This window comes from Synechococcales cyanobacterium CNB (assembly GCA_030263455.1).
GTDB lineage: Bacteria > Planctomycetota > Phycisphaerae > Phycisphaerales > UBA1924 > CAADGN01.
On sequence record SZOZ01000005.1, the window covers coordinates 1 to 57,671 of the forward strand.

Below are 57,671 nucleotides of genomic sequence, written 5' to 3' on the forward strand. Positions count from 1 at the left end.
AACTCCTCGGAAGGCGTGCTGAACTCCTCATCACGGCCCCCGGACTCCTCAGCCGGCGTGCCGGACGCCCCGGGTGGGGCCGGTAACTCCGCGCCACGCAACGCGCAACTCCCGCCGTCCGGCCGGTCACCCGGGGGACGGGATGTTCGGTGTTCCACGCCGGGCGCCGGGGGGGGCGGAGGCCGGACAAGCAGATGGGAAAGAGCAAGCGGCAAACGGCAAAGGGGCAGAGAGCAGACGGGAGAGGATCAAGGGATCAAGGACCCTGAACCTCTTTCCCCACTCCGCCCCCTCCGCGGCCTCCGCGTTCGATCCCCCGCGCTCAGACCTCGACGATCTCGCCGAACGCGGGGAGTTCGGCCTCGACGCCCAGGTCGGCGCGCAGGCGTTCGGCGAGCAGGCGGCGGGGCTTGTCCTCGCCGTGGTTGAGGAAGACGCGGGGCCGATCGTTCGCGCCGACCCCCGCACCCCCCACGCCCCCCCCGTCGTCCACGTCCCCCCCGCCGTCCCCGCGCCCGACGACCGCCCCGGCCCAGCGGACCAGCCCCGTCTGGCCGGCGTGCGCGCTGAAGCCGCCGAGCGTGTGGACCCTCGCCCCGACCTTGATGCGCTCGCCCATGATGCTGACGTATTCCGCGCCGTCGATGATGCGCCGGCCGATCGTTCCCTCGGCCTGGAAGCCGACGAAGACCAGGTGAGTCTCGGGCTTCCAGAGCGCGTGCCGGAGGTGGTGCAGGATGCGACCGCCGTTGCACATGCCGCTGGCGGAGATGACGACGACGCCGTCGCCCGTGCGGTTGAGCGCGATCGACTCGTCGATGGAGCGGGCGAAGCGCAGGCCGGGGAACATGAGCACGCTGTCGCCGGCGTCGATGATCTTCCACGACTCGTCGTCGAAGAGGTCGCGGTGCCGGCGGTAGAGGTCGGTGGCGGCCAGGGCCATCGGGCTGTCCACCCACACGCGCGGATCGTCGAGCCGGCCGTCGCGCCGCAGCGTGCCGAAGAAGTAGATGAGCTGCTGCGTGCGCCCGACCGCGAAGGCGGGGATGAGCACCTTGCCCCTCGGCGTGCGGGCCTCGCGCACGATGCCGACCAGCTCGTCCAGCGTGGCGTCGAGCGGGCGGTGGTCGCGGTCGCCGTAGGTGGATTCGAGCACGAGCGCGTCGGCGCGTCCGGGGGGGACGGGGTCGCGCAGCAGGGGCGCGCCCGCCGGGCCGACGTCGCCGGAGAAGACGACCACCTTCTCGCGTCCACCGTCGCGGACACGCATCTCGACGCTCGCCGAGCCGAGGATGTGCCCCGCGTCGGTGAAGCGGACGGTCACGCCCGCAGCGACCTCGCGCGGCGTGTCGTAGGGGAGCGCGCGGAAGCGCTTCATCACCGCCTCGACGTCGGCGACGCCGTAGAGCGGCGCCTCGCCCGGCTTGCCCTCACGCTCGTGGCGGCGGGTCCAGCGCTCCGCGTCCATCGCCTGCACGCCCGCCGAGTCGCGGAGCATGACGTCGCACAGGTCGATCGTCGCGGGCGTCGCGAAGATCGGGCCGGAGAAGCCGTGCCGCGGGAGCAGCGGCAGCCGCCCGGAATGGTCGATGTGCGCGTGCGTGAGCACCACGGAGTCCAGGTCGGCCGGGCGGATGGGCGGGAAGCGGCGGTTGCGGCGTTCGGCGGTCGGGCCGCCCTGGTGCAGCCCGAAGTCCACCAGCACCCGGGCACGGTCGGTCTCGACGAGCTGGCACGAGCCGGTCACCTCGCCCGCCGCTCCCAGGAATCGCAGTCGCACGGCCGCCTCCGATCGTGTGGGCTTGGCCAGTCTACGGGCGGCACAGGAACCGGGCCGAGGGGTTCCCGTATGCTGGTGCGGTGGCACGGTCGCACGTCTGCCTCGGGTGCGGGACGGAGTTGGCGCGCGTGCGCGCCGCGCCGGACCCTCACTACGCCCTGCCGGTCGTGGTCTGCCCGTCGTGCGGGCGGGCGGGCGTGCGGCGGCCGCACGCGGGCATGGGAAACGCGCGGGCGGCGCGGCACCTGGCGCGGAGCGTGCTGGGGCTTGCGTGTCGCGCGGCGGCGGTGGGATCGACGGTGCTGCTCGCCGCCGCCTGCATCGCGTACGTCGCCGACAGGCTTGACGAGTATCGGATCACGCCGCTCGACCTGGCCACGGGTCTGTCGGGGCTGGACCGGCGCGCGCGGCACGGGCTGGGCGTGTGGTTCGATTCGGGCGGGGCGTTCGCGCTGGCGGGTCTCGTGATCGCGGCGACGATCGCCGGCAGCGCGCTGGTGGCGATGATGGAGCACTGGCGGCCGCGCGCGCTGACGGTCGCGTGGGCCGGAGCGGTCGGGCTGGCGCTCGTCGGCGGCCCCGTGGTTGCGGGTTTGGGAGAGTGGGCGTTCGACGGCCGCATGACGCTGCGGCGCGCCGTGGAACGATACTCGCCGAGCGTGCTCACCACGGTCCACGCGGGGATCGGCGTCGCGGGCGCTCTCGTGGTGGCGGTCTGCGCGACGCCGATCGGCGTGTCGATTCGGCGGGGCGCGGCGGGCCGCACGGCGCGGCGTTTCAGGCGCCGGCGGGCGAAGACGAGACGCATCCAGAGGGCGAGCGCATGACCGCCGACACTCCCCCCGCCGCCGAGACGCAGCGGGTCGCCATGCTCACGGGCGATCGGCTGTGCGCGGCGTGCGGGTTCAACCTGCACGGGCAGACGATCGTCCGCGAGCCGCACTACGGGATGCTGATCGTGCGCTGCCCGGAGTGCTCCGGCGTGGCCGCGCTGCAGGAGTACCCCTCGCTCGGCCGCTGGGCCGGTCGCTGGGCGGGCGTGCTGGCCGGAGTGTGGCTGCTGCTCATGCTCGGGCTGTGGACGGGCAGCGCGGGGATCATCAGCGGCACGTCGTTCGCGGTGTCCGAAGCGTTCACCCGGCCCGCCGCGCTGAAGATCGCGTCCGCGTTCGTCGAATGGGCGTCGTCCGAGGACGTGAAGGCGCAGTTGACGGCACGGAACTCGTGGGCGACGAACCAGACCGTCAGCCACTACACCTGGCTCGACGAGGACTGGCTGAAGGAGCAGGACGTTCGCGCGCTGACGGCAGGCTCGGGCGGGCTGGCGGATCGCTACGACCCCCGCGCGGCCAAGGGCTGGATCGGCGTCGGGATCGCCGCGTTCGTGATCGGGTGCTTCTGGTCGGTCGCGCTGCTGCACGCGGCCTGGCACGGTCGCGCGGCGGTCGCGGTTGCGATCGTCGCGCTCGCAGCGCTGTTCGACTGGATGGCGTTCTCGGGGTCGCAGACCTGGGGCGCCGCGCTGGCGAGCGACGTGGCCCGCAAGGCGTTCGGAGGGCCTGTCCTCGCCGCAACGCTCGTGTTCAGCCTGCTGCCGTTGCTGGCGGGGATGGCGCTCGGGCGGCGGATCGCGCGGCTCGCGGTGCGGGCGCTGCTGCCGCCGCGGCTGCGCGGGCCGCTGGCGTTCCTCTGGTTCTGCGACGGCCTGACCGCCCCGAAGACCCGGCACGAGTTTCGGTTGGGGGCGTGATCGCGGCGTCAGACGCTCGCGCGAGCATCCCCGGTCGCGTGCGTCTCGGCGGCCACCGCCGCGGCGACGTGGTCCGGGGGAAGCTGGTCGAACTCGACGGCTTCCGGCTCGCCGGCGCGCTGCACCTCGGCGTACCTGCGCACGTGCTGCATGGCGAGGACAAGCCCCGCGCCCGCGACGGCCACGCCGCCGCTGAGCCACTGCGGGATGGTGAGGCGTTCGCCGAAGAGCATGAGCGAGCCGATGCTGACGAAGAACGGCTGCAACTGCACGACGCCGGCCGAGACCGCCAGACCGAGGCGGGCGATGCTGAAGTAGTAGGCGACGTGGCCGAAGGCGATGCCGATGAGGGCGGAGATGAGCAGCAGGGAGAACTGGTCGATCCAGAGGCGAGAGCCGCCCGAGCCGACGGGCTGGCCGACGAGGTCGAGCGCGGTGAGGCCCGCGCGGTCGCCGAGGGCGAGCATGAGGGCGACCATGCCGACGGCGGTGTAGAGGCTGATGGCGGCGAACGACTGGATGGCGTTGATGCCGTGCATCCAGTGCCGGACGGCGAGGGCATAGGCGGCGAACCCTGCGCCCGAGGTGATGGCGAGGATGACGCCGAAGAGCGTGGCGCCGCGCGGCAGCCCTTCGCCGAGGAGCATGGTGCCGACGGTACCGACGACCACCATCGAGACGCCGACGAGGTAGCCGGGGGACCGGATGACGGCGCGTTCGGCCGCAAAGAAGAGCGCCGCGCCGATCGTGACGAAGACGATGTTCGAACGCAGGCCGAAGGTGAGCACGCCGGGATCGATCTTGTAGTGCGCCCAGCAGAAGCAGACCTGGGCGGCGCAGTTGATGACGCTCGGCCAGAAGGCGGCGCGCCAGAGGCCCACGGGAAGGTCCCGGCGTGCCAGGCCCCACACGAGAACGGGAAGCCAGAAGAGCGCACTGAAACCGTAGCGCCAGCCGTTGCTGGTCCAGAAGTCGATGGAGTCGGCGAAGTGGCGGAGGAAGAGCGGAATGCTCGACCATCCGACAAGGGTGAGGACGATGGCAACCACGCCGACCCAGCGGGTTGGCGGGCCGGAGGACGAAGCCACGCTCAAGGAGGGAGAGGCCATACGCGGCGGAAGCGACTGTAGGCGGACGCGCCGCGTGGGCGAGGAAGTGGAGCGGACCGGATTCGAACCGGCAACTTCCAGCTTGCAAAGCTGGCACTCTACCAGTTGAGTTACCGCCCCAGCCGGCGTTGCGGGACGCCGCTCGGGAGTGTAGGCGGGGGCGCCGGCGAGGCCGTATGCTGTGCGGCCCCTGGAACCGCCCCGAAGGAGGATTCCGCCATGAACCGTCCGTCCTCTGCACGCCGATCGATCGTGTTCCTGGCCGCCCTCGCGGGAGCGACCGGCACCGGATCAACGGCTTGGGCGCAGGAGGACAACGGCGAGCCGCCCGTGCGGTTCCGGCTCGACGGCGGCGCGACCTTCGACGGCACGGCGGACCTCGACGACTCGCCCGGCGACGTATCGGTGGCACGGATCCGCTCGGCGTTCGAGGCGGACTTCCGGGTGGACGAACGCTCACGGTTCGCGCTGCAGTTCTCCAGCGAGTTCTCGTTCTACGACTTCGACGGCGCGACCGACCTGGTGCCCGGCACGGATTCGCCGCTCGACGACACCTACGACTACCGAATCGGCGGCCGCTACTCGCGGTCCCTGGAGGCGGGATGGGGCATGTTCGTGGGAGGAGACGTGCGGTTCGCCGGCGAGCACGGCGCGGACGCCGGCGATTCGGTCACCGGCGGCGGGTTCGGCGGCGTGACCTACGACGTCTCGGATCGCCTGACGCTCGGGATCGGACTGTCGGTGCGCACGCGGCTCGAGGACAACGCGCGGATCATCCCGATCCCGGTGGTCGACTTCCGGATCACGGATGAGTGGCGTCTGTCGACGGACGGGCCTGGGCTGAAGCTGTCCTACACCCCCGATCCCGCGTACACGATCTATATCGCCGGGCGGTGGGAGGCGCGAGAGTTCAGGATGGACGAGGACGGCCCGCTTCCCGGCGGCGTGGCGAGGGACGAGCGGGTGCCGATCGTGCTCGGCGCGACGTGGAGGCCGAACGACACGATCACGCTGGACGGGTTCGTCGGCGCGGTCGTGTGGAACGAGTACGAGTTCATCAACAGCGCGGGGACGACGATCGCGGAGACGGAAACGGACACGCACCTGACGGCCGGCGTGCAGTTGACGCTCAAGTTCTGAAGCGAACCGGGGCGAATGAGGAGCTAGCGCTCGCCGGTGCCGTCGCCGGGGCTTTGTTCTGGCTTTGGTCCGGTGCCGTAGGGGGGGGCATCGACAGTGTAAGCGCGCACGATCCGCGGCATGGGGTCGAGGGGGCGGTCCTGGGGGCCGGTTGGAACCTTCGAGACCTGCACGACGGCGTCCGCACCCGAGACGAGTTCTCCAAAGGCGGTGTAGCGGTCGTCGAGGGCTTGCGTGGCCGCTCGGCTGAGGCAGACGAAGACCTGTGAACCGTTGGAGTTGGGGTTTGAGGATCGTGCCATGGAGAGCACGCCGAAGTCGTGGCGGAGTCTGCTCGGTTCGAGGTCGATGAGGTAGCCCGGTCCGCCCATGCCCGTGCCCGTCGGGTCGCCGACCTGGATGACGAACGGGGGCTGGCCGCCGCGCGAGCCGATGACGCGGTGGAAGACGATGTCGGTGTAGAAGCCGCCCTCAACAAGGTGCAGGAAGTTCCAGACCGTGTTGGGCGCATGGTCGGGACGAAGCCGGAAGTGCATGTCGCCGTGGGTCGTCTCAAGGACGACGTGCTTTTCGGGGTAAGCGCGGATTCCCGAGTAGACCAGCCCGGGAGAGGATGTGAACTGCGGGCGTCCGGTCTGGTCGGTGCGTTCCGCGTAGGGAACCGCGAGCATGGGCTGCAGAACGACCGCCGAGCCGATGGGCTCCTCGCCGACGCGCAACTGGGCGTACAGCAGCCGTGGACGATCCGTTGTCCAGATCGAGGGGAACAGGCCAGCCAGGTCCACCGCGCCTTCCGCGGCGGGCGCGGAGTCGACGCGCTCCGCAGTGTTCGGTGCGAGCAGTTCGATCGTCACTTCGCCCGCGAGCGCACCGGGAACCACGACCTGCATCGGGATGGTGCGGCCGTGGCCGTAGTAGACGCGCTCAGGCAGGAGTTGGGCGGATGCTCGCGGGAGATGGGCCGTCAGGGCGATGCAGAGGGCGAGTGCGATGGCAGAAACATGCACGAGCCTGGTGTGGTTTTGGATCATGCCACGACTGTATCCCACGCGTGCGATCGAGGCGGCGTGGCAGGCGGATCAGTTCCCGTTGTCGGGGAGAACGTCGGAATCGGGGTGGTCGATCTGTTCCCAGAGCATCTCGAAGTCCTCGGCGCGGAGCGACGAATCCCCGTCGGCGGGCAGGTACTCGTAGAGACGGCCGCCATCGGAGAGCCAGGAGAGGGAGATATCCGCGCGCAGGACGTTGAGGCCGACTTTGTGGTTGAAGTCCAGCCGGGTCTTGAGACCGTCAGTGACGATTGCGGCACGGCTCGGTTCAATGCGACTGAGCCGCCTGGAGCCGTTCGGGCCTACGCCGCGGAAGTGGTAGTTGCCGACGATCGCGCCGTTCTGTCCCTTCCAGTAGGGGACATACCTCGAGAGGGGGTGCTTCCCCCAGTGAGAGGGGCAGTAAAAAATCTCGGGAGTTGGGAGGAACTCGTTGCTGTAGAGCATGCCGAGGCCGTCCCATGTCTTGTCGATGCCGTAGATGGGGAGACCTGGGAGACGGAGCGTCATCATCTCGCTGGGATACCACGTCTCGCTGCCTGAGGCACCGCCTTCACCGCCGGGCTTTTCACCGCGGAGGAACGCGCTGGACGGGAGGTAGTCGCGATTCGTGTCCGCGTAGAGCGTGAGGCCGAATCCGATCTGTCGCAGGTTGGAGGCACAGACGACTCGGCGGGAGGTCTCACGTACGGAGGCAAACCCCGGCATGAGAATGCCTAGGAGCAGAGCGACAACCGCCATGGTGACGAGCACGTCGATGAGGGTGAACGCGGCGCGTGCAACAGCACGAGGTGGCTTCCCCCTGCAATACGACTTCCGCACGGCCTGCTCAGCGGCGTCCGGCATGCGGCCTTCTCCTCGGGAGCGGCCCTACCCCAAGCCAATCCCCCGCGAACAAGCGTATCGGAAAGCCCCCGGCCATGCAACCCCTCAAATTCGGTATCACGAGTAGCATTTGCCCTAACGTTACCCTATCATATGTCGGATAAGGGTAGGGTGTTCCTCCCGATCATGCGGGGGTCCGGCATCCGCCGGGCCACGTTTGCGTAGAGATTGATGCCGGGAATGAACCGCGACGGTCGCTCGCGGGGGGTGCTCGGCCCGAGTTTTTCTGAGCCCGGTCATGGCAGCGAGTCGTGAACAGGAGAACGCCGACCTTGCGCTGATGCGTCGGGTTGCGGCGAGCGAAGAAGATGCGGTCGCGGAGTTGTACGACCGCTTCGGATCGTTGGTGTATCGGATGGCGTATCAGGCGATGCCAACCAGGGCCGAGGCGGAGGACGCGGTGCAGGAAGTGTTCGTGCGGCTGTGGCGGACGGCGCACCGATTCGATCCGAAGCGAGCCGCACTGGTAACGTGGGTGATGCTGATCTCCCGTCGGCACCTCGTGGACAAGCTGCGTCGCACGCGGGCGAGGGTCAAGGCGTCGAGCCTGGACGAGAGCACGCCCATCCCCGCGCCTTCGGGAGTCCCGAGCGCGTCCGCGGGTCTGGAGCATGACGAACGCTTCGGCACGCTCATCGACCGCATCAACGCGTTGCCCGAGTTGCAACGGCTCGTGGTGACGCGGGCGTATCTCGGGGGCCAGACGCTGCGGCAGATCGGGGAGGAGTTGAACACACCGCTGGGAACAGTGAAGTCCGCGTTGAGCCGGGCGTTGGTGCGGCTGCGCGAACGATCGGGCGAGGATACAGCAACATGACCACCGCAGAACTGATGGAACTCGCGCTGCTCGACGTCCTCGCGCTGCTGGACGAGGAAGAGCAATCCGCCTTCGATCGGGCGTTCAGGGCGGCGACGCCGGAGGTACAGGCTCAGATCCGGCGCGAGCAGACGAGGCTGGCAAGGATCGACGCGCTGCTGCCCGATGTGGAGGCGCCTGTCTCGCTGCGCGCACGGGTGCTGGCCGCCGTCCGTGCGGCGATCAGCGCGTCGTCCAGCCCCGGTGAGGCGGCCGCGCTGCACCTGGCGCAGAGCGCTCGACCGGTTGATCAACGCGCGCATGGTCACAGGCGTCGCGTCACGCACTGGTGGCGCGCCGCCGCGTTCGGCGCGACAGCGGCCGTGGTCGTGCTCGGCGCATTGCTTGTCCGCCTGCACAGCGACTACCAGCGCCTGGAGAACGACCTCAAGCGCGACGCGCTCCTCTCGCAACTGGTCGAGACGTTCGGTTCCCGGTACGTGACCGACGCGATCTTCGACGCGGACACCAGGCGCGTGGCGTTCCGGCCGGATGCTCCCGGCGCGCAGGGCCGCGCCGCGGTGTGGTACCACCCGGACTGGGATTCGGCGCGGTTCTTCGTTGTGGACCTGCCGCTCTCGACGCCGGATACTACCTACCGCCTGGTCGTGCTCGACGACCAGGGGAACGTGGTGCAGGACGTGGCGCAGTTCGACTTCCGCGGCGGATTGCTCCACCGGGACATCCCGATTCAGGTGGCGGTATCGGGGTCACGGCTCGGCGTGATGGCAACCAGTGCCGCGAACCAGTCGGCACGGATCATGCTGACGTCGGAGTACCGCGTTCCGCCTGCGTGATCACGCCGCTCTCGACGAATCCTGGCGATTGATGAGCTGTTCGATGGGGTCCACCCACCGGCGTTCTTCCAGCAGCTGGTCGAGGCGATCGGCCTGCTCGAAGACGCTCTGTGCCCGAGCGAGCCGGCGCCAGATCACGCTCCAGAACCCGACGGCGAGCAGCGACGAGACGCCGAGCCCGGCGGCGGCGTAGAGCGGACGGCGGTCCTCGATCGGCTGGCCACCGAGCCTCGGTTGCGACTCGACCACCGTCACCGCGGCGTCGGCACGCCGCGAGCGGGAGGTGTTGGCCTCGGCGACGAGTGTGGAGACATAGGTGTCCAGGGCGCGCAGCGTGCGTTCCGCGCCCGGTCCGCGGAGTTCGAGTTCGAGACGACCCGGAGCGGTGGAGTTCCAGATGAGGTTCGTTTCAAGGGCCGCCGCCAGACGGGCGGGGTGTGCGAGATCGGCGATCCCGCGACGCTCCATGCGCTCTGCGACGCGGTCGAGCAGCCGAGGATCGGTCAGCAACTCGACGTGGAAGGTGTGCCAGCCTTCGAGTTCCGCGGGGTTGGGGTTCGTGGCCCGCTGCTGCGCCGAGATCACGGCCCGTGCCGCATACACGGGATGGACGAACTGTCCCGCGATCACCCAACTGAGGAGTCCGAGCACGGCGACGAGACCGACGAGGAAAAACCCGGCTGCGGCAGTGTTGGTTCGGGCCTTGGCGGCGTTGACTCGCTTGCCCACGGCCTCGATCGAGACTCGGGCTTCGACCAAGTCGCGCCGCTGCGCGAGCACCTGCTCGCAGCGGTCGATGCGATCGGCCAGGGTCTGGTTGGCGCGTTCGAGCCGCTCACGCTGGCGACGGAGCGCGGCGCGATAGTTGCGCAGACGCGCGAGGCGTTCACTCGGGCGCGGGCCTGAAGTCGTTCCTTCCACGGCGGGAGCGTTGAGAAGGGCTTCGCGCAGGCGTGTCCGCTCGGCCTCGGCGGCACGAAGCTTCGCTTCGAGTTCGTCGGCCTGTCGGCGCAGGCGGTCAATGTCAGCGGCGATCGCCTCGGCGCGTTCGAGCTTCGCCGCCTGCTCACGGACAAGGCGCGACATCTCGGCGAGCCGATCGACCGCATCGCGGAGCCGCGCTTCGTGTTCGGTCGCCGCGGCACGGTGTCGCTCGGCTTCCGCCTCGGCAGCGGCCGCGCGCTCCTCGGCGGCCTGCGCACGCCGCGCGGTCTCGGCGATCAACCGCTCGGAGGCATCGCGTTCCTCGCGCCCGAGGGTCTGCTCCGACGCGGTTCGTTCAAGGTCGGCGATCAGTTGGGCCTCGCGCTCGCGAGAGGCCTCGACTTCGCGCTGGAGCGCCTCGACGCGCTGCTCCTGATCCGCCGCCGAGGATCGGAGTGCCTCGATCTCCGCGCGCAGACGGTCAAGGTCGCCGTTCTCCGCTCGCAGTCGGTTGAGTTCAGATTCAAGGGCATCGGCGCGTGCCGCTCGCTCGCCGAGTTGATGGACCTCGGAACGCAGGCGTTCTGCCTCGTCGGCCCGTGGGCGAATGGCATCGATCTCTTCTCGCAGCCGTTGCGATTCCGACGCGACTTTGCGCAGGGAGACAATCTCGCCTTCGAGTCGGCCCGCCTCCTCGGCGCGGTGGCGCAGCGCATCGAGTTCCGCGTGGAGCCGCTCGGTGTCGGCGAGCCGCTCGCGGAGCGAGTTCAGTTCGGCCGTGAGGTTCTCGGCGCGAGTGCGGAGGTCGTCGGCTTCGGACTGCAGGCGATCGGCGAGGGCGGCGCGTTCGCGCAGGTGGTCCGCCTGCAAACGGAGCTGGTCGGCCTCATTCGCGCGATCCCGGAGCGAGGCGATCTCGGCTCGGAGCGACTGAAGCTCGGCGTCTCGATCAGGCTCCGAGGCGCACGCCGACGGAGGCTGTGGCGGAGCAGCCGCCGACTTGCGTTGCTCCCCCACACGCCGGAGGCGGGCGAGCTGAGACTCAACGTCCTCGATGACGCGCAGCACGTCGTCTTTCGGTCGGGGGTCCGGATGGCGGACGGTCGGCGTGCCCCCGTCGGGTGGCCCTGAGTGGCCGTCCTTCACGCCCATCCCTGTCGTCCTCCCTTGGCACCGAGACCGCACGGTCCGGCCGGACCCGTCCGGCTGTATCGACCGTTCGGGTCGGCCACTGAACCGCCCGGTCCGAGAACGGAGCGATGCCGGCGTCTGCCCGGCCGATCAAACCGCGGTATACAGCAGGAAAGGGGGAACACGGCGACCCGGGTCGAGGTACAATGGACGATGTGAACCCACGCCCGGGTGTTGTCCCCCGGCGCGACCCCTGAGGAAGGAGCCACCATGTCCTGCTGCGGCACCCCGCTGTCGTTCTTCAAGCCCCTCATCGCGATCGTCGGCCTCGTCGCCGTCGGTGTGGGTGGGTACAACCTCGCCACCACGGGCTGCCCGTTGGGCGGCTGCCTCGATGGCAAGTCGGACACGAAGATCGTCCAGACGGCCGGGCCTGGAACAGACGGCGCGTGTCCGCTGGGCGGGTGTTCCGCCGACAAGGCCGAGGCGACCGAGTGCTCGATGGAGGCGGTCTGTGAGACCGCGTGCAGCGAGTCGATGAAAGAAGCCTGCCACGAGGCGACGGCGTGCGAGGGTGAGAAGGTCGCGGCCGACTGCTGCGGCTGCTCGCCGGAAGGGTGCGAAGAGGCGTGCCGCGAGGCGTGCGAGACGATGAAGGCGGCCAAGCCCGCGACGGACGGCGAGTCCACGGGCGGCTGAGCCGACCGGGCATCCGGAGTCCCACTTCAGGCCCGGTGCGCTCACACGCGCCGGGCTTTTTCGTTTGTGGCATGATGAGGGCGTGCGAGCGGTTGTGATCGAGAGTGACGCGCTTCGATTGCGAGTGCTGCCCCGGCTCGGCGCGGGCATGCACGGACTGTCGCTGCGTCGAGGGGACGGCGAATGGCGTCCGCTCCTACGGGCTTCGCCCGATTTGCCGGAGCACTTCAACTCGTTAGCGTGCTACCTGCTCGCGCCTTGGAGCAATCGAGTTCGCGGAGGCAAGTTTCGGTTCGCGGGGCGTGAGCACGCGATGAGGCCGGACTGGCCGGATGGAACCGCGATTCACGGGTTGGTGAAGGACAAGGCGTGGCGCATCCTCGACCGGTCGCCGGTGTCGGTGCGGCTGGCGTTCAACAGCCGAGACCATGCTCCGACCGGATACCCGGCGGCGTTCTCGTGCGTCGCGCGGTACGAGCTGGATGGGGCGACGTTCCGGGCTTCACTCGCCGTGACGATCGATGACGGGGCCGTTGGGCGGGCGCCGGTCGGGCTGGGCTTTCACCCCTTCTTCCCGCGGAGGTTGTGGGATGAGCGAGATGAGGTCGTGGTCGCGTGTCGTGCGTCTGGGCCGGATGCGCCGCGCGGGCTGCGCGGACGGTACCCGTGCGAAGGGATGCTGCCGGTCGGGCAGGCGACGCGGGACGGTGTCGTGAAACGGTTGTGCGAAGGCACGGCGCTCGGAGGTGAGTTCCTCGACGACGTCTTCGCGGGATCGCTGGACGGTGCGGTGATCGAGTGGCGGGCGAGCGGCGTGAGGGTGGTATTCGCATGCTCGCCGGGGCTTGACCACACGGTCATCTACGCGGGTCACGATACGGCGGGGAAGCCGCTGCCTTTCTTCTGTGCAGAGCCGGTCAGCATGGTGAACGACGGGTTCAACATGCTGGCAGAGGGCCTGGAAGGGACGGGAGTGCGCGTGCTGGAACCGGGTGGATCGTTCGAGGTGGAGTGGGCGATGCACGTCGAATGCGTGTGACCACGCTCGCCCGAAAGCCCGAGGCGGAGGAGTGTTTATGGGCCGATGAGGGCGACGGCGGACTCGTCGGGCGTGAAATCCGGGATCGGTGTGCCGTCGTTGAAGTAGTTGAGAATCCAGGTGAGGCTGCCGCGTTCGAAGAGGTCGGCAAAGAGGCGGACGGCGTCGGGGTCGTAGCGGGTGCCCGCGCCGTTGCGGAGTTCGATGAGTGCGTTGGCGGCGGCCTTTTCGCCGACTTCGTGGCGGTAGGGGCGAACGCTGGTCATGGCATCGAACGCGTCGATGACGGCGAAGTAGCGTGCGACGAGCGGGATGTCGCCGTCCTTGAGGCCGTAGGGGTACCCGAGACCGTCCCAGCGTTCGTGGTGAAAGCGGATGAGGTCGAGGATGTGCTTGTCCTCGACGTCCATGGCGACCATGCGTGCGTAGCCGGTCACGGGATGCTGCTGGATGACGGCGAACTCCTCCGGGGTGAGGCGATCGGGCTTGGTGAGGATGGCGGAGGGAATGTCGATCTTGCCGACGTCATGGAGGGCCGCGCCCTGCGTGACGGCGTGGATGGTGGCGTTGTCCGCGCCGACGGCCTCGAGCATGGCCCGGGAGTAGAGCACGACGCGCCACGTGTGGGCGGCGGTCGAGAGGTCCTTGGCCTCGATGGCCTTCACGAGTTGATGAACGGTCGCCGGGTCCACGAAGCCTCCCGGAAGCGGTCCGCGCGAGTTGAAGTGTACACCCGGATTGGTGAACCGAGTGAAGGGTTGCGTCTTCGTAGCCCAGTGCGACGAATGTCGGGGGAGGGCGCGTGGCGGAGAGAAAAAAACGCGTGCCCGCCGGTGGGCAGGCACGCGTCACGAGCATGGTCAGGCACGGGCAGATGCCCGGGCCATGGTGTCGTCAGCGGCGACGACGGGCCGCGACCAGGCCGCCGAGGCCGACGAGGGCCAGGGTGCCCGGAGCGGGAATCTCGTAGAGGGCGAAGGCGACATCGCCGGCGCCAGGGAAGGTCTGGTAGCCGTTGCCATCGAAGAAGTCGGCGGCGATGGTGCCGTCGCCCCCGGTGCCGAAGTGCCAGGCGAAGCCGTCATCGAAGGGGCTGATGTTGTGGGAGCCGATGGAGATCCAGCCGTTGTCGACGGCGACGGGCGTGATCGCGGCGTCGAACTCGTAGACCCAGTAGTTGCCGAAGATGTTGGCGTCCTGGGTGATGGTGATGTTCGCCTTGGCGATGGTCTCGGAGGAGGTCTGGCCGAAGCCCGCGTTGTAGAACGCGATCGTCCACGCGGAGAAGTTGGTGAGGTCGGGGAAGATGTAGTACTCGCTCATGCCCCACCACTTGACGCGGTCGATGACCTTCGTCCCGCCGAGGTTGAAGTTGTCCGCGATGCGCTGCGACCAGTACTGGCCCGACTGGCCGTCGGAGAAGTACCCGCAGCCGAGGCAGCCGCCGTAGTCGGGCAACTGCTGGAAAACCTGCGCCGAAGCGCCCGCGGCAACGCCGGCCACGGCAATCAGTCCGATGATTCCACGCATTCCTGTGTCTCCCTCTGAAGGCGTTCCCCACTGTGGGGGGAACTGTGTCACTCTCTCGCCGGCAACAAAAGCCGGACGTTTCAGCCCAAACTCTTCCTCCCGCGAGGGCGCATCGCAAGTGCGCGATGTTCCCCCGAACGGGGTACTTCGGTTCCGTGGTGGATAGGCGGATCGCTCCTCCTACGGTCAGCAGAATCGCGCTGACCCCGCCCGGAGTCGGGCGGCCTGTCTCTCAGGGGTTTGGTATAGCCGAACCGAGGCGGCGGCTCAAGCAGAATTTCGCTGAAACGGCAACTCTGCGACGCGAGCCGTAATGTTCGGACCTCGCTTCCGAACACAACCCGATCAGAACGGCCGAACATGGTGGAATGCGATAGAACTCAGGACGTCGGCCTGATGGTCGGCGTGGTAGCTCGAGCGAACGAGGGGGCCACTCTCCACGACCTTGAACCCTCGACGGAGCCCTTCGGTTTTGAAGGTCGAGAACTGTTCGGGAGTCACCCATCGATCGATGGGAAGATGGTTTCTCGACGGCTGCAGGTATTGGCCGATCGTGAGAATGTCGCAGGAATCAGCGAGCGGGGAGGTGATGGAGGGGCTGGATGACGGTCGCGAAACCCTGGTGGCTGTCTGGATTTCGTCGATGAGAGCGAGTACCTCGTGGTCTCGTTCGCCGATGCCGACCATGATGCCCGTCTTGGCGACGCACCCTTGCTCCTTCACGCGTCGGAGGAGTTCGAGGGATCGGTCGAACTTCGCGCTGGGCCTGACGGCCGGGTACATGCGCCGGACGCACTCGAGATTGTGGTTGATGATGTGGGGACCGGCGTCGATGACCATCTGCAGCGCGGCCCAGTTGCCTTCGAAGTCGGGGATCAGCACCTCGACGGACATGTCCGGGCAGGCCTCGCGGACGCGGACGATCGTTTCGGCCCAGATGCCCGCCCCGCCGTCGGGGAGTTCGTCTCGGTTGACGCTCGTGATGACGACGTGCCTGAGGCCCATGAGCGCCAGGCTCTCGGCAACACGGCGAGGCTCGTCGCGGTCGAGGGTCGGTGGGCGGCCGGTCTTGACGTTGCAGAAACCGCACGCGCGTGTGCACGTGTCTCCCAGAATCATGATCGTGGCGACGCCGCGAGACCAGCACTCACCCATGTTCGGGCATCCGGCCTCCTCGCAGACGGTGTGGAGCCTGTGATCGGTCATGATCCTGCGGAGGCGTTGGTAGCCTTCGCCGCCCGGAACCCTGGCGCGGAGCCACGGGGGCTTGCGCTTGGGGGCAAGGGTGTGGTCGCCCGAGTTGTTGAGAACCATGCCGGTGAGGCTGACGAGGGGCCGATCGAGGGTTCGGAGCGGATCGCCGCCGGGAGGACGCGGGTGTCTCGGGCGGGTGACTTGGGCAGGGCTTGTCGCGTCCGGCAGGGTCATGGGCTTTGACTGTAGGTATCGACGGAACCCGAACGGGGGGCTTCCGGGCCGAGATCACGGGCCAATAATCATGCTCGCAGCGGGGTGAATGCCGCGCTGAAAGGGCAAGGACGGTTCAACCGACCCCACCTTTTCGGTCGATCCTCCGATGCGGCACGGACGATTCGTTCGGGTCCGCGAACCTGCCGACGGTTCGGAGCGTTTGACACGGCGTCGGCAGGCCCTAGGTTTCCCCGCGACCGTCCCGGAGTCGACGACGGGGTGGGTTGGGCAGTCGGTCTCCGATTCGCCTTGGGTGCAAGGCGATAGGACAAGGAGCGTGAGCGTGAGAACGTCCCTCAGGTCATTCCCTCGCCGCCGCATCGGCCGCTCGCTTGCTCTTGCGGCGTTCGCAGGCATGGCATTCGCCGCGGTACCGGGGTGCTCGCTGGACAACTACATCGATCCGAGCGTGGTGGGGCGGTGGGAGGCGACACCGACGGTGGTTCCGATCCTGGAGCGCCTGGCGAGCATCGAGGACGTTGAGGAGGGATTCGTCGAGTACAGCGACGTGACGGCGGCGGACCTGGTGCCGCAGGTCGAGGAGTACCGAGTCGGGCCGGGCGACAGCCTGGACGTGATCGCCTTTGACCTCGTGATCGAGGGGCAGCGTGAGCAGTACCTGCTGCTGGTCGACAACCGCGGGTTCATCGACATGCCGCAGCTCGGCGCGATCCACGTGAGCGGGCTGACCGTGCCGGAGGTTCGCGCGAAGATCGAAGAGGCGGCGTCGAAGTTGATCCGCAATCCGCTCATCCAGGTGACGGCCGCGACGCCGCGGCAACGCTCGTACAGCGTGCTCGGAGCTGTCAACGGCCCGGGGCCGTACCTCGTTCCGGACACGGAACACCGGCTGCTGGACGCGATGACAGCAGCGAGCGGATTCTCGGAGACGGCGTCGTACATCTATGTGATCCGCCAGGCTCCGTTGACGCCGCCCGCAACGGCCGCGCCGGTGGCGCCGGCGGGTCAACAGCCCGCGGGCGGCAACGGGGCCGGCCTCATCGACCTCATCGACGAGCTGACGGGCGATCGCGGCGGCGGGTCTCCGGGCGTGACGAGCGCGGGTCGTGTGCCGGCGGTGGTCGGGACGAGACGGGCGGGGCAGCCCGAGACGCCGCCGATCGACCTCGTGGATTCGGCTCCCCCCCCGAGCCGCCCGGCGGGCCAGCCCGCGCGCGGTGACGGCACTGCGTGGATGTTCCTGAATGGTCAGTGGGTCCAGGTGAACGCGCCGGCTTCCGGGGCGGGAACCGCGCCTTCTGGCAGCGGCCCAGAGCCGATGGTGACGCAGCGGACGATCCGTATTCCCGTCAAGCCGCTGCTGAACGGCGATGCCCGGTACAACATCATCATCAAGCCGGGCGACGTGATCCGTGTTCCTTTCCCGGATCGCGGCGAGATTTACATCGCCGGGCAGGTGCAGCGGCCCGGGGTGTACACCCTCCCGCTCTCGGGCCGGATCACGCTGATCCGTGCGATTGACGCTGCGGGCGGTCTTGCCCCGATCGCGATCCCCGAGCGCGTGGAAGTAACGCGGATGGTCGGCCCCGATCGGCAGGCGACGATCCAGCTGAACTACCGGGCGATCAACGAGGGGACACAGCCGGACATCTTCCTGAAGCCGGACGACCGGATCAACGTCGGCACGAACTTCTGGGCGCTCCCGCTGGCGGTGATTCGCAACGGTTTCCGCGCCTCGTACGGCTTCGGGTTCTTCCTCGACCGGAACTTCGGCAACGACGTGTTCGGTGCTCCGCCGGTGCGTCGCACCAACTGAGTCGGCCCGAGGTGGGCCTCGTCGAGAACCACGCCCGCGCCCGGGCGTAGAACCCGAGCGACCGGCAAGCAGACCCGATGAGCACCGCCTCCGAGCACATCCCGACCGCCATGCGAGACGCGATCACGGTCAAGTCCGTGGTCTCGGGCCGGGAAGGCCTCGTCGGCGCGCTGCTGCTCGCGGTTGCGTTCGGGGCGTTGTTTCATGCCTGGTTTGCCCGGCAGGCGCTGCTCAGTTGGAACCATCTCGAAGATTGGGGCCATGCGTTCGTGGTGCCGCTGATCAGCGCGTACATGCTGTGGAAACAGCGGGAAGTCATCGCGCGGGCCGGCGCGAGGGCCTATCTGCCTGGTCTGACGGCCCTGCTGACGGGGATGGCGTGCTACGTCTTCTTCCTCGTGCAGGTGCCCAACCACATGCTCCAGGGCCTGTCGGTCCTGCTGGCGTTGTTCGGGCTGACGCTCTTCGTGCTCGGTCCTGCGCTGATGCGTCTGGCGTTCCTGCCCATCGCCTTCCTTGCCTTCGGGGTGACGGTCTCCGAGCAGATCATGATCCGGCTGACGTTCCCGCTCCAGATCATCGCGGCCAAGGGCAGCTGGGTGCTCCTGAACCTCGTGGGCGCGGTGTTCGGGTTCAAGGCGGACATCGACGGGAACACGCTGACGCTGATCGACTCGGCGGGCCGCGCACTCAACCCGCTGAACGTTGCCGAGGCGTGCTCGGGGATGCGGATGCTGATCGCCTTCTTCGCGCTCGCGGCCGCGGTGGCGTTGCTGAGCTGCCGGGAATGGTGGCAGCGTGTGGCGGTCGTGCTGCTCGCTGGGCCGGTCGCGGTCCTGATGAACGTGGTTCGAGTGGCGGTGCTGGGCATCCTGACGCTGATCGACCCCAACCTTGCGTCTGGTGACGCCCACACGCTGATCGGCACGATCCTGCTGGTTCCGTCGCTGTTCCTGTTCCTCGGGATGGTCTGGGCGTTGAACCGCACGGTCCGTGAGCCACCGGGGGCGGCGTCATGATCGCGAGGAACTTGCTGGCGTGTTCGGATTCGCGCAAGGGCGTCCTGCTGGCCGCGCTTCTGTCGGCGGCGGTGCTGGGCGCCGGCGCGGCGTCGCTCCACGCGATGATCTCGGGGCTTGGTCTCCACCTGCGGAAGTTGCCTATCCATCCCGCGGACGGACGAACGCTCGGTTCGCTCCCGCTTGAAACGGCGTCCTGGGTCCGCATCGCGGCGGATCGGGTGGAGTCGGTGGAAGTGGAGAGCACGCTGGGGACCGACAACTACCTGACCCGGTTGTACGCGGAACGCTCCCCCGCGGACCCGCGAAAACGCGTCGAGATCGAGCTGCACGCGGCGTACTACACGGGGATGATCGACACGGTCCCGCACGTGCCGGAGCGGTGCTTCGTGGGAGGCGGGCTGCAGATGGCCCGCGGCGCCCGGACGATCACGCTGCCGCTCGACACCTCCCGATGGACGCCCGACCCGGACGTTCCCGAAGGGCTTGGCCCGATCTACCGGGTTCGCGCGTCGGACGGCCGCCGGGTACGGCTGCCTCGCAACGCCGACGGGCTGGCGATGCGCATCAGCGAGTACACGCTCCCCGGCGACCGCCGGCTGTTCGCGGGGTATTTCTTCATCGCGAACGGGGGGTGGGTGTCGAGCGCGGAGGGTGTTCGCCTGCTGGCGTTCAATCTGAGAGACGACTACGCGTACTACCTGAAGGTGCAGGTGAACTCGGCGTCGGTCGAATCGGCCGAGGAGCTCGCGCAGGCCGCCGGGAGCCTGCTCGGCGAGCTGCTGGGGGACCTGATGTTGTGCGTGCCGGACTGGGTCGCGGTTCAGTCCGGCGAGTATCCGCCCGATAATCCGCGGGGCGTTCGGCCGGGAGCGTAGGAACGATCGACTGGGCCGCGGAGCAGCCCGCGAGCCGACGAGGTGGACCATGGCAGGGCGTGTCAACGTCAAGTTCGTCGTGATTCTGTCGGTGATCCTCGTGGCGGTGGCAGCGGGCGTGGGCACGCTCGCCGCCCTTGTCATCTTCAAGTCCGGTGATGACCTGGTCCGGCTCGGCGACGCGAAGATGGCGGAGGGCGACTACGCCGCCGCCGAGAACTTCTACAGCAAGGCGGTGAATCACGACCCCTACAACGCCGAGTGGCTCAGGAAGTGGCGTACAGCGCTGGAGAACTGGGTGCCCGCCACCCAGCGCGAGTTCGAGAACGAGTACCACGTCAACTACCGGATGCTGCACCGCCAGCTGGCGTTGGCGGACCTCGAGGACACCGAGGCGCAGCGCGACTACCTGGAGTTGTTGTACAAGCAGTTGAGTTTCGGGCGCTACAGCCGGCAAGGGTACGAGTCGCTCGCGGCCGAAGCGGAGACCTTCATCAGCTACCACCAGTCGCGTCGGCCGGACGATCTCTCGTGGCAGTGGCTCCGCCGGTACCGCGCGATCCCGATCGTCCGCCGCATGGCGACGGGAGGGCTGCCCACGGACCAGCAGGTGCAGATGGCGAGGATCGACCTTGACGCGGCGATCGCGTCCGATCCGGACGACTTCGACTCGGCGGAAGGGCTGGTGATCTTCTCGATGGAGGACGCGAGACGGAGCCGGGACAGCGGCCGTCCCGACGACGCCGCCCGGCACGAACGGGAAGCGCTCGCCGTGGTCGAGCGGTTCCTCGAGCACGCTGGGGCGGGGACCATGGCGCGCCTGAGCGGGCTTGCGCTGCGCACGCAGGTGCGGATCGCGGTGGACCGTCACGCGCGTGCTCCCGGTGCGCGTGCAGAGGACTCGGCGCAGGCCTATGCCCTGGCTGCGGAAGAGGTGTTCGAGGAAGCCCGGAGCGTGGACCCGTCGTCCTTCGACGCCTGGACGCTGGACAGGCTCCGTCGCCTCGAACAGGCCGCGCTCCCGGAGTCGCGTGGCGAGCGCACGCTCGGGCTGGTGAACGCCGTGTTGGCGTCGCGTCCCGGCGACGCGAGCTTGCTGTCGATCAAGGCGGAGTTGCTCGCGGCACGGGACGACCTGGACGGGGCGATCGCGACCTACACGCAGATTCTTGACCAGCCGAGCAAGCCCGTCTCGTTCGAGGGCTACGTGCTGCTGGCGCGCAAGGTCGACGCGCTGCACGCGCAGACGAACCTGTGCCTGCGCGGGGCGGACCTGGCGACGGACGCCGCGGGGCGCGAGGCGTGGATGTCCCGGGCGCGGGAGCGTCGCGCCGCGTTCGCGATGCAGGTTCCCGACGACCTGCCGCTGCTGATGATGATCGACGGGAAGATGCGGATCATCGAGCGTGACTTCGCGGGCGCCCAGGCGATCCTGCAGCGGTACAACGACGCGATGGGTTCGTCCGACCCCGAGGGCCTGTGGCTCGCTGCGGTCGCGGCGCGCGAGTTGAACCAGCCCGGCGTCGTGAAGCAGCGACTGACGCGGCTTCTTGAGCTCGCCCCCGAAGCGCCGAACGCGCTGCTGCTGCTGGCGGACGTGGAGGCCGACCTGCGGAACTACCAGGGCGCGCGCGACCTGTATCTTCGCTATCTCGCGGTGGCGCCGGACAACACCGCGGTCGCCGAACGTGTGAAGGCGATCGAGAAGCAACTCGGGCTGACTCCCACGGACGATCCCGTGGAAGCCGCGTTGATCCGCGCGGCCCAGTTGTACGAGGGAACCTCGTCGCAGCCGGCGGACCCCGCGGCGGCGATGGAGGTGCTGAACGCCGCAGTGCAGCAGCACGGCCCGCACCGGACGCTGAACGCCGAGCTCGCGCGACTGCGGGTCGAGTTCGGCGACGTCGCGGGGGCGAGGGCCGCGGTCGATGCCGCGCTGCGAGTGGCTCCGGATGACGAGACGCTGCGCCGGATGGCGGGCGCGCTGACCGCGGACAGCCCCGTGGAGGTGTTTGCCGCGTTGATCGAGCAGTCCGACCGCCCCGAGATCCGCAAGCGGATCGCGAAGTACCAGTTGTACACGTCGCACGGGGAGACGGAGAAGGCGGACGAGGAGATCCGGCGAGCCGCCGCGATCGCGCCGGAGGATCCGGCCGTGGTGGAAGTCATGTTCATGCGTGCGATCGCGGGCGGGAACGCCGGCGAGGCACGGCGTCTGGCCGAGGTGGCGGCGCGGATCAACGCGGACCGGGTTGACGGGCTGACGTTCCGCGCGCGAGCCGAGGCGCTCGAGGGGCGAGCGGACGCCGCGCTGGGGACACTGACCGAGGCGTCGCGCCGCGATCCGATGAACGTGAGCGTATGGCGTCTGCTGGCGCGCCAGCAGCTGGCGATGGGACGCGGCCAGGCAGCGCTGGCGTCGTACGCGCGAGCGCTGGAGATTCGTCCTAACGACGTCGCGGTTATCCTGGAGCAGCTGCGCGTGCTGGTGCAGATGGAGCGTCTAGGCGAGGCGCTGGACGCGGCCCGGCGTGCCGAGGACTACGCACGCGGAAACGACGAGTTCGTTGACCTGCTGCTGGACCTTGAGGCCGCGGTCGGGAACCGTCCGACCGCGCTGGAGCGGCGGGAGCGGATTCTGCGCCAGCGTCCCGACGATCGGCGGAACCGGCAGGCGCTCGCGGGCCTGTACATCGATGCAGGACGCTGGGCGGACGCGAAGGCCCTGCTCGACGGGCTTCGGAAGGAGCAGAACGACCGTTCACTGGTCGCGTTGGAGGCTCGCTGGCACGCGGACCAGGGCGACGCGGAAGCGGCGCGACGCACGTTCGTGGACTACATCGTGGAACTCCCGCCGGAGGGGCGGCTCGAGGGGTATCTCGCGCTGGGCCAGTTCATGATGCAGCGCGGGCACGTCGAGACCGCGTTGCGCGCGTTCGAGCAAGCGCGTGAGCACCAGTCGCGCGAGGGGATGGAGGCGGACAAGGCGCTGGCGAACTCGCTGCTGCTGACGGGGCGCGCGGACGCCGCGGCCGACGTCTTCAAGCGCGTGGTGGACGCCGGCGCGGACGAGGACGGCACGTACCGGAAGCGGCTGGCGGAGGCGCTGACGCGTGCGGGGCGGCTTCCCGAAGCGGAATCCGCGATCGCGTCCATCCCTGACGCGGATTCGGATTACCAGGTCGTTCTTCTTCGGTCCGAAGTGTTGCTCGGACGCGGGCAGGCGTCGCAGGCGCGTGAGTTGCTCGAGCGTGCGGTGTCGCGCTGGCCCGACGAGGCGATGATCTACCTGAAGCGGGCGCAGGCGCTGGCGTTGGAGCCGACGCTGCTCCGCGACGCGCTCGCGGACCTCGACCGCGCGCTGCAGCTGCGTCCGGACTTCTGGCAGGCGTTGCGGGTCCGTGCCCAGGTGCTGATGCAGATGGACCGGACGGACGACGCGTTGCGCGATCTCCGGAGCGCGATCCGCGTGAACCCGGCGCTGGACGAGCTTCGCGCCGCGCTGATCACGGAACTGCTGAGGCTGAACCGCACCGACGAGGCCATGGCGGTCGCGGAGGAGGCGTTCAGGGCGAGACCGAACGATCTTCCGCTCCGCGTGAGCGCGGCGGAGTTGTTCGTGCGTGCCCAGGCGTTTGCGCAGGCGGCGCAGATTTACCGCGCTGCGCTGGCTCGCTCCGGCGAGGTGGTCGTGGCGCAGCGGCTGCTCGAGATTCTGCTGTCGCAGCAGCCGCCTTCGCTGGCGGAGGCGGAGCAGGTGCTGGCGGAGCATCGCCCCCTGGTCGAGGCCGATCCCGGCTTGCTGCTGGCGCGGGCACGGGTGCTGTCGGAGCGAGGCCAACTCCCCGGGGCTCGGCGTGACGCGCTCCGGTCGCTGACGCTCCTGGAGCGCAAGCCCGACCTGATGGTGACCTGGTACAGCAACGTTCGGAACATCTTCAAGAACGACTCGGACCTGCTGGGATTCCTCGACGAAGTGGCCCGTCAGCCCGGCCTGCTGGACTGGGCGACGCTGTTCCGGTCGCGTGCGGTGCTCTCGGACCCGAGGCAGTCCGCGGAGGGTCTGCGGCTTCTTGATGCGCTGCTCGCGCGGAACCCCGAGCCTGCGCTGCGGTTCGCCGCGCTTCGTGCGCGGGCAGGCGTCCTCTACGACGCGGGTCGGTACGAGGAGGCGCTGGCGACATGGCAGTCGGCGTTGGAGATGGACCCAGGGAACTGGCAGTTGAAGAACAACGTGGCGTTCACGCTGGCGAAGCACCTGAACCGCCCGGCGGAGGCGTTGCCGTTCGCCCAGGAGGCGGTCCGTTCGGCGGAAGGGAACCCGGACGTGATGGACACGCTGGGCCTGACGCTGCTGGCGCTGGGTCGCTCCGAGGAGGCTGCACGCGTGCTGGAGCAGGCGCGTCAGTACGCGCGGGGGACGCCGGCGATGGTCGCGGTGTCGATCCACCTTGCGACGGCGAGGCTGGACCTTGGCGACAAGGACGGGGCGAGGGAGTTGGTTCGTGAGCTCCAGGCCGCGCTGGAGAAGGGGCTGCAGTTGAACGATCAATACGCCCGGGAGCTCGGGGATTTGATCGAGTGGGTCAAGGAGTAGTGTTCTCGGACCGATGAACCTAGCGGGCAGGACCGCCGTAGGACTCGAATCGCCCCGGGACACCCCCGGGCCAGGGTGAGGAACCATGACCAGCGCCACGCCGACCCGACCCTCCGCTCCGTTTGCACCTCCCGCTCCCGGTTCGGCACCGGGTGCAGGCCCGCTCGGGGGCATGACGGCGATCGACCCGATCAAGCTGCTGAAGAAGTACGCGTGGCTGCTGGTCGCGTCGCTCGTCGCGGGCGCGGCGATCGGGGTCGTGGCGTTCTTCGTGCTGCGGATCACGTACCCGATCTTCCGACCCGCCGCCCTGTTCGAGGCGTTGCCGGTGCAGGGGAAGCTGACGGAGGTCATCGGGACCACAACGACGCGCGAGGAGGAGATGGAGCGCTTCATGCTGACGCAGACGGCGTACATGAAGTCGGAGTCGGTGATGCACGCCGTCGTGAACGACCCGCGGCTGCGTGCGCAGGCGCCGAAGTGGTCGAAGAAGTTCGAGAAGTCCGGGCGGTTCCAGCCGTCGGAGGCGGCGGACTGGCTCATCGACAAGACGCGTGCCCGCGCGCTGCCCGGCACCTACATCATCGAACTTTCGATCGGGTGGAAGGATCCGAAGGACGCGCACGCGCTGGTGGGGCTTGTGCGTGAGACGTATCTGCGCGTGCTGAACGAGCAGCGGAATCTTCTGAACGCGCCGCAGCGCGACGCGATCGAGCGCAGCATCAGCGAGCTGGACAAGCGGATCAAGGATCTGCAGAACACCCGGGATCTGCGCCTCCGCTCGGAGCAGATCGATTCGCTCGACGAGCGGACGAACGAGGCGATGCAGGGCCTGTTCAACGTGCTTGGGCAGTTGACGGGCGTGCGGATGAACATCCAGGCGGTCGAAGTCCAGATCAAGGCGTACCAGGACATCCTGAACAATCCCGGGGGGATCGTCTACGCCGACGACATGCGTGAGGCGGTCGAGAACGACCCGCTGATCCGGGGGATCATCCAGCAGATCACGTCGCTGAAGACCGCACAGGCCGGCATGTTGCAGCGCGGGATCACGCCCGAGCACCGCTCGTACCAGGCGACGCAGTCGATGATCGACTCGTGGGAGCAGACGCTGCAGACGGAGCGCGAGAAGCTTCTCCGCCAGCGTTTCGACGCGGTCGTGGAATCGCTCGTGAAAGGCATCTCGCAACTGCGAGCGCAGGAGGCGGACCTCCTCGCGCAGCGTGAGGTCTACAGCAAGCGGCTGAACGATCTGACCCGGCTGAAGGCAGAGCTGACGAACATCGAGCAGCAGATCGCGGAGTTCATCACGGCCAGGGGCGCGCAGCAGGCGTCGCTGGAGGAGCTGCGGCAGTTGGACCCGCTGGCCAGCGCGGCGCGGATCAAGGTGGCGCAGGTCGAGCGCATCCCCGACAAGCCCGCGTTCCCCAACATCTTCATCATGATCCCAGGCGGCATGTTCCTGCTCCTGGGCATCACCGGCGGCACGGTCTTCCTCCGCGAGATGCTCGATCAGCGGGTCAAGGGGCCGACCGACGTTACCATCATTCCAAAGACCACGCTGCTGGGCATCCTGCCCGACGCTTCGGAGGATCCGGACCAGCCCAAGTCGATCGCGACGGTTTTCCGCGACCATCCACGGAGCGTGACGGCCGAGAGCGTGCGGCAGCTGCGAGCTCCGCTCGCCAAGAAACTCAAGCAGACCGGGCACCGGACAGTCATGGTCATGGCGGGCATGCCCGGCTCGGGCGCGACGGCTGTGGCCACCAACCTCGGCCTCGCGTTCTCCGCTTCGGGGCAGCGTGTCCTGGTGATCGACGCCAACTTCCGGCGTCCGGGCGTGCATCGGGCGCTCGGGCTGCAGGAATCGCCCGGCCTGGCGGACGTGCTAGCGGGTGACGGAACCTTGCCCGGCACGGTGCAGGCCGTCTCCGAGACGCTGCACGTGCTGACGGCCGGGACGGCGGCGAAGCGTGCGTTCGAGACGCTCTCCACTGATGCGATGTCCGGCGTGTTCGACGCGGCCCGTCAGCAGGGGTACGACCTCGTGCTCATCGACGTGCCCCCGGCGATCGTCTCGAGCGACGGCATGGCGATCGCCAACCGTTGCGACGCGACCATGCTGGTGGTGCGGGCTCTGAACGAGAAGCGGGGCATGGTCGCGCGGCTGCGGAACCAGCTCTCGGAGTCCAAGAGCGAGTTCCTCGGCGTCGTCATCAATGGTGTCCGCTCGGCGGCGGGCGGCTACATGCGGAAGAACATCAGGGCCACGCACGAGTACCAGAACACCGCGGCCTGACGGGGCGCGGATCCGCCCCGGGTCGGGCGGCGCTACCCTCCGCTCCCGGACCGGGTGTACGCCGATGAACGCTCCCACCAACCGCATCGCGGGCGACGCGCCACCGCGCCCCCGCCACGCGCTGGTGACCGGCGGCGCGGGGTTCATCGGGTCGCACCTGACCGACCTGCTGCTCTCACGTGGCGATATCGTCACCATCGTGGACAACCTGTCCACCGGCAGGACCGAGAACCTGCCCTCCTCTCACGGATCGCTCCGACTGATTGACGCCGAACTTTCCGACACGATCCCGACACTTGGCCGGGCGGGGCCGTTCGACGAGGTTTATCACCTTGCCGCGGCCGTCGGCGTGCAACTCGTGATGGACGACCCGATCCGGGCCGTGCAGACGAACGTGGTGCAGACGCTGGACCTGCTGCGGTTCGTGGCGTCGGGCGAGGCGGGCGGGGGTTCGCCGGTGCCCACGCTGCTCGCGTCGAGTTCCGAGGTCTACGGCAAGGGGTCGCGCAGCCCGTTCAGTGAGGACGACGACGTGGTGTACGGGCCGACGGGGATCGCCCGGTGGTCGTACGGATGCAGCAAGGCGATCGACGAGTTTCTGGCGCTGGCCCATCACCGCCAGCACGGGCTGCCCGTGGTGGTGGCGAGGTTCTTCAACACGGTTGGCCCCCGGCAGGTGGGGTCGTACGGGATGGTGCTGCCGCGGTTCGTCGAGGCCGCCATCGACGGCAGGCCGATCCGGGTGTTCGGAGACGGCTCGCAGACACGCTGCTTCTGCGACGTTCGTGACGTGGTGCGGGCGCTGCCCGGGATGCTTGCGAACGGAGGGTGCCACGGGCGGGTGTTCAACCTCGGCTCGGATCGTGAGATCAGCATCCGGCAACTGGCGGAGACGGTGGTGCGTGTGCTCGGCTCGACATCGCCGATTGTCTTCGTGCCCTATGCCGAGGCGTACCCGGAGGGCTTCGAGGATCTCGAGCGTCGGAGGCCTGACCTCCGACGGATCCGCGAAGCGATCGGCTTTGAGCCTCGCATCGGTCTTGAGCAGACCATCCGCGACATCGCGGCCGCGATGACGCGGGCTGGCGCCGAAGGAGTGCGGGCATGACGACGCCTCCCGAGGGCATCACGATCCCGCCCGAAGCCGTGGCGCAGTTGGAGGCGCTGGGTCGGCGGCTCGATGCGCTCCAGCAGGAGCAGGCCGCCCTCTTGCAGTCGATCGCCACGACCGGCGGGGAGGTCGTGGAGGAATCCGGCTCGCGGTTGGACATCTTTCACGGGTACGTGGGTGTTCTGGCGGTAGCGTTCATCGTGACGCTGGTGACGACGCCGCTGATGCGGAAACTCGCGGTCGCCAACGGCATCATCGACCGACCGAACGACCCGCGGAAGGTGCACCGCATCCCTGTTGCGTACCTCGGCGGGGTCGCCGTGTTCCTGGGGATGATGGCGGCGATCGCGTTCAGCTACGTGGCGTGCCAGTTCCCGTCGCTGGGGCTGATCGAGTACCACAAGAGCACGAAACTGCTCATGGGGTTCGTGCCCGCGCCGGTGCCGATCTCGGTGCTGCTGGGCATGACGGTGATCATGCTGATCGGGCTGATCGACGACGTGGTGGGCATCGCGCCGCGACTGAAGGTCGGCGGCCAGTTGCTGGCGGCGGCTGCGCTTGCGTACGAGGACGTGGGCGTGCGCGTCGCCCACGGCGTGTTGGCGCCGACGCTGGGCGAACTGCTCGGCAACCGCGACCTCGTCTACCAGATTCCGCTGGGGATCGACGTGCCGCTCTTCGGCAGCGCGCTGACCATCGACGTGATCTACTGGACCGGAACGGTGATCATCGCCGTTTTCGTGCTGGGCGCGTGCAACGCCTCGAACCTGATCGACGGGCTGGATGGGCTGCTGACCGGGACGACGGCGATCTGCGCCGCGGGGCTGCTGATCGTCGCTCTCACGCTCGCGCTGCACGACGACGGGCAGCGGGACGCGCAGCGGATCGTGCTCTGCCTCGCGCTGCTGGGAGCGTGCCTGGGGTTCCTGCCGCACAACTTCAACCCAGCGACGATCTTCCTGGGCGACTGCGGTTCGCTGCTGCTGGGGTTCACGACGATCGTGATCGTGCTGTCCCTCGGCGACACGGGCAAGACGTACCTGGTGATCGCAGGCTTGTTCATCTACGCCATCCCGATCATCGACACCGTGCTCGCCATCGTGCGTCGGAAGCTCGCCGGTCGGCGGCTGAGCGACCCGGACAGCGACCACCTCCACCACATGCTCAAGCGTTCGCTTGGCGTGAAGGGGGCCGTGCTGACGCTCTACGGGATCGGGCTGGCGTTCGCGTCGCTGGGCGTGGCGATGAGCCTGTTCCGCGCCCGCCTCGTCTACTTCATCGCCATCCTGTGCGCGGCGTACATCGCGGTCACGGCGATCAAGCTCGCACGGCGCAAGCAGATCGAGGAAGAGGCCGTCCGCATTGCCGCCAGGTCGTCCGCCGGGGCGACCCGGGCTTCGGTCGAGAGTGTCGCGCCGGCGACGAAGGCGGAGTGATGACTTCGGGAGCTCGTGCGGGCTGAAGCCCGCGGCTCGGACCACCGCAGGCTTTGAGCCTGCCGGGCGGCGATCCGTATACTTCGGCCATGCAACCGCCCGAGGGGTGTCGAGTCGTCGCGCTGATGAACCAGAAAGGCGGCGTGGGGAAGACCACCACGGCGGTCAACCTGAGCGCGGCCCTTGCACGGACAGGACTGCGAACGCTCCTCATCGACCTCGACCCCCAGGCCCACGCGACGTTGCACCTCGGCGTCGATCCGAGGACGCTCGATGGATCGGTCTACGACGCGCTGCTCGACCCTTCCATTGACCCCTCCTCGCTCGTCCATCGGATAGCCGAGAACCTGTTCGTGCTGCCCGCGGTGACGGACCTCGCGGCGGCCGAGCCGGAACTGGCAACGGTCAATGACCGACAACACAGGCTCGCATCGACCATCCGGCGCCTCGCCCCCGCGTATGACGCGATCCTGATCGACTGTCCCCCTTCCCTCGGGCTGCTCACGGTGAATGCGTTGGCCGCGGCTCACGAAGTCCTGATCCCGATGCAGGCGCACTTCCTCGCCCTGCAGGGGGTGAGCAAGCTGCTGGAGACCGTGTCGGCGATCAGCGCTTCCGTGAACCCGCGGCTGCGCGTGCTGGGGGTCGTGCTCTGCATGCACGATGCGAACACCACGCACACGCAGGAGGTGGTGGCCGACTTGGAGGCGTTCTTCGAGCAGCATCGAGGCACGGCGTTGCCATGGGCGGACGCACGGGTCTTCCGACCGCCGGTTCGGCGCAACATCAAACTCGCCGAGTGCCCCAGTTTCGGCCAGACCGTGTTCGACTACGCGCCCGGAGCGGCAGGAGCGGCCGATTACCTCGCACTGGCCGACGCGATCGTTCGAACATGGCATGATTCGAGCGAGCAAGGCGACGGCGGAACGCCCGAGGTGCGCGTCGTGGTGTCCCCGGCATCGCCCCTGGCGACGGAGCGGCCTGCTTGATCGTCCGTCTGCTTCGAGCCATCCCGTTGCGTGCACGGCGCGTCGTTTTCGTGGCGTATGCGGTCGCGCTGGCGACGGGCACGCATTGGCCCGCGCTGACGCTCGGGCCTGATCCCGGATTCCGCCTGGACATCGTCGTGCATCTCGCAGCGTTCGCCGCGTGGACGTTCCTGCTGGCGGGGTGCGAATGGTTCGGGGTGATCGACTCGCGGCGCAACACGGCGTGGTGCGTGGGGGCGGCAGCGGCCTACGCTGCGCTCGACGAAGCGACGCAAGCCCTGCCGGGGGTGAACAGGACGGTGCTGTGGTCCGACCTGATCGCGAACTGGAGCGGGGTGGCTTTCGCTGGCGCATGGCTCATCGTGGCAGGAAGCTTGGGAGACCGGAAGCCGAACGAGCCCGCGCAGGCGGGTGAATAACCGTGAGAGGGCCTTGCGGATGTCGGCCGGAAACGCCAACCCGCCCCGGAGTGTGCGAGCCTCCGTGCCGATAGATGAATCCGAGTCACCGCGGGGCGGTGGGGCCGTTCTCCCGGACGAAGACACGCCATGAGCGCACATACGGAGCATGACGCGCACGGTTTCCACGGCCCCAAGGCCTGGCTTGCGAGCCTCGCCGCCGGGGCCGCTCTCGGGGCCGTGCTGACGTTTCTGATTCCTGCGAAGTACGAGGCGAGCCACGAGACCGGGAACCATGCCGCGACGCCGGCGCACGAGGAACCCGCCCGGAACGCCACCGGGGAGCCGCACGGCGAGGCGGACGACCTGCCCGACCCCGTGACGATCGTGTGGGGGGGGGATGACGCGCTCGGGGTGCATCCGGGATTGCCGCAAGGCGCCGGGCCTGCAAGCCCCCGATCCGGGGAGCCGGAGCTCGACGCCGCGGTGGGGGACGCCGAAGAGCAGGCGAACCACGCGGATGACGGCGAGCATGCGCACGATGATCACGGCCCCGCGCCGACGATCCCGCTGTGGCTGTGTGCGCCGTTCGCGTTCCTGCTGCTGAGCATCGCGTTGATGCCGTTCATCAACGAGCGGTTCTGGCACAAGCACTTCCCGGACTTCGCGTTCGGTCTCGCAGGGATCACGATCGCGTACTACCTGCTCGGGTACGGCTCGGGCGAGTATCACCACGGACTTTCGTACGGGCAGTACGTGATGCTGCACACCGGCGTGGAGTACTACGCCTTCATCGCGTTGATTGGCGGGCTGTACGTGGCGTCGGGCGGGGTGCTGATCGACGTTCGCGGGCGCGGACGGCCGGCGGTGAACACCGCGCTGCTCGCGGTCGGGGCGGTGTTGGCGAACGTGATGGGCACGACGGGGGCGTCGGTGCTGCTGATCCGGCCGTTCATGCGGATCAACAAGGGCCGGCTGCGCCCCATCCACGTCGTCATGTTCATCTTCATCGTCTCGAACTGCGGCGGTTGCCTGACGCCGATCGGCGACCCGCCGCTCTACCTGGGTTTCCTGAAGGGCGTGCCGTTCTCGTGGACGCTGCTGCACCTGTGGCCGATGTGGCTGGCGTGCTGCGGGGCGCTGCTGGCCATCTTCTTCGCGATCGACACGTGGCACGACCGGAAGCAGACGGCAACAAACCCGGACGCCGTGCCGGCGGCGGACGAGCCGCTGCGCGTTCGCCTGACGGGCACGAGCGGCATGGTGTGTCTCGGCCTGATCATCGCGGGCGTGTTCATCGACCCGATGCTCAAAGGGCTGTTCGGCGTGGAGGGCGTGCCGGTCGGGCCGACGTTCCAGATCCTGGTGGCGACAGCGGCTTACTTCCTGGCGAACCGTGAGATCCATCTTGCCAACGAGTTCACGTTCTTCCCTGTGAAGGAAGTGGGGCTGCTGTTCGTGGGCATCTTCGCCACGATGGCGCCCGCGCTCGGCTACCTCGCGGCCCACGGGCACGCGCTGGGGCTGACCTCTCCCACGGCGTTCTACTTCGGGACGGGCAGCCTGAGCGCGGTCCTCGACAACGCGCCGACGTACCTGAACTTCCTGCAGGTTGCGTTCGGGAACACGCCGATCAACGAGGGGACGGTTGCCGCATTCCTCGGCGGGTCCGAGGGCGTCCACCTGCTGACCGCGATCTCGCTCGGCGCGGTCTTCTTCGGAGCGATGACGTACATCGGGAACGGGCCGAACTTCATGGTCCGGGCGATCGCTGAGGCGTCCGGTCTTCGGATGCCGTCGTTCTTCGGGTATTCGGCCCGGGCGGCGTTGATCCTGCTCCCCGTGCTGGCCGTGATGTGGTTCGTGTTCATTCGCTGACGCGGAGGGCCGCGGCCTTGCTAGGCTGTCGGCCGTGACCGAGCCGCAGGACGCGACCAAACCCCGGCCCAGCTCGCAGACCGACGATCACGCCGGGCACAAGGGTCTGTCATCGGCGGTTCGGGTGATCTCGTCGCTCACCCTCGTGTCCCGGATAGCCGGCCTGGCCCGCGACCTCGTGACGGCACGCATCGTGGGCGACAGCGCGCTCGGCTCCGCATTCATGGCGGCGTGGGCGATCCCGAACCTCTTTCGCCGATTGTTCGGCGAGGGCGCGCTCGCCGCGGCATTCCTGCCCGAGTACGCCCGCGCGTCGCGCGACGACCCCGAGATCTCGGACCGCTTCGCCACGCTGACCGTGTTCGTCCTGGCGCTGGTCACGGGCGTGCTGCTGCTCGTGGGCGAGGGCGTGCTGCTCGCATTCCTCTTCCTCGCTCCACCCGACCCGGACCGGGTTCTCTCGCTGCGGCTGATGATGCTCATGCTGCCGTTCATGCCGCTGGTATGCGTCGCGGCGATTCTGGGAGGGATGCTGCAGGCCCACGGACGGTTCGGGCCGACTGCTGCCGCCCCGGTGCTGCTGAACGTGTTCGTGATCGCGGCGGGCCTGCCGCACTTCTTCGTGCCGGACGCCGACCCGGTGCGGACGGCGTATTTCATCGGGATCTCGGCGGTGCTGGCGGGGGTGGCACAGGTCGCGTGGTCGCTCTTCGCCTTGAGGGGGCGGGTAACGTGGAGGCGGGGGTTCGCTCGAGCGGCCGAACCGGCGCGGCGGATGATGCGCAGGTTCCTCCCCGTCGTCGTGGGCATGGGAACGATCCAACTCAACTCACTCGTCGACACGCTCATCGCGATGTGGCCGGTCTGGTTCGGGCCGACGGTGCTGGGCATGTCGTACCCGCTCGACCCGGCTTCGAACAGCGTGCTGGCATACACGCAGCGGCTGTACCAGTTCCCGCTGGGTGTCTTCGGGATCGCGGTTGCGACGGCCGTGTTCCCCATGCTCGCCCGCACCTCGGAAGACCCGCACGCGTTTCTCTCCACGCTGCGGCGCGGACTGCGGTTGTCGTTCTTCATCGGGCTGCCGGCGTCGCTCGGGCTGCTGCTCATCCGCGAACCGCTGACGGGAGTGATGTACGGCGGGCCGGGCAGCGCGTTCAGCAACGAGGGGGTGCGCCGGGCCGCGGCGGTGCTGCTGGGTTATGCGCCGGGAGTGTGGGCGTACTCGCTGAACCACGTCGTCACGCGGGCTTTCTACGCGGCGGGAAACACGACGACGCCGATGCGAGTGGCGATCGGGGTGGTGGGCCTGAACATGCTGCTGAACGTGACGCTCATCTGGCCGCTGGGCGAGGCGGGTTTGGCGTGGTCCACGAGCATTTCGGCAACGGTGCAGTTGCTGGTCCTGATCCAGCTCTCGAAGCGGCTGACCCACGCGCCGGCGTTCGATCGGGAGACGCTCGCCGGGTGCGGGCGCGTGCTCGCGGCGTCGCTGGTGATGATGGCGCTGGTCTGGGGCGCGATGCTGCCCGTCGGCTCGCCCGAGTCATGGTCGGGTCGGCTGGTGGCGGTCGCGGTTGCGGTGACGGTCGGCGGGGTGGCCTACCCGATTGCGGCCGTGGCGCTGCGGTGCCCGGAGTTACGCTGGCTGATCAGATAGAACTTGAACGGCTCGCACGGGTGAGGAAGCTTCAGTACCATGAGGAGACATCAGGAGATTGAACCCATGACTACTCGGATCGTCATTCGGGCTGTGCCTGTGCTGCTGGCCGCGGGTGTCTTCGGGATCGCGGCATGTGTGCTGTCGGCGTGCAACACCGTGAAGGGAGCGGGCGAGGACATCAAGGCCGTGGGTCAGGCGGGCGAGGACCTGATCACGGGCAACAAGAGCGAGAAGAAGGACTGACCCGCGTGCCCAGCGTTGACCTTCGCGGGCTGCCGATCGCCATCACGGGTGCGAGCAGCGGGATCGGGCGTGCGACCGCGCTGGCGTGCGCGCGGGCGGGAATGCCGGTGGCGATCGCGGCGCGCCGCGAGGACCGGCTTGCCGAGGTTGTTGCGGAGATCGAGCGGGAGGGAGGGCGGGCAATCGCCGTGCGGGGGGACGTGGACGACCCCGGCGACTGCCGGCGGCTGGTGGAGCGGACGATCGACGCTTTCGGCTTGATCTACGCCGCATTTGCGAACGCCGGCTATGGGCTGGAGAAGCCGATCCACGAGACGACGGATGCGGAGGCGCGGGCCATCTTTGAGACGAACTTCTGGGGGACGCTGAACACGCTTCATGCCGCGTTGCCGCCGATGCTTCAGGCGGGACGGGGCCACCTGCTGGTGTGTTCGAGTTGCCTGGCGAAGATGGGGACGCCGCTGCACGGGTTCTACTCGGCGACGAAGGCGGCCCAGGACCACGTGGCGAGGGCGATGAGGATCGAGTTGGCGGGTCGAGGCGTGTACGTGTCGTCGGTGCACCCGATCGGGACGCGGACGGAGTTCACGTCCCGCAAGAGCGAGATGAACCCGGAGCGCCCGCCGACGAGGCCGCCGCTGATGCAGGACGCGTCCGTGGTGGCGTCCGCGACGGTGCGTTGCCTGCGCCGGCCGCGAGGGGAAGTGTGGACAAGCCTGCCTGCGCGGCTGCTGTTCGCGCTGGGATGTGCGATGCCGGGCCTTGCGGACCGCGCGATGGCGCGATGGATGCGACGGACGGAGCGGTGAGGCGCGGGACACTCAGGCGCGGTCGCCGAAGCCGAGCCAGGCGCGCTTGGCCTCCCACTCGGCGCGCTCGCGGGCGTTCTCGGTGGCGATCGCACGTTCGCCGCCGGAAGCGATGGAGCGGAGCGCTTCGACTTCGAGCCGGCTGAGGCGGACGCTTTCCATCTCGTAATCGCGCCAAGCCTCCATCGTGAGCGGCAGGATCGGCACGATCAGGTCGTGCATGGCCTGGGCGTAGGCCCGGATTTCCTGCTGCGCATGCGGGTCCATGCGCAGCGAGAGGAACCGGAGCGTGTTGTGCAGGTCGCACTTCCAGTACCACTCGGTATAGACGTTGACGGGGAGGCCGATGCGTGCGAGTTCGCGGCTCACGCCACGCTCGGTCAGGCCGAGGTACTTCTCGTAGGCGGACTCGACGGTGCGGAGGAACTCGACGAACTCCTCGGCGGTGCGCACCTCGGCGGCCTCGTCGATGCGGAACGTCTCCTCGCCACCCTGCCGGTTCGAGCGCGACTGCTTGCGGACCGCGTCCACAGTGGGCATGTAGAAGCGATCACGGACGATCGAGTAGCGGGCGGAATACTCGTTCACGTTCGCGGTCCGGTGGCGGATCCACTGGCGGGCCACGAAGATGGGCATGGCGACGTGGAACTTGAGTTCGACCATCTCGAAGGGGGTGGTGTGGCGGTGACGGAGGAGGTAGCGGATGAGGCCGCGGTCCTCGCTGACGCGCTTGGTGCCCTGGCCGTAGGAGACGCGTGCGGCCTGGACGATCGCGGCGTCGGCGGTCTGGCCCTCGGGAACCAGGCGAGGCATGACGTCAACGAGCGCGATGAAGCCGTGGTCGAGGACGGGAATCTCGATACGGCTCGCGCCGCCCATGACGTCCACCCAGTGCAGTCCTTCGTCGAGGGCGACGCGCCTGGCGCCGGCGTCGGCGGATTCCGTGGTGGTGTCGTGTGTGGTCATCTGGGCGAGTCTACACCCGGTCGGACGCCTGCGGGATACCCGCGTGCTTCGGGTCAGTCCGCCCCGAGCGCGGCACGCTGTTGAAGCCGTCGGAGTGCATCGAAGGCTTCGAGCGGCGTGAGAGCGTCGAGCTTGAGTTCACGGAGTTCCTCGACAGCGGGATGCGGAAGATACTCGGTGAAGAGGCCGAGTTGGCCGTCGGGGGGCGCGAGGGCGGCGGCGGGTCGGCCGTTCGTCGAGGTCAGGTCCGCGGAATGCACGGCGAGGCTGGCGAGGATTTCCCGGGCGCGGTCCACGACGGGGCGAGGCAGCCCTGCGAGGCGGGCGACGTGAATGCCGTAGGACTGGTCGGCGCGGCCCGGCTCGATGCGGTGGAGGAAGACGATCTCGGGGTGGCCGTCGTGGCCGGTGAGTTCACGGACGGCGACACGGAGGTTCATCACGCGGCCCGGGAGGCGAGATTCGAGGTCGGTCAGCTCGTGGTAGTGGGTGGCGAAGAGCGTGATGGGTGCGGCATGGGCGTGCTGACCGCCGCCGAGCCATTCGGCGACAGCCCAGGCGAGCGAGAGGCCGTCGAGCGTGCTGGTGCCGCGGCCGATCTCGTCGAGGATGACGAGCGAGCGAGCGGTGGCATGATTGAGAATGTGGGCGGTCTCGACCATTTCGACCATGAAGGTGGACTGGCCGCGGTGAAGGGCGTCGTCCGCGCCCACGCGGGTGAAGATGCGGTCGAAAACGCCGATGGAGGCACGGTCGGCGGGCACGAATGAGCCGACCTGCGCGAGGAGCACGATCAGGGCAACCTGCCGGATGTAGGTGCTCTTGCCGGCCATGTTCGGGCCGGTGATGAGGGCGAGAGAGGCGTTCTCTCCGCCGATTTCAGCGTCGTTGGGGACGAAATCGTGGCCAAGGGTCTCGTCGAGGACGGGGTGGCGCCCGCCGTGGATGCGGACGAGCGGTTCGTCGGCGATGGCTGGCCGGACCCAGCGCCGCTGGGCGGCCTTGTCGGCGAGAGCGAGAAGAGCGTCGAGTTCGGCGACGGTCTCGGCGTACTCGCGCAGGGTGTCGAGTTGGCCGGCGGCTGCGGCGCAGAGCTCGCGGAAGAGTTCCTGCTCGCGATCGACGGCGCGGGACTCGGCGGTCGTCACCTTGTGCTCGAACTCACGGAGTTCGGGCGTGACGTAGCGCTCGGCGTTCTTGAGCGTCTGCTTGCGGACGAAGCCGTGCGAGGCGAGCGCGTCGCCGAAGTCGCGTGCCTGGGCGGCGGTAAGCTCGACGTAGTAGCCGAAGACCTTGTTGAAGCCGACCTTGAGGGCGGGCATGCCGGTGTCGCGGGCGATGCGTTCCTGGTACCGGGCGAGCCATGCGCCCGCGTCGCGCTGGAGCGTGCGGGCCTCGTCGAGCTGGGCGTCGAAGCCGTCGCGGATCAGGCCGCCCTCGCGGAGGTGCGGGGGGGGGGACTCGACGCACGCCTCGGCGATGCGGGCAGCGAGCGGTTCGAGGCCGCCGCGGACGTGGACGAGGGCGGCAGCCTGGGGGGCGAAGGCCGGCGCGGCTTCGACCACGGCAGCGATCGCGGCGAGCATCTCGACGGAGCGCGCGATGGCGACGACGTCGCGCGGCGTCGCGCGGGCAAGGGCGACTCGACCGCCGATCCGAGCCACGTCCTGCACCCGCTCCAGGGCGTCGCCGAGTTCCTTGGCGGCGCGGCGGTCCTCGACAAGCGTGGCGACGCACCGCTGGCGGGCCTCGATGGCCGCGCGCTCGCCGAGCGGCCGGCAGAGCCAGTCGCGGAGGAGTCGTCTTCCCATCGCGGTGCGGCACAGCCCCGCGCGGCCGCCGCGCATGAAAAGGCCGAGCAGTGAGCCGTCGGTGTCGTCGCCGCCGCGGAGCGTGCGCTCGACTTCAAGAGCGCGGAGACTGACCGCGTCGACGACGCAGACACCGGTGGTCGGCTCGCGTCGCGGCGGGCGCAGGTGGGAGAGCGACGCGGCTGCTTCGCGGTGTCCCCCCCCTTCCGGGGTCTGCGTCTCTCGGAGGTAGCGGACGATCACGCCGGCTGCTTGCACTTCCGGCGAGCCTTCTTCGAGGCCGAAGCCCGCGAGCGTAGCGACGCGGAACTGCTCGCGCAGCGCCTCGGCGGCTTCGTCGTGGCGGAAGTGCCAGGCGGGGCGGCCGGTGAGCGACGCGCCGACCGCCCGAACGACGGAACGAACGCGCTCGGGAGGCTGTCCGTTGGCGGTGTCTGCGTACAGGACTTCACGAACGCCAAGACGGGCGAGTTCGTCGGCGACGTTCTCGGGCGAACAGGCGGAGACCGTGAACGCCCCGGTCGAGACTTCGACGACGGCGATGCCGACGGCGTGATCCGTGAACGCGAGGGCCGCCAGGCGGTTTGGGGAGGCATCGTCGAGCAGTGATTCGTCCACGAGCGTGCCCGCGGTCACGACGCGTGTGAGCGCGCGGTCCACGACGCCCTTGGCTTCCTTCGGATCCTGCACCTGCTCGGCCACGGCGACGCGGAAGCCCATGCCGACCGCGCGGCGGAGGTAGTTCTCGAGCTGGTGGTGGGGGACGCCCGCCATGGGCACGCCCTCGGTGCGCTGGGTGAGGGTGAGGCCGAGGGCGCGGCTGACAGTGACGGCGTCGTCGAAGAAGAGTTCGTAGAAGTCGCCCATGCGAAAGAAGAGCAGGCAGTCTGGGTGCTGCCGCTTGAAGCGCGCATACTGGCGCATCGCGGGTGTTTCGCGCGGGTCGTGCATGATCGGGGATCAGGATAGCCGATCGGACCCCGTTCCAGAAACCGCGACACCGGGACGGCTGGGATGACCGAGTCCGCGAGCGAATCCCGGGATTCCGCCCTACTTTCCGCCCCAAGGCAGGAACCCGATGAGGATCGACACCGCGATCAGGATGACGATCGCGATCTCGAGCGCCTCCATGCGGCGGTGGGTGCGGTATTCGGCGATCTTGTGGTAGATGCTGTCCGCGGTCTGGAGTTTGCGCAGCACGTTCGCGTCCCATTCCGGCAGGTGCAGGCGGTCGGCGGCGAGGCGGTAGAGGCGGGCGAGGTACTGGTCGCCGACGAGCTTGATGGCGTTGTTGACGCCCTCGAAGAGCGCGGCGGCGTCCATCTGGAGAGCGGCAAGCCGGCGAAGTTCGCTGGAAGCCGGCGGGATCGGCCAGACCCGCCGCTCGCCACGCCCGGCGAGCATGGCGTGGGCGCGTTCGAGCACGCCGTCCAGTTTACCGTCGAGCAGGCGCATCTCCGCCAGTTCGACGTTCGCGTGTTCGAGGACCGCGAGCGCGTCGGCAGGCTCCGGATCGAAGACGGCCGCCGCGTGCCAGTCCACGACCGCGGCGTCGGTGCGTCCGAAGGCGACCCTGCTGGCGAGGCACTCCGCGACCTGGCGGGGAGACAACTCCCCCCGCTCTCCCAGCAGGATGCGTGCGATCAGGTCGGCATGGCGGTCGATGATGTCCTCGGCGGCAAGGGTCGGTTCCCACGCGGTGAACGCGAAGACGGCGTAGTCCTCGACGATGGGCGACACGCCGGGCTTGGCGACGGCGGGGCGAACAGTGGCGAGGAGTTCGTCCACGCGTCGGCGTGATTCGGTCAGCAGGGCCTCGTTGTCGTACAGATCGTCGCTGAGGACGGGGAGGTCGCCGAGCGGGCAGTCGATCGGCAGCCGGAAGCACACCGACGCACCGCCGAAGTCGTAGAGCGTGCAGTCCGCCGCACCGTCGGTTTCGAACCGGCCGACCTGGATGGGTGGCGCCTTGTGCGAGACGAGCAGCGGGGCCGGCTCGTACTGGAACCAGGTTGCGGCGCGGCGTCGTTGGCGCATCAACTGGCGCTGGGCGACCTCGGTGATGAGCCTCGACGCTGCCTCGAGATCGACCGAGAGACCGACGTCGTAGGCGAAGAAGACATGGCAGGTTCCACGGACACGAACCACCCCACCGTCGCCCGATCCCGAATCCATACCGCCCACGCTCATATCCAGCCTCCGCGAGAACCGCAAGACGATGATAGGATTCGCAGCCGAACTCCACTCACGATCGCAGCATGGCCAAACTCCGCCTCGACATCCTGCCGCAGCCGGACGACGTGACCTGCGGCCCGACCGCGCTGCACGCGGTCTACCGCTACTACGACGACGACATCCCCCTGGAAGACGTGATCGCGCAGACGAAGATGCTCGAGGGAGGCGGCACGCTCGCGGTCATGCTCGCGTGCCATGCGCTCCAGCGCGGGTACGGCGCAACGATCTACGCCTACAACCTCAAGGTTTTCGACCCGACGTGGTTTCGGCGCGGCGTGGACCTGGCGGCCAAACTGCGACGGCAGGTGGAACTCAAGCGGGGCGACCAGCAGTTGCGGTGGGCGACCGACGGGTACCTGGAGTTTCTCAGGCTCGGAGGACGAGTCCGACAGACGGACCTCACGACCGGACTGTTGCGGGGCTACCTGAAACGCGGCATCCCGATCCTCGCGGGGCTGAACTCGACCTTCCTCTACAACTGCGCCCGCGAGGTCGGAGAGACGAACGATTACGACGACCTGCGAGGCGAGCCGGCAGGGCACTTCGTCGTGCTCTCGGGGTACGACAAGGTACGTCGGCAGGTGCTCATCGCCGACCCACTGGGCGACAACCCGACCTTCGAGCCGCACATGTACTGGGTGCGGATGCCCCGGTTGGTGGCGTCGATCCTGCTGGGCGTGCTGACCTACGACGCGAGCCTGCTGATCATTGAACCCGCGCGAAAGTAGGTGTCGCGCTGAGACACGCTTGACGGTCGAACGGGCCGGGCGGACGCCGCGGTTCGATCTCGGCGGGAAAGACGTGCCGTGTGCGTCGGTCGCTCGGGCGCACTCGAACGGCGGCACGCGAGCACGCGTCAGACGACACTCGACCGTCTTGACGCCGGAGAGGATGAGCGGAACGTATCGAGGATGGACGACGCGACGTGGAGACGGCGCGGGGCGTCACCCGTCGCGGCTCCGGATGCGTTCGAGGGTTGCGGTCGTGGACCTGCCCTCGACGAGATCGACCAGTTCGACGCGACCGCCGGTGGACTCGACGAACTCGCGTCCGACGACGCCGTCGCGCCCCCAGTCCGCGCCCTTGACGAGCACATCCGGGCGGATGGCCTCGATGAGCCTCATCGGCGTGTCCTCGGTGAAGAGCACGACGGCGCCGACGGCCGCGAGCGCACCCAGAACGCGGGCACGGTCGTCCTGGCTGTTGACGGGTCGGGCATCGCCCTTGAGCCGGCGGACCGATTCGTCGTCGTTGAGTCCCACGATCAGGAAATCGCCCATCTCGGCCGCCCGTTCCAGCAGCGCGACGTGGCCGGCGTGCAGAACGTCGAAACAGCCGTTGGTGAAGACGATCGTCTGCCCCTGATCGCGGCGTGCGGCGACCTCGACGGCCACCTGTTCGAGGGACCGGGTCTTGCCGACGATCGCGCCGGCGCGCAGGAGCAGTTCGTGGTGGATGCGGCGCAGCGGGATGGGCTGCGTGCCGAAGACCTCGACTTCGAGGCCTGCGGCGGCGTTGGCGAAGCGGACGGCGTCGGGCCACGAGCACCCGTTGGCCCGTGCCGCCGCGAGCGCGGCCAGGAACATGTCGCCCGCGCCGGTGACGTCGTAGACCTGACGGGCGAGCGTAGGCACCGCAACGGGGGGGGCATCGCGTTCGAGCAGCAGCGCGCCCTGGCGGTCCAGCGTGAGCACCACGGCCTCGCACGAGAGCCGACCGAGCAGGTCGTGGGCGAGGTGGACGCACTGCTCGGGGGTGGCCGCCGCGGCCGTGGGGAAGCCGGTGGCGAACTCGGCCTCATTGCGGTTCGGGGTGATGACCGACGCCCCTGCGTACTTCGAGTAGTCTGCGATGCGGGCCGGATCGACGAATACCGGCACGCCCGCAAGTGTCGCGCGCCGGATGACCTCGCGGCAGACCGCTTCATCGCAGACGCCCTTGTCGTAGTCCTCTACACAGACCACGTCCGCTGAGGCGAGCGCGGCGTCAAAGGCGGACAAGAGCCGGCGACGCGCTTCCTGCCCGAGCGGGTCGCGTGACTCATGATCGACGCGGAACATCTTCTGTGGGTGGCGCTGCTGGGCGAGGCCGACAAGGTTGCGCTTCAACGTCGTGGGGCGTGCGGAGTCGGCGATCAGGCCAGCGGTCTCGACCCCGGCCTTGTCGAGGGCGTCGCGAAGGATTCGCCCTTCGGTGTCGTCGCCTGTCACGCCGAAAACGGCCACGCCGCCGTGCATCGCGGCCAGGTCCAGCGTGAGGCTCGCAGCCCCCCCCGGCGTGCGCTCCGTGCTGCGGACGCGGAGAACGGGGACCGGCGCGTCGGCGGAGAGCCGTTCGGCGTCGCCGTAGACAAGCTCGTCGAGCATGAAGTCGCCGACGACGAGGGCGCGGAAGGGCCGCCAGGCGTCGAGATGGCGCAGTAGCGTATCCATGCGAAGGAAGGGTACGCGCCGGGTCTACTCGTCGCGCGGGAGGCGCCGGAGGTCGTCGTCCCGCCCCATCAGCACGAGGATATCGGTCTGCCGGAGCGGCTCGTCGGGGCGGGGCATCTCGATGCGGGGGCCGCCAGCACGCGCGTCGTTCGCGCCCTCGCGCCGGATGGCGACGACGTGGACGCCGGCCTTGGCCCGCAGGTTCAACTCGACGAGCGTCTGGCCGACCCATTTCTTCGGGGCCTCGATCTCGACGACGCTGTACCCCTCGTGGAACTCGATCTGGTTGAGGAAGCGCGGGCTGATGAGGCGGTTCGCCCAGCGGTCGGCGGATTCCTCCTCGGGGCTGACGACCTCGTCAGCACCGATGCGGGCGAGGATGCGGGCGATCGTCGGCGACCATGCCCGGGCGATGACGCGAGGCACCCCGATCTGCTTGAGGATGACGGTGCTGAGCGTCAGCGCCTCGAAGTCCGCGCCGATGCCGAGCACGGCGGCGTTGAACTTCTGGATGCCCTGCGAGCGGAGGGCCTCTTCATCGGTCGAGTCGAGACAGACGGCGAGGGTGACGCGGCCGCTGAACTCCTCGACGATCTCGCGGTCCTTGTCGATGGCGAGGACTTCGTGCCCCGCGGCGGCGAGGTTGGTGGCGAGGCGGCCGCCGAAGCGCCCAAGCCCGATGACGGCGAAACGGTCCATGCGTGGCTCCGTGGGAATCAGCCGAGGAGGACGCTGTCGTGGGCGTAAGCGTAGGGCCTGCGGACGCTCGCCCCGAGCATGAGCGCCGCGAGCAGCGTGAGAGGGCCGACGCGACCGAGGAACATGGCCGCGATCATCACGGTCCGGCCCGCTGGCGTCAACTCCTGCGTCAGTCCGAGTGAGAGACCGGTGGTGGTGCATCCGCTCACGGCCTCGAAGACGATGACCTCGAAGGGCGCGCTCTCGGTGAACGTGAGCAGGAGCGTGATCGTTGTGATGAGCGCAGCGTAACAGAGTCCGAGCGTGCCGGCGCGGCGTACGAGCGTGTCCGAGATTGCCCGTCCGAACGCCTCGGTTTCCTCTCGCCGCCGGAGTGTGGCAACGACGGAGAGGACGAGCACGGCCAGCGTGGTGACCTTCATTCCGCCGGCGGTCGAGCCGGGCGCGCCGCCGATGATCATGAGCGTCATCAGTGTCGTGCGGCCCACGGGTGAGACCTCGTTCATCGGGATGGTGTTGAAGCCCGCGGTGCGAGCGGCGACGGACATGAAGGTCGCGTCCGAGACGGCTTCGAGCACGTCGACCCGCGGCGTCGCGGCAGGGTCGCGCGGGTTGGGCAGGAGTTGGCCCGCCATGAAGACCGTGCCGCCGACGAGAAAAAGCACGAGCGTCGTAACGAGCACGAGCTTGCTGTGCAGGGCGAGCCAGCCTTCCCCCGGCCGTCGGGGCGGGACGGGCCTGCCGCGGGCACGCCTGACGAGCCGCATGATTCGATAGCGCAGCACGCCGGTGACGTCGGCGAGAACAGGGAAGCCAAGACCTCCGAGTACGACGAGGGGAAGGATGACGGCGTGTGCGATCAGGCCGTAGCGGACGCCTTCGAGGCTTCGACCCGTGAGATCGAAGCCTGCGTTGCAGAACGCGCTGATGCTGTGGAACGCGCTGAGTCCCGCGCGGCGCAGGGGTGTCAGCGTTTCGCCCGGCGCTGCCTCCCAGAGCGGGTACATGAAAACCGCGCCGACCAGTTCGATGCCGAGCGTCGTGAGAAGGACGAACCGCCCGAAGTTCAGGAGGCGGTTCATAGGCATGTCGTTGAGCATCTGGCTCAGGCTGAGGTTCTCGCGGAGCGAGAGGCTTCGCCCGATCAGCATGGCGAGCGTGGAGCCGAAGAGGATGATGCCCAGCCCGCCGAGCTGGATGAAGATGGCGATGACGGCCTGGCCGAAGGGCGTAAAGCCCTCGGCGGTGCTGCGCACGACAAGCCCAGTCACGCACACCGCACTCGTCATGGTGAAGCCGGCGTCGAGCCACGAGATCGGGTTGTCGGCGGGCGTCGCGACAGGCGTCTTGAGAATGAACGTGCCGAGGACGATCAGCACGATGAACGACATCGGGAAGAGCACCCCCGGCCTTTCCAGCACGCGGGCGAGGGCGACGTTCAACCCCCAGAGTTCTGCTGCGAAGCGAAGAATGGCCACGGCCTCGACGACGCGCCATGCGGGGCCGTGGGCGTCGATCGCGCCGAAGAGCGCACCGAGCGCAGCCGCGAGGGCGACCCCCCACTCGGCCGGGCCGAAGCGGAACTGCTCGGTCAGCCGCGAGGACGAGCGTGCGAGGCGGTACGCCAAGACGAAGTACGCGAGCAGGCAGGCGGACTGCCCGACGCGGACGATGGCGGTGGTCAGCGGCGGCTCGTAAAAGCCGTGTTCGAGCGCGACGCCGACGGCGGCCAGAGCGGCCAAGGTCGTTCGGAGGAGTGGCCACGCCATCCCGGCGAGCCTGTGGCCGGCGCGCCGGGGGCCGGTCGCGGCCTGGAGGGTCGTCATGGGGGGGGATGGTAGCGGGGTGGCATCGCCGACGGATCGCGGCGGCAGGGGTGCAAAGGCCGCGGTGGGATTCGAACCCACGAATAACGGATTTGCAATCCGTCCCCTTGGTCCACTTGGGTACGCGGCCGACGGGGCGTGGAGGCCCGTGCGGGGACGGTACGAGTTGGCCGGGCCTGGGTCAATTGAGGGCGCGCCCTCGGCGAAGTAGGATGCCCAACCTCGGGCCGGTCGATGAGACTGCACATGACGCGAAGCGCACGGATGACGACGGGACTTGCGACAGGCATCATCGCGCTCGGGAGCGCACGGGCACTGGGACAGGATGAGCAGCCCCATCCAAGGCCGCCCCAGCCCCCGGCGAACCTGACGGAGGACCCGCGGCTCAACGACCCGAGCGTCGATGAGATGAAGCGTGAACTCGAACGGCGGGCGGACCCGGGTCGTCTGATTCTGCCGCGCCCCGCCGCGACGGTACAGCCCGTCGTGCCGGGCCGGCCGATGGACTCCTCGCTGCTGCCGGGGCTGAACGTGACGGAGGCGCCCCGGCCGACTGGAATCCTGATCGCAGAAGGCACGTTCCTCTGGGCCGCGCCTGGTCGTCTCTACCCCCTGCGCGAGACGGACGACATCGTGTTCATCCCCGACGAGGCGACGGCCGGCGGGCCGAACGCCCTGTTGCTCATGCCTTCGCGGATGCGAGAGCGACTTGAGACGACGCTGGGCACGGCGCCGCAGGGCTCGCCGGTACGGCTCACGGGCGAGGTCTTCGTCCATCTCGGCCGCAACCATCTGCTCGTGACGGCCTTCGCCGCGGGAGGATCGGATGCGAAAGCCACCGGCGCGGCGAACGGAAACGGCGCGAACGGCACTCCCCAGCCGGAACTCGACCCGCGCGTGCAGGAACTCATCCGCGACCTGGAGCAGCAGCGAGGCACGCCGCGAGCGCTCGGTCGTGGGACCGCCGAGGCCGTGGAGGACGATGGCACCATCCGCGAGGGCGACCTGCTGTTGCGGCGTCGCGGGCGACTGGTGCGGACGGCGGGCGGTGAGTGGGCCGTCGCGCTGGACAACGGGCCCACGGGTGAGGCGCGGACGCTCCTGCCTCTCTCGCCATGCCGCACGGCGCAGGCGATGGAGCAGCGGGCGGTCCGGCTGGGCGACGCCTGGACCTTCGAGGTCAGCGGTCGGCTGCTGCGCTACCGGGGGCGGACGCACCTCTTGCCGACGATGTACGTCACGCTGCCCCCGACCGAGACCACGCCAATGCAGTGACGCGGTTTGCTACGCGACCGGCGCGGTGCCCTCGACGGGACGGTCCTCGACGGCCATGGGGTGCGTCGGCGCGGCGCTCACTGCCTCGCCGGGCATCGGGTTGAACCTCGACCCGTACAGCGGAATCTTGCGGTTGGGTTCGTGACGAGGGAGCAGCGGCAGCAGCGCCACGGACAGCACGACGATCGCGGCGTTCGCCAGCAGCATCGGCAGCATCCCCGTCCAGCCGAGGTGGACCATCACGCTCGTGACCACCACCACCGCCAGCGAGAGCGGGATCAGCGCCTGCCAGCCGAGCACCATCACCTGGTCGTAGCGAAGCCGCGGCAGCGTCCAGCGGATGACGATCATGAAGCAGACGAGCGCGAGCACTTTGCCGAAATAGACGGCGAACTTGGCCAGCACGCCCGCGAGCGTGACGTTGTCCGGGTGCAGCCAGTGCGTCGCGCTGATGAACCCGAGCGGGAGGTGGTAGCCGCCGAGAAAGAGCAGCGCGAAGAACGCGCAGCCCGTGATCATGTGCGCGTACTCTGCGAGGAAGAAAAGCGCGAACCGCATCGACGAGTACTCGGTGTGGTAGCCGCCGACGAGTTCCTGCTCCGCCTCCGCGTTGTCGAAGGGGGCGCGGTTGCTCTCTGCCAGGGCGCAGCAGAAGAACAGCACCGCCGCGACCGGCTGGGCGAGGATGAGCCATCCGTGCTCGACCTGGTGGCGGATGATCGCCTCGGGCATGACGGCCCCAGTGAGCAGCAGCGCGGCCAGCAGCGACAGGGCGAGCGGGATTTCGTAGGAGATCATCTGGGCCGTGGCCCGGAGGCCGCCGAGGAACGAGTACTTGTTGTTGCTCGCCCAGCCGCCGAGCGTCACGCCGTACACGCCCAGCGACGCGACGGCGAGGATGTAGATGATGCCCACGTTGACGGGCGCGCCCGCGACATACACCCGCCCGCCCTCGACCTCGCCGACGAGCGGCAGGGTGAAGGTCGGCACGTCCCACATGCCGCCCCACGGGATGAGCACGAAGCCCATGAGGGCGGGGATGATGACGGCCATCGGGGCGAGCGTGAACAGGGCCTTGTCGGTGCGCTCGGGCGTGTAGTCCTCCTTGAGCATGAACTTGAGGCCGTCGGCGAGGGGTTGGCCGAGGCCGAGGCACCCGCGGAGGAACTTGAGAGCGGGCAGGCCGAAATCGAACCCGACGCGGTTGGGGCCGATGCGGTCCTGGATGTAGGCGGAGATCTTCCGTTCGAGGTAGATCAGGTAGGCCACCGTGATCAGGATCACGTGGACGACCACCACGATCAGGACGACGCTGACGACGAACTGGGCGGTGACGATGTCGGCGAGGTTCAGCACGGGGCCAACTGTAGTGGGTCCGCAGGCAGATGGCCAAACGGCCAAAGGGATAGGAAGGCGGAACGGGGGGTCGAGGAGGGAAGCGAGGAGGATACGGGAAGCGGAGGATGGTGGTTGGGGAAGCGGAAGGGGGGACATCAGGCAGGACCGGCGGTTGGATTGCAGCCGGGCCGCTTTCGTCCCCGAGCCGCCGCCACGGTCGGAACGGCAAGCCGTTCTACGCCTCGACCGGCTTGAGGGTGACCTGGGTGTCGTAGAACGAGACGCTGCCGCCGATGGGATCGAACATGCAGGTGTTCGGCACCTGCGGGTCGGTCCACATCGCGGCGTTGGCGTGGACGCCGGCCTGCCGGCGTTTCTCGGCGCGGATGACGTGCCCATCGATCTCGACGTCGCTCGCGCCTGTCGCCCAATGGCCGAAGCCGAGGGCGAAACTGACGACGCCGGGGCGCATCGTCTGCGTGAGCATCACCTTGCCGACCATCGGTTGGTTGTGGTCCGCGGTCAACGGCCACTCGCCTCTGGTGTTCGTTGCGCTCGTCACCTTCACCAGTTGGCCCTGCCGAAGGCCGAGGCGTGAGGCGTCACGCGGGTTGATGAGGATGCCGTTCTCGGGCATGATCGGCGTGAGCCACGGGTTGGTGATCGTGCGGCTCTTCGTCTGGGTGATGGTGCGGTGCGTGATGAGCGTGAGGTCGTGCCCCTGTCGGAGGGCGTCCGGCTCCCGCCCCGAGAAATCCCGGATCGGCACGTCGGTCGCGTATCCCGGGTACGGTCGGCCGGTCCCGGCGTGGATCGTGGCCGCGGTCTTCTCCTGGTAGAGATTGAGCTGCGCGGCGTAGGTGTTCGCGACCATTCTCCCCTTGTAGCAGGCCTCGTGATCCTGGAAGCGCCCGCCGCGGTTGAGCACGTAGACGACCTTCGGCCAGATCGCCTCGCCCACGATGCCCTTCCAGCGGTCCGGATCGAACACGCTCCTGGGCAGGTGCCGGCGTGCGCGATGGAAGATCTCCATCTCGCGTGCATCGGCGTCGGGAACGGCCTGCGAGCCGTCGGTCTTCTCGCCGAACGCGAGGTTGGCCACCCCGCGCAGGTAGTAGTCGTCGGGATGCACGAGGTCGAGGCCGTCGCCGAAGCCGTTCGGGCCGAAGCCCGGCAGTCCGAGGCGCTCGGCAATGCCGAGCATCATGGCTTCGAACGAGAGGGGCATTCGCCGGCCGTAGACCTCGCACTGCTCGGGGATCGGAGCGATCGCGGGCTGCCGCACCGGCTGGACCTTCGCGGGGATGTTCGGGTGCGAGCCTTGGAACTCCCAGCGTTCGAGGAACGAGAGGTCGGGGAAGATGTAGTCCGCGTACATGGAAGTCGTGCCGACGATGATGTCGTTGCAGATGAAGAGCGGGAGGCGGTTGACGTCGCGCAGTACCTCTGCGTTCGTGTGGCCGGCGGGCAGGGCGTAGGTCGGCGCGGCCATGTACTGGATGAGCGCCTTGATCGGGTAGGGATAGGCGTCGCCGATCGAGGGGATGACCTCTTGGTACATGTCGCTGGCGAGCGGGTACCAGTTGCGCTTCGCGGGATAGCCTGCGAAGAGCGTGGTCTTCTCGTAGTCAACGTCGTGGCGGATGCTGGAGATGCCGAAGGGCTTGATCGCCCCCGGATGCGTGTTGAGGTTGAACAGCCCTCCCTTGCCCATCGTGTCCCATGCGGCAGCGGCGATCATCCCGCCCGAGTGGTCAAAGTTCCCGAGCAGCATGTTCAGGCACATCCAGGCGAGCACGGCGTAGAACCCGTTGGTGTGCTGAGCCGGCCCGCGGTGGATGTCCACCGCGGCCGCGCTGCCCCAGCGGGCCAGTTCGCGAGCGACGGCCGTCACGTCTTCCACACGGCAGTCCGCCATTGCGCACCACTCGGCGATCTCGTGCTGCATCGAGGACTCCCTGAGAATCTGCAGCCCGGTCTTGACCGCCGTACCGTCGGGGAGCGTCGTGTCTACGAACAGGTCGCCCTCGACCGGAGCGGTTGTACTGTTGGGATCGACGGCGGTGGGGACACCGGCCACCATCGCCACGAGTTCGTGCCCCTCCGCGAGGCCGAGGTCCTTCGCGCGGACGAAGCGCGTCGGCACGCCGTCGCGCAGTGCGACCAGCCACGTTGAGTTCGTCCAGCAAGTCTCACCCCGTGCGTTCGCGGCCGCCTTGTTTGCCGCGCCGAGGAAGCGAGCGTTGTACGCTTCGTTCTCGAAGAACCACCGGATCATCGCCATGGCGAGCGGGATGTCGGAGCTTGGCTTGAGGGGCAGCCACTTCCACGCCTTGCTCGCGAGCTTGCTGAAGCGCGGGTCGGCGACCGCGATCCGCGTGGCGCCGCTTACCAGGTTCGCGGTCATGCGCACGGTGCGGTTGGGCGGGCCGTAGTTCGCCTCGAAGAGGTTCGCGCCGACGAAGAGGATGAACCGGCTGTTCTCGGCGTCGGCCTGCCAGTAGAACTTCTTGCCGCCCGTGAACTTCCCGTCCACGTACTGCTCGCTGATCGCCTTGCAGGTGAAATAGAGCGATCCCTGGCAGACGGTCGTGTGGCCGTGGGCGTTGGTGGTGCCGAGCGCGGTCGCGAATCGCTTGTAGAAGTCGCCGCGCCCGCCCTTGACGCGCCCCCAGTTCAGGACGATCTGGTTGTTCTTCGGGCCGAAGTCGGGGTGGTCGGGGTCGATCAGAAGATGCAGATGCTCGGCGTGCTTGCGTTTGAACTCCTCGACGAGCGCGGCCTTCTTCTCGCGGTCCTTCTCCGCCCAGATCGACTTGACGCCTTGGTCCATCGCGGCGGCGACGGCGGAATCCGTGAGCGCCATCAGCGACCGGAGCCCCTCGACCTCACGCTCTCGCAGATCTCGCGGATGGCCTGCTCGAACGGGATGGTGATCCACTTGTTCTCGCCGCGCTGTCCCGCGCGCTTGAGTACTTTCCGCAGCCGGTAGGGGTCGTAGGCGGTCTGGAGACCCGCCTGCCCCTTCGGGCACAGTGCGCCATCAACCGGCGCTGCGTCGTCCAGGCCCGTGGCGTAGGGGAGGTGCGGGTGGAGTGTCCACGGGCTGTAGGGGTTGCCATCGATCTTGGTGATCACGCCGTCCTGGAGTTTGCATCGGATGCCGCAGCCGGTGTTGCACTGCAGGCAGGCGGAGAGGATGTGGTTGTCGGCGAGGGGCAGTTCGTAGGCGGCGTCCGGGCGCTTGCTGTTCATGATGACCGCGCCGGCGTGCGGGTTGTCCTGCGCGTGGGAGACCGCTGGCACGATGCCCGCGCCGAGGAGGGCGCCGCCCGCAAGGAACTGCCGACGGGACTGGATGGAGGCGTTCTGGATGTCCATGACGCTCGCCTTTCTCACGCGGCCCTGACCGCGAACGCTTTGCTGATGCGACGCCCGACGAAGTAGACCGCCATGCCCACCGCGATCAGGAAGAGGCCGACCAAGTACTCCATCGCGGTGGCGTGGTAGGTGTAGTTCAGCCTGGGGTGCTGGAACGCTTCCTGAAGGCCCCTGATCTCGCCGATCGCCTGGCCGGGCACAAGCACGTTCAGGCGTGCGCTGATGAACGCGACAGCGACGAGCAGCCCGGCGATGATCCAGGCGCCGGGGCGGCGGGTGAGCAGCAGCGCGAACGGCAGGAGGCCGCCGATGCTGAGGTGTACGATCCAGAACACCCACCAGTATGGCCCGAAGAGGACGAGTTCCAGCGCGGGCGCATGCGACTGCGTGTTCCAGAAGACGATCGAGAATTCTGCGAACTCGAGCAGGAAATACGCGACCAGCCCCGCGAGCACGATCGACCGCAAGCGGGCCAGCGCCGCGGTGAAGACGACGGGGTCGGCGTCGCCGTAGCCGGCGGGGCTGTCCACGCCGATGATGCCGCGGATGAGCAGGAGCATGGCCGCGCCGGCGGTGATCGCGGAGGCGAGGAACATGACCGGCAGGAGCGGGCTGTTCCAGTAGGGCTTGGCGTCCACGACGCCAAAGAACGCGCCGCTCTGGCTCGGGAACATCAGGGCAAGCAGCACACCGAGACAGAGCAGGGGTTTGAGCCAGCCGGAGTCGCGTCGGTAACTGATGAACCAGCAGACCGCGGCAACGGCCAGGAATGCGTTGTACATCCACGCGTTGAAGGCCATCATGCTCGTGAACGCCGGCGCGGTCAGAATGCGCGACGCGCGCTCCATGTGGCCGAGGTCCAGCCACACCGCCATGAACGCCGGGACGACCGCAGCGAACGCGAGCACGATCGCCGCCCGCAGCGCGGCCGGATGCCGGAAACCCGGCAGACCGAGGATGAACCCCCCGGCGGCTACGGCGAACGCCCCGCCCGCGATGCCGACGCCGTGGAAGTAGATGGCGATCCACAGCCCCCAGGGCACGTAGGAGCCGTAGCCCGCGGGCAGGTGCCCGTGAGCGATGCGCTGGTACATGCCGATCGTGCCAAGCCCCAGGAACACGATCCAGAGCAGCCAGAGTGCGGCGGTCCAGATTCGCTTGCCGTGCGCGGCCGGCGCGGACATCGCGGTGTGTGTCGCCCGGCTTGTCGAGAGCGTCGTCATGGCTGTTCTCCGATCGTCACACGATGTAGAAGACGCGCGGCTTTGTGCCCTTGTGCGGCAGGAGCGTCTGCACGTTGTGCTTCGTCACGAGTTCCGTCACCAGGCTGTCCGGGTCGTTGGCGTCGCCGAAGTATGTCGCCCGGCCGATGCATGACGTCGCGCATTGGGGCAACTGGCCTGCCTCGAGGCGGTGCAGGCAGAAGTGGCACTTGCGGGCGTTCCCCGTGGGCGACTGGTGCCCCTCGCGGCGCCAGGCCTTGCCGTATTCGTGGCTCGGCTGGTCCGCCCACGGGGCCTGTGCGCCGAACATGGGCGACTCATCGCCCTCCGGGCAGCCCTGGGCCACGCCGTCGGTGTAGTTCTCGCCGAAGTCGCTCGTGCGCGCGCCGTAGGGGCACGCCGCGATGCAGTAGCGGCATCCGATGCACTTGTCGTAGTCGATCGCGACGATGCCGTCCGCACGCTTCCAGGTCGCGTTGACGGGGCAGACGGGCACGCACGGCGGACTGTCGCACTGCATGCACGGGCGTGGGGTGAACCGAAGTTGCACGTTCGGGAACTCTCCGAACTCCTCGGTGACCACGGGTCGGTAGACCACGCCGGGGGGCAGGTGATTCTCGGCGATGCACGCGATGGTGCAGGCGTGGCAGCCGACGCACTTGCGGGTGTCGATCACCATGATCCACCGCCGCTGCTCCACCGGCTTGGCCATCGCCTTGACGAGTTCACGCTGCATGCGGAGCAGCACGTCCTCGTCGGCGCGGGCGGGGAGGTTGTTCAGGACAGGCAGGCTGCGGATCGTGCCGGGGCCCGACGGGTCCGGCGGCGCCTTGGCGCGTCGGGCCAGCACGGCGGTCCCCCCGGCAACAGCGAGGCCCGCGCCGACCAATGCGCCCGCCCGAACCGCCTCGCGCCTGGTCATGCAACCGTTGGAACCGCGGACGCCGGCGCCGTCTGTATTCGCCTGGTTCATGGTCAGGCTCCGTGGGCGGAGGGTTCGGTCGCGTCGTTGGGCGTTGCCGCCCCGCCGGCCCTCCTGGCGTTGAACTCACCGACACTCAGGATCGTGGTCCGCTTGAGGAAGGCCAGTTGCTCGGCCCGGATGGCGACCTGCAGGGCGTGCGCGGGGCAGGCGCGCTCGTCGGAGCACTCCGCGATGCCGAGCGCGCACTTCGGGTGCAGGATGTCGTCGTCCAGTGCGACGCACAGGTCGAAGAGCGTGAGCGTGCGCGAATCCGCGCTCAGCCGGACGCCCCCCCCCTTGCCCTTGGCCGTGTCGAGCAGGCCCTTCTTCGACAGGATGTGCACGAGTTTGGCGAGGTACGCCGGCGGCGCGCCGACGGCCTTGGCGAGGGCGTCCACGCGGATCGGCCCGTCCCCATGGACCGCGAGGTGTCCCATCGCAGAGGCCGCGTAGCCGACGCTCGGACTCACCATGGTCTTGGCTCCCGATCGGCGTGTGCAAATGACTATAAGACCAGAAGGTCATTTAGTCAAGAATGGTCGGGTCTGGCCGACGAGGATCGATGTTCGTATTACGATCGGCAGCAGCTTGCTGGAAACAACCAGTCCTGGGTCACGGACGGGAATATCCGCCCCAGTGATGCCCATGACACAAGGCGGTCAGACCGTGTTGTTCGTCAGCCCAAGTGCAGAGAGGCTGAATCGGCTGGGCCGGAAGGGGCAGTCGATCCGTCACTCGTACTCGAATTCCACAAGGTCGAGGTAAGCGCGGCATGCACGAAGAGCCGGCGGTGACTTGGTCGCGCACAGCTCTGGTTCGAAGCCCGGCTTGTGCGCTCGTCGGGGAGTCGGGGAATGCGGACAGGGCGGGATTCGAACCCGCGATACAGGGTGTACCCCGTATAACGGTTTAGCAAACCGTCGCCTTCAGCCGCTCGGCCACCTGTCCCAAGCCGCCCGGGGTGGAGCGGTCGGGCCAAGCATAGCCGCCCGTGTTCCGTCGAACAAACGCCGTTATTGCCCCGATGCCCGACGATCCGCATCCGGCCCGGCGTGCTCGTCGAGCAACTGGCGGAGGTACCGGTTCTCTCGTCGGGTTGCCTCCAGGTCGAAGACCAGGTATTTGACGCTCAGGCGCAGGTAGTCCAGCGACTCCTGCAGATCGCCGAGCGTGCGGCGCATGCGCTCGTGGCGTTCGCGAGTCTCCGCGGCCAACTGCTCCAGTCTCTCTCGCTCTCCGGGCGGCAGGTTGTTGATCTGGCCGATCAGGTCACCGAGTCGTTTCTCGAACTCTCGCTCATCCATGGTTCGGTCCCTTTTTCGATTGGCGGCTGACGCCGGCCCCGCACTCCCGCGAGGCGGAGGGACGAAGATCAACGCCCGGGCCATCCCGAAAGCGGTCGTGCCATGCGGGGCGAGAGTCCGAAAAAACACCGTGAACCGCGATGTGGCGTCGACCTGCCTCGGTCCGTTCCGATGGTCAGGGTTGTGCAGGGGTGGGGATCGCGCCGGATGTTGCCCTGCGTCAACGAGTTACGTCGAGGCGTCTCACCGCCGCGCGCGCCTCGGGGGGTGCTTCGGCAATCACCTGGGAGACAGTCTGCGGCTCCCGCTTCAGACCTTCCCTGAGGAGTTTGCGGGCGTGGGCGTCGAGGGAGACGGCAAACCTCGAAAAGAGTTGCTCCAACTCATGGCGGCTGAAGACCGTCAACGGGTCGGCCATGCCGGTCTGGAGCGACGCCCATTCCAGGAGCGAAGCCCCGCTTGCTTTGTGCCTGTAGAGCGAGAGCGTGGACTTCAGCCTGGCTCCAAGGCTTCGGAATGGATCGGTCGCGGCCTGAGGAAGGTTGATCAAGTGTTCCCGGAGTTTGGTCGGGTCGAGGGGCGGCGCCTCGTGCCCGTCGCCGTTCACAGAGAGTCCGCCCGAGCCCACAGGCCGCAGATCGGCCATCGCCGTTGTCAGAGTCTTCACGCCGCCGTGCTCGAAGCGAATGACGAGCCGCTGGCAGGGCCTGCCGTCCTGGGTCTGCGGCGTGGCGCCCATGACGAGACCGACTCCCCATTCCGGCTTGGCCGCGTGGATGAGACGGTCGCCGAGACTCCACGTGGTTGGACTCATCAGGAACGGATGCTCCGGTCGGGCCGATCGTGTGCCACGGTCGAGGCACGAGCGATCCAAGCCTGCACAGCACGGGTCGGGTTGGGTCGATGCCGGGCGGTCGCGCCACGACCGGTCATCCGGCAGGGCTAGTATACGCTCCCACCACGGGCAGGCTCGGGGCCGCTGGAGGTGGAGATGCCGACGAGGGGCACGGATGATTGATGCGCTCAAGAGCGAGGAACTGGTCAAGCGGGTCGGCGGTCGGTTTGCCCTCTGCGCCCTGATCCAGCGGCGGATGGTGCAACTCATGGAAGGTGCTCGCCCCCTCGTGGAGCGCGACGGCCGTTCCGACCTTGAAGTCGTGATCGACGAGATTCTCCGCGAGAAGATCACCTACGAGTATCCCGCGCTCACGCCCGGTGGAGCATCAGGCACCCAAGGCGAGGCGCTCCTCTGACACCAGGCCTTCGGCGAGGCGACACGTGAGCGATGCCACGCTGCGCGGCAGGCGGATCATCGTCGGCGTGACCGGCGGCATCGCCGCGTATAAGTCGGCCATGCTCGTGAGTCGCTTGGCCCAGTCCGGGGCTGAGATCACGGTTGCGATGACCGAGTCAGCGACGCGGTTCGTTTCGCCGCTGACGTTTCAGGCGCTCTCCGCGAGGCCGGTCTACACCAGCGCGTGGGAGCACGTCGAATCGCACGATCCTCAGCACGTTTCGCTCGCGTCGGCCGCGGACGCCGCCGTCGTGGCGCCATGCACGATGGACTGCATGGCGAGGCTTGTCGCGGGCCTGACCGACGACGTTGTGACGCTCATTCTCAGCGCGATCGACCGTGCTCGGACGCCGGTGCTGCTTGCTCCCGCGATGAACGCCGTGATGTGGTCGCAGCCGTCGACCCGCCGCAACGCCCGTCAACTCGTCGAGGACGGCTACACGCTGGTCGGCCCGGGCGAGGGCTGGCAGGCCTGCCGCACGGTCGGCGTCGGGCGCATGTCCGAGCCGGAGGAGATCCTGGCCGCGGTGGTGCGTGCGGTCGCCGCACGGCCGGCTCGCGGTTAGACTTCCGACCCAGCCGGAGAGATGCCTGAGCGGCTGAAAGGGCCGGTCTCGAAAACCGGTGTGGCGCTTGTCGTCACCGTGGGTTCGAATCCCACTCTCTCCGCTTCCAGATCGACCACTCGCGTCCCTGTGGGATTCGAACCCACGTGAGGCGCAGCCTCACCACGTGGGTTCGACGCCAACGGGCGCGGCGAAGCCCATCCCACTCTCTCCGCTTTCCTAGCCGCCGTCCGCGTCCGTGCGGGATTCGAACCCACGTGAGGCGAAGTCTCACTGGCAGCCCCGGCGTGCTGCCCGAACGATGATCCCACGACGCGACGAATCCTTTCAAGACGACCGGCCCTCGGAAGTCCGAGGGCCGGCCGAGGCAGGGTTGTGATCCGTCGAAGAGTGTCAGTTGCAGGGGGTGTTGTAGAGGTTCAGGAACGCAAGCACGTCCAGGGAGTTGAAGATCGTATCGCCGTTGAGGTCAGCCTTTCGATCGTTGGCGGTCCAATCGTTGAGGAAGGCGAGCACGTCCTGCGAGTTCACGACGCCGTCCTGGTTCCAGTCCGCGTCGCAGAAGGAGACGTTGAAACTGGAGATCCAAGTCTGCCAGCCCGAGGCGATCGGGTACTGGCCGACGATCCAGAAGGTGCGGTCGTTCGTCGGGTCAACGGTGATGTCGAAGTAATCGCCCCAGCGTCCCGAGGTGCCCGTGTTGCCGATGGCGACCTGCTGCGTCGCGCCCATCGTGCCGGGGGGATCGTTCGGGGCGCGGCTGGTGATGCGAACGGCGGCGTGCGTGTTCGAGGACGACGCGGCCATCACCATCCCGACGTGCCCGTCCTTGTTCTCGTAGAGGGTGGGGAACCAGGTGTGGACGCCTGAGCCGCCGTCCACGTTCCCGCCCTGCACGTAGGTGACGCTGCCGGACTGAGGCCAGTTGTTGGTGTTGAACTGGTACCACCGCGCCATGTTCTTGCTGTTGGCGCGGATGCCGTGCCCGGCGTAGAGGCGTCCGTTTCGCCACATCACGTTGATGATGCGGCCGTCCAGGACGTCGATGGAACTGCCGCCGAGGTTGGGCGCGCCGCCGGTGGGGTACGAGAACGAGGGAAC

Annotated in this window: 44 protein-coding genes, 4 tRNA genes and 1 pseudogene (1 of these 49 running past the window's edge); 24 read left to right on the top strand and 25 right to left on the bottom strand. The window is 68.4% G+C overall.

Annotation, left to right across the window (positions count from 1 at the left end):
• Positions 1-322: 322 nt before the first annotated feature.
• Positions 323-1,780 (bottom strand): MBL fold metallo-hydrolase, encoded by a 1,458-nt coding sequence (locus FBT69_06140; protein MDL1904384.1) that lies wholly within the window; start codon positions 1,778-1,780, stop codon positions 323-325.
• Between the two features lie 80 nt (positions 1,781-1,860).
• Here FBT69_06140 and FBT69_06145 point away from each other — a divergent pair, with 80 nt between their 5' ends.
• Both FBT69_06145 and FBT69_06150 read left to right on the top strand, forming a co-directional pair.
• Positions 1,861-2,607 (top strand): hypothetical protein, encoded by a 747-nt coding sequence (locus tag FBT69_06145; GenBank protein ID MDL1904385.1) that lies wholly within the window; start codon positions 1,861-1,863, stop codon positions 2,605-2,607.
• Positions 2,604-3,530: a hypothetical protein gene (locus FBT69_06150; GenBank protein MDL1904386.1), complete on the top strand. Its 927-nt coding sequence runs from the start codon at positions 2,604-2,606 to the stop codon at positions 3,528-3,530. The genes FBT69_06145 and FBT69_06150 overlap by 4 nt, the downstream gene beginning before the upstream one ends.
• An 8-nt stretch (positions 3,531-3,538) precedes the next feature.
• Here FBT69_06150 and FBT69_06155 read toward each other — a convergent pair whose 3' ends face one another.
• Together FBT69_06155 and FBT69_06160 are read right to left on the bottom strand one after the other, a co-directional pair.
• A complete protein-coding gene (locus FBT69_06155; protein MDL1904387.1) occupies positions 3,539-4,639 on the bottom strand; it encodes a DMT family transporter in 1,101 nt (366 codons plus the stop codon).
• A 47-nt stretch (positions 4,640-4,686) separates the two neighbouring features.
• A tRNA-Ala gene (locus FBT69_06160) sits at positions 4,687-4,759 on the bottom strand.
• A gap of 99 nt (positions 4,760-4,858) precedes the next feature.
• Between FBT69_06160 and FBT69_06165 the strand changes: the two genes are divergently transcribed.
• A complete protein-coding gene (locus FBT69_06165; protein ID MDL1904388.1) occupies positions 4,859-5,779 on the top strand; it encodes a hypothetical protein in 921 nt (306 codons plus the stop codon).
• Between the two features lie 23 nt (positions 5,780-5,802).
• On the opposite strand, the gene FBT69_06170 is transcribed toward FBT69_06165, so the two are convergent.
• On the bottom strand, positions 5,803-6,450 hold the full coding sequence (locus FBT69_06170) for a peptidylprolyl isomerase (GenBank protein ID MDL1904389.1): 648 nt from the start codon (positions 6,448-6,450) through the stop codon (positions 5,803-5,805).
• A 408-nt stretch (positions 6,451-6,858) separates the two neighbouring features.
• Positions 6,859-7,674 carry a type II secretion system protein gene (locus tag FBT69_06175; protein ID MDL1904390.1) on the bottom strand — a complete coding sequence of 272 codons (816 nt, stop codon included), beginning with the start codon at positions 7,672-7,674 and terminating at the stop codon, positions 6,859-6,861.
• Between the two features lie 277 nt (positions 7,675-7,951).
• Here FBT69_06175 and FBT69_06180 point away from each other — a divergent pair, with 277 nt between their 5' ends.
• Both FBT69_06180 and FBT69_06185 read left to right on the top strand, forming a co-directional pair.
• Positions 7,952-8,530, top strand: coding sequence for a sigma-70 family RNA polymerase sigma factor (locus FBT69_06180; GenBank protein ID MDL1904391.1), 579 nt, complete (start codon positions 7,952-7,954; stop codon positions 8,528-8,530).
• On the top strand, positions 8,527-9,366 hold the full coding sequence (locus FBT69_06185; protein MDL1904392.1) for a hypothetical protein: 840 nt from the start codon (positions 8,527-8,529) through the stop codon (positions 9,364-9,366). The genes FBT69_06180 and FBT69_06185 overlap by 4 nt, the downstream gene beginning before the upstream one ends.
• On the opposite strand, the gene FBT69_06190 is transcribed toward FBT69_06185, so the two are convergent.
• Complete coding sequence (locus FBT69_06190) at positions 9,367-11,442, bottom strand: hypothetical protein (protein ID MDL1904393.1); 2,076 nt, start codon at positions 11,440-11,442, stop codon at positions 9,367-9,369.
• 249 nt (positions 11,443-11,691) lie between these two features.
• Here FBT69_06190 and FBT69_06195 point away from each other — a divergent pair, with 249 nt between their 5' ends.
• Both FBT69_06195 and FBT69_06200 read left to right on the top strand, forming a co-directional pair.
• Positions 11,692-12,120 (top strand): hypothetical protein, encoded by a 429-nt coding sequence (locus tag FBT69_06195; protein ID MDL1904394.1) that lies wholly within the window; start codon positions 11,692-11,694, stop codon positions 12,118-12,120.
• 82 nt (positions 12,121-12,202) lie between these two features.
• Positions 12,203-13,159 (top strand): hypothetical protein, encoded by a 957-nt coding sequence (locus FBT69_06200; protein MDL1904395.1) that lies wholly within the window; start codon positions 12,203-12,205, stop codon positions 13,157-13,159.
• A gap of 35 nt (positions 13,160-13,194) precedes the next feature.
• Here FBT69_06200 and FBT69_06205 read toward each other — a convergent pair whose 3' ends face one another.
• From FBT69_06205 to FBT69_06215, 3 genes are all read right to left on the bottom strand, one after another.
• Positions 13,195-13,851: an HD domain-containing protein gene (locus FBT69_06205; protein ID MDL1904396.1), complete on the bottom strand. Its 657-nt coding sequence runs from the start codon at positions 13,849-13,851 to the stop codon at positions 13,195-13,197.
• 202 nt (positions 13,852-14,053) lie between these two features.
• On the bottom strand, positions 14,054-14,689 hold the full coding sequence (locus tag FBT69_06210; GenBank protein MDL1904397.1) for a PEP-CTERM sorting domain-containing protein: 636 nt from the start codon (positions 14,687-14,689) through the stop codon (positions 14,054-14,056).
• Between the two features lie 345 nt (positions 14,690-15,034).
• Positions 15,035-16,003: a lipoyl synthase gene (locus FBT69_06215; GenBank protein MDL1904398.1), complete on the bottom strand. Its 969-nt coding sequence runs from the start codon at positions 16,001-16,003 to the stop codon at positions 15,035-15,037.
• 262 nt (positions 16,004-16,265) lie between these two features.
• Between FBT69_06215 and FBT69_06220 the strand changes: the two genes are divergently transcribed.
• The 13 genes from FBT69_06220 (at position 16,266) to FBT69_06280 (ending at position 35,256) form a co-directional block, all read left to right on the top strand.
• Entirely contained in the window at positions 16,266-17,936 is a 1,671-nt protein-coding gene (locus FBT69_06220) for a hypothetical protein (protein ID MDL1904399.1), read from the top strand.
• A 77-nt stretch (positions 17,937-18,013) separates the two neighbouring features.
• Complete coding sequence (locus tag FBT69_06225) at positions 18,014-18,955, top strand: exosortase/archaeosortase family protein (protein ID MDL1904400.1); 942 nt, start codon at positions 18,014-18,016, stop codon at positions 18,953-18,955.
• Positions 18,952-19,833 carry an exosortase-associated EpsI family protein gene (locus FBT69_06230; GenBank protein MDL1904401.1) on the top strand — a complete coding sequence of 294 codons (882 nt, stop codon included), beginning with the start codon at positions 18,952-18,954 and terminating at the stop codon, positions 19,831-19,833. Before FBT69_06225 ends, FBT69_06230 begins: the two co-directional genes overlap by 4 nt.
• Before the next feature lie 49 nt (positions 19,834-19,882).
• Positions 19,883-24,430 (top strand): tetratricopeptide repeat protein, encoded by a 4,548-nt coding sequence (locus FBT69_06235; GenBank protein MDL1904402.1) that lies wholly within the window; start codon positions 19,883-19,885, stop codon positions 24,428-24,430.
• 85 nt (positions 24,431-24,515) lie between these two features.
• Entirely contained in the window at positions 24,516-26,729 is a 2,214-nt protein-coding gene (locus FBT69_06240) for a hypothetical protein (GenBank protein MDL1904403.1), read from the top strand.
• Positions 26,730-26,793: 64 nt separating this feature from the next.
• Positions 26,794-27,837, top strand: coding sequence for an NAD-dependent epimerase/dehydratase family protein (locus tag FBT69_06245; GenBank protein ID MDL1904404.1), 1,044 nt, complete (start codon positions 26,794-26,796; stop codon positions 27,835-27,837).
• On the top strand, positions 27,834-29,276 hold the full coding sequence (locus tag FBT69_06250) for an undecaprenyl/decaprenyl-phosphate alpha-N-acetylglucosaminyl 1-phosphate transferase (protein MDL1904405.1): 1,443 nt from the start codon (positions 27,834-27,836) through the stop codon (positions 29,274-29,276). Before FBT69_06245 ends, FBT69_06250 begins: the two co-directional genes overlap by 4 nt.
• A gap of 89 nt (positions 29,277-29,365) precedes the next feature.
• On the top strand, positions 29,366-30,265 hold the full coding sequence (locus tag FBT69_06255) for a ParA family protein (protein MDL1904406.1): 900 nt from the start codon (positions 29,366-29,368) through the stop codon (positions 30,263-30,265).
• Positions 30,262-30,684, top strand: a complete 423-nt coding sequence (locus FBT69_06260) for a hypothetical protein (protein ID MDL1904407.1) — start codon at positions 30,262-30,264, stop codon at positions 30,682-30,684. The genes FBT69_06255 and FBT69_06260 overlap by 4 nt, the downstream gene beginning before the upstream one ends.
• 129 nt (positions 30,685-30,813) lie before the next feature.
• A complete protein-coding gene (locus tag FBT69_06265) occupies positions 30,814-32,541 on the top strand; it encodes a hypothetical protein (protein MDL1904408.1) in 1,728 nt (575 codons plus the stop codon).
• 25 nt (positions 32,542-32,566) lie between these two features.
• Complete coding sequence (gene murJ, locus FBT69_06270) at positions 32,567-34,201, top strand: murein biosynthesis integral membrane protein MurJ (GenBank protein ID MDL1904409.1); 1,635 nt, start codon at positions 32,567-32,569, stop codon at positions 34,199-34,201.
• Between the two features lie 66 nt (positions 34,202-34,267).
• A complete protein-coding gene (locus FBT69_06275; protein ID MDL1904410.1) occupies positions 34,268-34,447 on the top strand; it encodes an entericidin A/B family lipoprotein in 180 nt (59 codons plus the stop codon).
• Positions 34,336-35,256 carry an SDR family NAD(P)-dependent oxidoreductase gene (locus FBT69_06280; GenBank protein ID MDL1904411.1) on the top strand — a complete coding sequence of 307 codons (921 nt, stop codon included), beginning with the start codon at positions 34,336-34,338 and terminating at the stop codon, positions 35,254-35,256. The genes FBT69_06275 and FBT69_06280 overlap by 112 nt, the downstream gene beginning before the upstream one ends.
• Before the next feature lie 12 nt (positions 35,257-35,268).
• Here FBT69_06280 and FBT69_06285 read toward each other — a convergent pair whose 3' ends face one another.
• From FBT69_06285 to FBT69_06295, 3 genes are all read right to left on the bottom strand, one after another.
• Positions 35,269-36,135: an FAD-dependent thymidylate synthase gene (locus FBT69_06285; GenBank protein MDL1904412.1), complete on the bottom strand. Its 867-nt coding sequence runs from the start codon at positions 36,133-36,135 to the stop codon at positions 35,269-35,271.
• A gap of 140 nt (positions 36,136-36,275) precedes the next feature.
• Entirely contained in the window at positions 36,276-38,957 is a 2,682-nt protein-coding gene (gene mutS / locus FBT69_06290; GenBank protein MDL1904413.1) for a DNA mismatch repair protein MutS, read from the bottom strand.
• 126 nt (positions 38,958-39,083) lie between these two features.
• Entirely contained in the window at positions 39,084-40,223 is a 1,140-nt protein-coding gene (locus tag FBT69_06295) for a hypothetical protein (protein MDL1904414.1), read from the bottom strand.
• 68 nt (positions 40,224-40,291) lie between these two features.
• Between FBT69_06295 and FBT69_06300 the strand changes: the two genes are divergently transcribed.
• Positions 40,292-40,996: a hypothetical protein gene (locus FBT69_06300; GenBank protein ID MDL1904415.1), complete on the top strand. Its 705-nt coding sequence runs from the start codon at positions 40,292-40,294 to the stop codon at positions 40,994-40,996.
• A 216-nt stretch (positions 40,997-41,212) separates the two neighbouring features.
• On the opposite strand, the gene rfaE2 is transcribed toward FBT69_06300, so the two are convergent.
• The 4 genes from rfaE2 to FBT69_06320 all read right to left on the bottom strand — a co-directional run bounded on the left by rfaE2 (position 41,213) and on the right by FBT69_06320 (position 45,355).
• Positions 41,213-42,700 (bottom strand): D-glycero-beta-D-manno-heptose 1-phosphate adenylyltransferase, encoded by a 1,488-nt coding sequence (rfaE2, locus tag FBT69_06305; GenBank protein ID MDL1904416.1) that lies wholly within the window; start codon positions 42,698-42,700, stop codon positions 41,213-41,215.
• 24 nt (positions 42,701-42,724) lie between these two features.
• A complete protein-coding gene (locus FBT69_06310; protein ID MDL1904417.1) occupies positions 42,725-43,600 on the bottom strand; it encodes a TrkA family potassium uptake protein in 876 nt (291 codons plus the stop codon).
• Positions 43,417-45,225, bottom strand: a complete 1,809-nt coding sequence (locus tag FBT69_06315; protein ID MDL1904418.1) for a potassium transporter TrkH — start codon at positions 45,223-45,225, stop codon at positions 43,417-43,419. Before FBT69_06315 ends, FBT69_06310 begins: the two co-directional genes overlap by 184 nt.
• A gap of 56 nt (positions 45,226-45,281) precedes the next feature.
• Positions 45,282-45,355 (bottom strand) — tRNA-Cys (locus FBT69_06320).
• Positions 45,356-45,471: 116 nt separating this feature from the next.
• Between FBT69_06320 and FBT69_06325 the strand changes: the two genes are divergently transcribed.
• On the top strand, positions 45,472-46,500 hold the full coding sequence (locus FBT69_06325) for a hypothetical protein (protein MDL1904419.1): 1,029 nt from the start codon (positions 45,472-45,474) through the stop codon (positions 46,498-46,500).
• A 9-nt stretch (positions 46,501-46,509) separates the two neighbouring features.
• Here the strand turns inward: FBT69_06325 and nuoH are convergent, their stop codons facing one another.
• The 8 genes and pseudogenes from nuoH to FBT69_06365 form a co-directional block, all read right to left on the bottom strand.
• Positions 46,510-47,994 carry an NADH-quinone oxidoreductase subunit NuoH gene (gene nuoH / locus FBT69_06330; GenBank protein MDL1904420.1) on the bottom strand — a complete coding sequence of 495 codons (1,485 nt, stop codon included), beginning with the start codon at positions 47,992-47,994 and terminating at the stop codon, positions 46,510-46,512.
• 79 nt (positions 47,995-48,073) lie between these two features.
• A pseudogene (locus tag FBT69_06335) lies at positions 48,074-51,219 on the bottom strand (molybdopterin oxidoreductase).
• A 14-nt stretch (positions 51,220-51,233) separates the two neighbouring features.
• Positions 51,234-52,442 carry a polysulfide reductase gene (locus FBT69_06340; GenBank protein ID MDL1904421.1) on the bottom strand — a complete coding sequence of 403 codons (1,209 nt, stop codon included), beginning with the start codon at positions 52,440-52,442 and terminating at the stop codon, positions 51,234-51,236.
• Between the two features lie 16 nt (positions 52,443-52,458).
• Complete coding sequence (locus tag FBT69_06345) at positions 52,459-53,364, bottom strand: 4Fe-4S dicluster domain-containing protein (GenBank protein MDL1904422.1); 906 nt, start codon at positions 53,362-53,364, stop codon at positions 52,459-52,461.
• Positions 53,365-53,417: 53 nt separating this feature from the next.
• Entirely contained in the window at positions 53,418-53,879 is a 462-nt protein-coding gene (locus FBT69_06350; GenBank protein ID MDL1904423.1) for an Rrf2 family transcriptional regulator, read from the bottom strand.
• A 384-nt stretch (positions 53,880-54,263) separates the two neighbouring features.
• Positions 54,264-54,354: transfer RNA gene (locus FBT69_06355), tRNA-Ser, on the bottom strand.
• A gap of 65 nt (positions 54,355-54,419) precedes the next feature.
• Positions 54,420-54,710 carry a transcriptional regulator gene (locus FBT69_06360; GenBank protein MDL1904424.1) on the bottom strand — a complete coding sequence of 97 codons (291 nt, stop codon included), beginning with the start codon at positions 54,708-54,710 and terminating at the stop codon, positions 54,420-54,422.
• Between the two features lie 220 nt (positions 54,711-54,930).
• The gene (locus FBT69_06365) at positions 54,931-55,815 is read right to left on the bottom strand and encodes a DUF3553 domain-containing protein (protein MDL1904425.1); all 885 of its coding nucleotides are present in this window, start codon (positions 55,813-55,815) and stop codon (positions 54,931-54,933) included.
• 92 nt (positions 55,816-55,907) lie between these two features.
• On the opposite strand from FBT69_06365, the gene FBT69_06370 reads away from it, so the two are divergent.
• On the top strand, positions 55,908-56,570 hold the full coding sequence (locus FBT69_06370) for a hypothetical protein (GenBank protein MDL1904426.1): 663 nt from the start codon (positions 55,908-55,910) through the stop codon (positions 56,568-56,570).
• Between the two features lie 15 nt (positions 56,571-56,585).
• Positions 56,586-56,673 (top strand) — tRNA-Ser (locus tag FBT69_06375).
• A gap of 290 nt (positions 56,674-56,963) precedes the next feature.
• Here FBT69_06375 and FBT69_06380 read toward each other — a convergent pair.
• Positions 56,964-57,671 carry the 3' portion of a hypothetical protein gene (locus FBT69_06380; GenBank protein ID MDL1904427.1) on the bottom strand. It continues 1,125 nt past the right edge of the window, so the window shows 708 of its 1,833 coding nt (coding positions 1,126-1,833); the start codon falls outside the window, past its right edge; it ends in the stop codon at positions 56,964-56,966.

Excerpts from the sequence above, each read along its gene's own strand:
- FBT69_06215 (MDL1904398.1), bottom strand. The coding sequence starts at position 16,003 with ATGGTTCTCAACAACTCGGGCGACCACACCCTTGCCCCCAAGCGCAAG.
- FBT69_06165 (MDL1904388.1), top strand. The coding sequence starts at position 4,859 with ATGAACCGTCCGTCCTCTGCACGCCGATCGATCGTGTTCCTGGCCGCC.
- FBT69_06225 (MDL1904400.1), top strand. The coding sequence starts at position 18,014 with ATGAGCACCGCCTCCGAGCACATCCCGACCGCCATGCGAGACGCGATC.
- FBT69_06285 (MDL1904412.1), bottom strand. The coding sequence starts at position 36,135 with ATGGGCGGCGCGAGCCGTATCGAGATTCCCGTCCTCGACCACGGCTTC.
- rfaE2 (MDL1904416.1), bottom strand. The coding sequence starts at position 42,700 with ATGGATACGCTACTGCGCCATCTCGACGCCTGGCGGCCCTTCCGCGCC.
- FBT69_06235 (MDL1904402.1), top strand. The coding sequence starts at position 19,883 with ATGGCAGGGCGTGTCAACGTCAAGTTCGTCGTGATTCTGTCGGTGATC.
- FBT69_06185 (MDL1904392.1), top strand. The coding sequence starts at position 8,527 with ATGACCACCGCAGAACTGATGGAACTCGCGCTGCTCGACGTCCTCGCG.
- nuoH (MDL1904420.1), bottom strand. The coding sequence starts at position 47,994 with ATGTCCCCCCTTCCGCTTCCCCAACCACCATCCTCCGCTTCCCGTATC.
- FBT69_06255 (MDL1904406.1), top strand. The coding sequence starts at position 29,366 with ATGCAACCGCCCGAGGGGTGTCGAGTCGTCGCGCTGATGAACCAGAAA.
- FBT69_06360 (MDL1904424.1), bottom strand. The coding sequence starts at position 54,710 with ATGGATGAGCGAGAGTTCGAGAAACGACTCGGTGACCTGATCGGCCAG.
- FBT69_06195 (MDL1904394.1), top strand. The coding sequence starts at position 11,692 with ATGTCCTGCTGCGGCACCCCGCTGTCGTTCTTCAAGCCCCTCATCGCG.
- FBT69_06315 (MDL1904418.1), bottom strand. The coding sequence starts at position 45,225 with ATGACGACCCTCCAGGCCGCGACCGGCCCCCGGCGCGCCGGCCACAGG.
- mutS (MDL1904413.1), bottom strand. The coding sequence starts at position 38,957 with ATGCGCCAGTATGCGCGCTTCAAGCGGCAGCACCCAGACTGCCTGCTC.
- FBT69_06325 (MDL1904419.1), top strand. The coding sequence starts at position 45,472 with ATGACGCGAAGCGCACGGATGACGACGGGACTTGCGACAGGCATCATC.
- FBT69_06230 (MDL1904401.1), top strand. The coding sequence starts at position 18,952 with ATGATCGCGAGGAACTTGCTGGCGTGTTCGGATTCGCGCAAGGGCGTC.
- FBT69_06180 (MDL1904391.1), top strand. The coding sequence starts at position 7,952 with ATGGCAGCGAGTCGTGAACAGGAGAACGCCGACCTTGCGCTGATGCGT.
- FBT69_06150 (MDL1904386.1), top strand. The coding sequence starts at position 2,604 with ATGACCGCCGACACTCCCCCCGCCGCCGAGACGCAGCGGGTCGCCATG.
- FBT69_06275 (MDL1904410.1), top strand. The coding sequence starts at position 34,268 with ATGACTACTCGGATCGTCATTCGGGCTGTGCCTGTGCTGCTGGCCGCG.
- FBT69_06310 (MDL1904417.1), bottom strand. The coding sequence starts at position 43,600 with ATGCACCACCACCGGTCTCTCACTCGGACTGACGCAGGAGTTGACGCC.
- FBT69_06345 (MDL1904422.1), bottom strand. The coding sequence starts at position 53,364 with ATGACCAGGCGCGAGGCGGTTCGGGCGGGCGCATTGGTCGGCGCGGGC.
- FBT69_06280 (MDL1904411.1), top strand. The coding sequence starts at position 34,336 with ATGTGTGCTGTCGGCGTGCAACACCGTGAAGGGAGCGGGCGAGGACAT.
- FBT69_06340 (MDL1904421.1), bottom strand. The coding sequence starts at position 52,442 with ATGACGACGCTCTCGACAAGCCGGGCGACACACACCGCGATGTCCGCG.
- FBT69_06210 (MDL1904397.1), bottom strand. The coding sequence starts at position 14,689 with ATGCGTGGAATCATCGGACTGATTGCCGTGGCCGGCGTTGCCGCGGGC.
- FBT69_06175 (MDL1904390.1), bottom strand. The coding sequence starts at position 7,674 with ATGCCGGACGCCGCTGAGCAGGCCGTGCGGAAGTCGTATTGCAGGGGG.
- FBT69_06250 (MDL1904405.1), top strand. The coding sequence starts at position 27,834 with ATGACGACGCCTCCCGAGGGCATCACGATCCCGCCCGAAGCCGTGGCG.
- FBT69_06365 (MDL1904425.1), bottom strand. The coding sequence starts at position 55,815 with ATGAGTTGCACCATCCGCCGCTGGATCAGGGCGCAGAGGGCAAACCGA.
- FBT69_06300 (MDL1904415.1), top strand. The coding sequence starts at position 40,292 with ATGGCCAAACTCCGCCTCGACATCCTGCCGCAGCCGGACGACGTGACC.
- FBT69_06295 (MDL1904414.1), bottom strand. The coding sequence starts at position 40,223 with ATGAGCGTGGGCGGTATGGATTCGGGATCGGGCGACGGTGGGGTGGTT.
- FBT69_06245 (MDL1904404.1), top strand. The coding sequence starts at position 26,794 with ATGAACGCTCCCACCAACCGCATCGCGGGCGACGCGCCACCGCGCCCC.
- FBT69_06265 (MDL1904408.1), top strand. The coding sequence starts at position 30,814 with ATGAGCGCACATACGGAGCATGACGCGCACGGTTTCCACGGCCCCAAG.
- FBT69_06155 (MDL1904387.1), bottom strand. The coding sequence starts at position 4,639 with ATGGCCTCTCCCTCCTTGAGCGTGGCTTCGTCCTCCGGCCCGCCAACC.
- FBT69_06240 (MDL1904403.1), top strand. The coding sequence starts at position 24,516 with ATGACCAGCGCCACGCCGACCCGACCCTCCGCTCCGTTTGCACCTCCC.
- FBT69_06350 (MDL1904423.1), bottom strand. The coding sequence starts at position 53,879 with ATGGTGAGTCCGAGCGTCGGCTACGCGGCCTCTGCGATGGGACACCTC.
- FBT69_06170 (MDL1904389.1), bottom strand. The coding sequence starts at position 6,450 with ATGCTCGCGGTTCCCTACGCGGAACGCACCGACCAGACCGGACGCCCG.
- FBT69_06190 (MDL1904393.1), bottom strand. The coding sequence starts at position 11,442 with ATGGGCGTGAAGGACGGCCACTCAGGGCCACCCGACGGGGGCACGCCG.
- FBT69_06220 (MDL1904399.1), top strand. The coding sequence starts at position 16,266 with ATGCGGCACGGACGATTCGTTCGGGTCCGCGAACCTGCCGACGGTTCG.